The sequence below is a fragment of the Paenacidovorax caeni genome, assembly GCF_001298675.1.
GTDB classification, from domain to species: Bacteria; Pseudomonadota; Gammaproteobacteria; order Burkholderiales; family Burkholderiaceae_C; genus Paenacidovorax; species Paenacidovorax caeni.
Genome location: NZ_CYIG01000011.1, coordinates 1 through 57,355, shown reverse-complemented (window position 1 = coordinate 57,355; position 57,355 = coordinate 1). Strand labels below are relative to the sequence as shown.

At 69.4% G+C, this 57,355-nt stretch carries 46 protein-coding genes (1 of these 46 cut by a window edge); 25 read left to right on the top strand and 21 right to left on the bottom strand.

Annotated features, from left to right (window positions below):
- A protein-coding gene (locus BN2503_RS06965; RefSeq protein WP_054255928.1) for a hydroxymethylglutaryl-CoA lyase crosses the window boundary here: on the top strand, positions 1–878 show its 3' portion. The gene continues 70 nt to the left of window position 1, outside the view; the window shows 878 of its 948 coding nt (coding positions 71–948); its start codon lies off the left edge, out of view; the stop codon is at positions 876–878.
- A gap of 161 nt (positions 879–1,039) precedes the next feature.
- Here the strand turns inward: BN2503_RS06965 and BN2503_RS06960 are convergent, their stop codons facing one another.
- The 4 genes from BN2503_RS06960 to BN2503_RS06945 all read right to left on the bottom strand — a co-directional run bounded on the left by BN2503_RS06960 (position 1,040) and on the right by BN2503_RS06945 (position 8,665).
- Positions 1,040–2,449: an efflux transporter outer membrane subunit gene (locus BN2503_RS06960; RefSeq protein ID WP_054255927.1), complete on the bottom strand. Its 1,410-nt coding sequence runs from the start codon at positions 2,447–2,449 to the stop codon at positions 1,040–1,042.
- Positions 2,446–5,589 carry an efflux RND transporter permease subunit gene (locus BN2503_RS06955; RefSeq protein WP_054255926.1) on the bottom strand — a complete coding sequence of 1,048 codons (3,144 nt, stop codon included), beginning with the start codon at positions 5,587–5,589 and terminating at the stop codon, positions 2,446–2,448. The genes BN2503_RS06960 and BN2503_RS06955 overlap by 4 nt, the downstream gene beginning before the upstream one ends.
- A gap of 15 nt (positions 5,590–5,604) precedes the next feature.
- On the bottom strand, positions 5,605–6,774 hold the full coding sequence (locus tag BN2503_RS06950) for an efflux RND transporter periplasmic adaptor subunit (RefSeq protein WP_054255925.1): 1,170 nt from the start codon (positions 6,772–6,774) through the stop codon (positions 5,605–5,607).
- 175 nt (positions 6,775–6,949) lie between these two features.
- Positions 6,950–8,665: a diguanylate cyclase gene (locus BN2503_RS06945; RefSeq protein ID WP_054255924.1), complete on the bottom strand. Its 1,716-nt coding sequence runs from the start codon at positions 8,663–8,665 to the stop codon at positions 6,950–6,952.
- 53 nt (positions 8,666–8,718) lie between these two features.
- Here BN2503_RS06945 and BN2503_RS06940 point away from each other — a divergent pair, with 53 nt between their 5' ends.
- Genes BN2503_RS06940 through BN2503_RS06925 form a run of 5 tightly spaced genes read left to right on the top strand, consistent with a single transcriptional unit; the run spans position 8,719 to position 12,603 of the window.
- Positions 8,719–9,201, top strand: a complete 483-nt coding sequence (locus BN2503_RS06940) for a YbaK/EbsC family protein (RefSeq protein WP_054255923.1) — start codon at positions 8,719–8,721, stop codon at positions 9,199–9,201.
- Between the two features lie 4 nt (positions 9,202–9,205).
- Positions 9,206–9,466, top strand: a complete 261-nt coding sequence (locus BN2503_RS19300) for a DUF1289 domain-containing protein (RefSeq protein ID WP_074930132.1) — start codon at positions 9,206–9,208, stop codon at positions 9,464–9,466.
- Positions 9,467–9,492: 26 nt separating this feature from the next.
- Positions 9,493–10,125 carry a 2-hydroxychromene-2-carboxylate isomerase gene (locus BN2503_RS06935; RefSeq protein WP_054255922.1) on the top strand — a complete coding sequence of 211 codons (633 nt, stop codon included), beginning with the start codon at positions 9,493–9,495 and terminating at the stop codon, positions 10,123–10,125.
- A gap of 10 nt (positions 10,126–10,135) precedes the next feature.
- Complete coding sequence (locus tag BN2503_RS06930) at positions 10,136–11,959, top strand: putative nucleotidyltransferase substrate binding domain-containing protein (protein ID WP_054255921.1); 1,824 nt, start codon at positions 10,136–10,138, stop codon at positions 11,957–11,959.
- Positions 11,956–12,603, top strand: a complete 648-nt coding sequence (locus tag BN2503_RS06925; protein ID WP_054255920.1) for a 3'-5' exonuclease — start codon at positions 11,956–11,958, stop codon at positions 12,601–12,603. Before BN2503_RS06930 ends, BN2503_RS06925 begins: the two co-directional genes overlap by 4 nt.
- A gap of 42 nt (positions 12,604–12,645) precedes the next feature.
- Here the strand turns inward: BN2503_RS06925 and BN2503_RS06920 are convergent, their stop codons facing one another.
- Positions 12,646–14,223 carry a glycosyltransferase family 39 protein gene (locus BN2503_RS06920; protein WP_054255919.1) on the bottom strand — a complete coding sequence of 526 codons (1,578 nt, stop codon included), beginning with the start codon at positions 14,221–14,223 and terminating at the stop codon, positions 12,646–12,648.
- 99 nt (positions 14,224–14,322) lie between these two features.
- Between BN2503_RS06920 and xrtH the strand changes: the two genes are divergently transcribed.
- Both xrtH and BN2503_RS06910 read left to right on the top strand, forming a co-directional pair.
- A complete protein-coding gene (gene xrtH / locus BN2503_RS06915) occupies positions 14,323–14,853 on the top strand; it encodes an exosortase H (RefSeq protein WP_054255958.1) in 531 nt (176 codons plus the stop codon).
- A gap of 11 nt (positions 14,854–14,864) precedes the next feature.
- Positions 14,865–15,617: an exosortase H-associated membrane protein gene (locus BN2503_RS06910; RefSeq protein WP_175537925.1), complete on the top strand. Its 753-nt coding sequence runs from the start codon at positions 14,865–14,867 to the stop codon at positions 15,615–15,617.
- A gap of 9 nt (positions 15,618–15,626) precedes the next feature.
- Here BN2503_RS06910 and BN2503_RS06905 read toward each other — a convergent pair whose 3' ends face one another.
- The 6 genes from BN2503_RS06905 to BN2503_RS06880 all read right to left on the bottom strand — a co-directional run bounded on the left by BN2503_RS06905 (position 15,627) and on the right by BN2503_RS06880 (position 20,951).
- On the bottom strand, positions 15,627–16,652 hold the full coding sequence (locus BN2503_RS06905; protein ID WP_054255918.1) for a serine/threonine protein kinase: 1,026 nt from the start codon (positions 16,650–16,652) through the stop codon (positions 15,627–15,629).
- 62 nt (positions 16,653–16,714) lie between these two features.
- Positions 16,715–18,154, bottom strand: coding sequence for a serine/threonine protein kinase (locus tag BN2503_RS06900; RefSeq protein WP_054255917.1), 1,440 nt, complete (start codon positions 18,152–18,154; stop codon positions 16,715–16,717).
- Positions 18,151–18,909, bottom strand: a complete 759-nt coding sequence (locus BN2503_RS06895) for a metallophosphoesterase family protein (RefSeq protein ID WP_054255916.1) — start codon at positions 18,907–18,909, stop codon at positions 18,151–18,153. The genes BN2503_RS06900 and BN2503_RS06895 overlap by 4 nt, the downstream gene beginning before the upstream one ends.
- Positions 18,910–18,984: 75 nt before the next feature.
- Entirely contained in the window at positions 18,985–19,401 is a 417-nt protein-coding gene (locus BN2503_RS06890) for an organic hydroperoxide resistance protein (RefSeq protein WP_054255915.1), read from the bottom strand.
- Between the two features lie 58 nt (positions 19,402–19,459).
- On the bottom strand, positions 19,460–19,909 hold the full coding sequence (locus BN2503_RS06885; RefSeq protein ID WP_054255914.1) for a MarR family winged helix-turn-helix transcriptional regulator: 450 nt from the start codon (positions 19,907–19,909) through the stop codon (positions 19,460–19,462).
- A 193-nt stretch (positions 19,910–20,102) separates the two neighbouring features.
- Positions 20,103–20,951, bottom strand: coding sequence for a 3-hydroxybutyryl-CoA dehydrogenase (locus BN2503_RS06880; protein ID WP_054255913.1), 849 nt, complete (start codon positions 20,949–20,951; stop codon positions 20,103–20,105).
- Between the two features lie 129 nt (positions 20,952–21,080).
- Between BN2503_RS06880 and BN2503_RS06875 the strand changes: the two genes are divergently transcribed.
- Entirely contained in the window at positions 21,081–22,670 is a 1,590-nt protein-coding gene (locus tag BN2503_RS06875) for a GMC family oxidoreductase (protein WP_054255912.1), read from the top strand.
- 15 nt (positions 22,671–22,685) lie between these two features.
- On the opposite strand, the gene BN2503_RS06870 is transcribed toward BN2503_RS06875, so the two are convergent.
- The 4 genes from BN2503_RS06870 to BN2503_RS06855 form a co-directional block, all read right to left on the bottom strand.
- Positions 22,686–23,489: an ABC transporter permease gene (locus BN2503_RS06870; RefSeq protein ID WP_054255911.1), complete on the bottom strand. Its 804-nt coding sequence runs from the start codon at positions 23,487–23,489 to the stop codon at positions 22,686–22,688.
- A 129-nt stretch (positions 23,490–23,618) separates the two neighbouring features.
- Positions 23,619–24,566, bottom strand: a complete 948-nt coding sequence (locus BN2503_RS06865; protein WP_054255910.1) for an ATP-binding cassette domain-containing protein — start codon at positions 24,564–24,566, stop codon at positions 23,619–23,621.
- A 38-nt stretch (positions 24,567–24,604) separates the two neighbouring features.
- On the bottom strand, positions 24,605–27,307 hold the full coding sequence (locus BN2503_RS06860; protein ID WP_054255909.1) for a bifunctional acetate--CoA ligase family protein/GNAT family N-acetyltransferase: 2,703 nt from the start codon (positions 27,305–27,307) through the stop codon (positions 24,605–24,607).
- An 82-nt stretch (positions 27,308–27,389) separates the two neighbouring features.
- Complete coding sequence (locus BN2503_RS06855) at positions 27,390–29,012, bottom strand: methyl-accepting chemotaxis protein (RefSeq protein ID WP_054255908.1); 1,623 nt, start codon at positions 29,010–29,012, stop codon at positions 27,390–27,392.
- 333 nt (positions 29,013–29,345) lie between these two features.
- Here BN2503_RS06855 and BN2503_RS06850 point away from each other — a divergent pair, with 333 nt between their 5' ends.
- The 10 genes from BN2503_RS06850 to BN2503_RS06810 all read left to right on the top strand — a co-directional run bounded on the left by BN2503_RS06850 (position 29,346) and on the right by BN2503_RS06810 (position 41,047).
- A complete protein-coding gene (locus BN2503_RS06850; protein ID WP_054255907.1) occupies positions 29,346–31,154 on the top strand; it encodes a PHA/PHB synthase family protein in 1,809 nt (602 codons plus the stop codon).
- Positions 31,144–31,530, top strand: a complete 387-nt coding sequence (locus tag BN2503_RS06845) for a hypothetical protein (protein ID WP_054255906.1) — start codon at positions 31,144–31,146, stop codon at positions 31,528–31,530. The genes BN2503_RS06850 and BN2503_RS06845 overlap by 11 nt, the downstream gene beginning before the upstream one ends.
- A gap of 142 nt (positions 31,531–31,672) precedes the next feature.
- Positions 31,673–32,449, top strand: coding sequence for an enoyl-ACP reductase FabI (gene fabI, locus BN2503_RS06840; RefSeq protein WP_054255905.1), 777 nt, complete (start codon positions 31,673–31,675; stop codon positions 32,447–32,449).
- Positions 32,450–32,628: 179 nt separating this feature from the next.
- Positions 32,629–34,062: a bifunctional enoyl-CoA hydratase/phosphate acetyltransferase gene (locus BN2503_RS06835; RefSeq protein ID WP_054255904.1), complete on the top strand. Its 1,434-nt coding sequence runs from the start codon at positions 32,629–32,631 to the stop codon at positions 34,060–34,062.
- A gap of 120 nt (positions 34,063–34,182) precedes the next feature.
- Complete coding sequence (locus tag BN2503_RS06830) at positions 34,183–35,400, top strand: acetate/propionate family kinase (RefSeq protein WP_054255903.1); 1,218 nt, start codon at positions 34,183–34,185, stop codon at positions 35,398–35,400.
- A gap of 195 nt (positions 35,401–35,595) precedes the next feature.
- Entirely contained in the window at positions 35,596–36,630 is a 1,035-nt protein-coding gene (trpD, locus tag BN2503_RS06825; protein WP_054255956.1) for an anthranilate phosphoribosyltransferase, read from the top strand.
- Positions 36,631–36,797: 167 nt separating this feature from the next.
- Positions 36,798–36,938: a hypothetical protein gene (locus tag BN2503_RS20675; protein WP_175537926.1), complete on the top strand. Its 141-nt coding sequence runs from the start codon at positions 36,798–36,800 to the stop codon at positions 36,936–36,938.
- Positions 36,931–37,731 (top strand): indole-3-glycerol phosphate synthase TrpC, encoded by an 801-nt coding sequence (gene trpC, locus BN2503_RS06820; protein WP_054255902.1) that lies wholly within the window; start codon positions 36,931–36,933, stop codon positions 37,729–37,731. Before BN2503_RS20675 ends, trpC begins: the two co-directional genes overlap by 8 nt.
- A 26-nt stretch (positions 37,732–37,757) precedes the next feature.
- Positions 37,758–40,025, top strand: a complete 2,268-nt coding sequence (locus BN2503_RS06815; protein ID WP_233495020.1) for a diguanylate cyclase domain-containing protein — start codon at positions 37,758–37,760, stop codon at positions 40,023–40,025.
- A gap of 314 nt (positions 40,026–40,339) precedes the next feature.
- Positions 40,340–41,047 (top strand): uracil-DNA glycosylase, encoded by a 708-nt coding sequence (locus BN2503_RS06810; protein ID WP_054255900.1) that lies wholly within the window; start codon positions 40,340–40,342, stop codon positions 41,045–41,047.
- Between the two features lie 11 nt (positions 41,048–41,058).
- Here BN2503_RS06810 and BN2503_RS06805 read toward each other — a convergent pair whose 3' ends face one another.
- The 6 genes from BN2503_RS06805 to queA form a co-directional block, all read right to left on the bottom strand.
- Positions 41,059–43,911 (bottom strand): Hsp70 family protein, encoded by a 2,853-nt coding sequence (locus BN2503_RS06805; RefSeq protein WP_054255899.1) that lies wholly within the window; start codon positions 43,909–43,911, stop codon positions 41,059–41,061.
- Between the two features lie 72 nt (positions 43,912–43,983).
- Positions 43,984–44,868, bottom strand: a complete 885-nt coding sequence (locus tag BN2503_RS06800) for an amino acid ABC transporter substrate-binding protein (RefSeq protein WP_158447344.1) — start codon at positions 44,866–44,868, stop codon at positions 43,984–43,986.
- 257 nt (positions 44,869–45,125) lie between these two features.
- A complete protein-coding gene (locus tag BN2503_RS06795; RefSeq protein WP_054255955.1) occupies positions 45,126–47,006 on the bottom strand; it encodes an Hsp70 family protein in 1,881 nt (626 codons plus the stop codon).
- A gap of 14 nt (positions 47,007–47,020) precedes the next feature.
- On the bottom strand, positions 47,021–47,650 hold the full coding sequence (locus tag BN2503_RS06790) for a DUF2760 domain-containing protein (protein WP_054255897.1): 630 nt from the start codon (positions 47,648–47,650) through the stop codon (positions 47,021–47,023).
- A gap of 118 nt (positions 47,651–47,768) precedes the next feature.
- Entirely contained in the window at positions 47,769–48,653 is an 885-nt protein-coding gene (locus BN2503_RS06785; protein WP_082366515.1) for a lysoplasmalogenase, read from the bottom strand.
- 110 nt (positions 48,654–48,763) lie between these two features.
- A complete protein-coding gene (queA, locus tag BN2503_RS06780; RefSeq protein WP_054255895.1) occupies positions 48,764–49,861 on the bottom strand; it encodes a tRNA preQ1(34) S-adenosylmethionine ribosyltransferase-isomerase QueA in 1,098 nt (365 codons plus the stop codon).
- Between the two features lie 223 nt (positions 49,862–50,084).
- Between queA and nirB the strand changes: the two genes are divergently transcribed.
- The 6 genes from nirB to BN2503_RS06750 all read left to right on the top strand — a co-directional run.
- A complete protein-coding gene (gene nirB, locus BN2503_RS06775; protein ID WP_054255954.1) occupies positions 50,085–52,604 on the top strand; it encodes a nitrite reductase large subunit NirB in 2,520 nt (839 codons plus the stop codon).
- An 11-nt stretch (positions 52,605–52,615) separates the two neighbouring features.
- Positions 52,616–52,954, top strand: coding sequence for a nitrite reductase small subunit NirD (gene nirD, locus BN2503_RS06770; protein ID WP_054255894.1), 339 nt, complete (start codon positions 52,616–52,618; stop codon positions 52,952–52,954).
- Complete coding sequence (locus BN2503_RS06765) at positions 52,951–54,219, top strand: nitrate- and nitrite sensing domain-containing protein (protein WP_054255893.1); 1,269 nt, start codon at positions 52,951–52,953, stop codon at positions 54,217–54,219. The genes nirD and BN2503_RS06765 overlap by 4 nt, the downstream gene beginning before the upstream one ends.
- 216 nt (positions 54,220–54,435) lie before the next feature.
- Positions 54,436–55,245, top strand: coding sequence for a formate/nitrite transporter family protein (locus BN2503_RS06760; RefSeq protein WP_054255892.1), 810 nt, complete (start codon positions 54,436–54,438; stop codon positions 55,243–55,245).
- Positions 55,242–56,960 carry a bifunctional protein-serine/threonine kinase/phosphatase gene (locus BN2503_RS06755; protein ID WP_054255891.1) on the top strand — a complete coding sequence of 573 codons (1,719 nt, stop codon included), beginning with the start codon at positions 55,242–55,244 and terminating at the stop codon, positions 56,958–56,960. Before BN2503_RS06760 ends, BN2503_RS06755 begins: the two co-directional genes overlap by 4 nt.
- Before the next feature lie 88 nt (positions 56,961–57,048).
- A partial coding sequence (locus BN2503_RS06750) for a bacteriohemerythrin (RefSeq protein ID WP_199445244.1) occupies positions 57,049–57,355 on the top strand: 307 nt, incomplete at its 3' end.

Genomic DNA, 57,355 nt, shown 5'->3' with positions numbered 1-57,355 from the left:
CCGTGCCCAGCGAGGTCAAGATCGGCCTGGTGCAGCGCCTGCAGGACGCGGGCCTGCGCGAGATCGAGGTGACCAGCTACGTCAGCCCCAAGTGGGTGCCGCAGATGGCCGACAACCACGCCGTCATGTCCGGCATCGCGCGCCAGGCCGGGGTGCGCTACAGCGTGCTCACGCCCAACCTCAAGGGCTGGGAGGCGGCCGTGGCCGACCGGCCTGACGAAATCGTCGTCTTCGGCGCCGCCAGCGAGGCGTTCAGCCAGAAGAACATCAACTGCTCGATTGCCGAGAGCATCGAGCGGTTCGCGCCGGTGGTCGAGGCGGCGCGCGCCGCAGGCGTGGCCGTGCGCGGCGCCATGAGCTGCACCGTGGGCTGCCCCTACGAGGGCGAGATCGCGCCCGAGCGCGTGGCCTACCTGGCGGGGCTGATGAAGGGCATCGGCGTGCAGCGCGTGGACGTGGCCGACACCATCGGCGTGGGCACGCCGCTGAAGGTGCAGCGCGCCATCGCGGCGACGCTGCAGCACTACGAACTCGATGCCGTGTCTGGCCACTTCCACGATACCTACGGCCAGGCCCTGTCGAACACGCTGGCGGCGCTGGAGCTGGGCGTGTGGAACTTCCAGTCTTCGGTGGCGGGCCTGGGCGGCTGCCCCTACGCCAAGGGCGCCACCGGCAACGTGGCCACCGAGGACCTGGTGTACCTGCTGCACGGCATGGGCATCGAGACCGGCATCGACCTGGACAAGCTGGTCGATGCGGGCGCGTACATCAGCGATTTCCTCGGCCGCAAGAGCGGCTCGCGCGTGGCCGTGGCGCTGTTGAACAAGCGTGCCGGGCAAGGCACTCCTGATTTGATAGCTGCTAGCGCTTGTCTGTAAAGGGCTGGTGGCTATTTTTGTTTAAATCCATGGCGCTGCGCTTTACCCTCGACCCCTGAAGCCGGCGCGGCCTCTGCGCGGGTCACCGAGCGAGGGCGGCGTCCCCCTTTCATGGAGGGCGTGAGAGGGTAAGGCGCGAAGCGCCTCAGGGGCGTGGCACGTCACTCTCCGCCCAGCACCTTCCACAGCGTCACGCGGTTGACCTGCTCCGACAGGCGCAGGCCAATCAGCGTTTGCTGCGCGGCGTACAGGCTGCGTTGCGCGTCCAGCACTGCGAGGTAGTTGTCCACGCCGGCCTTGAAGCGTGCGTCCGACAGGTCGAACGCTTTTTGCGTGTTCGCCACCATGCTGGCCTGCGCCGCCAGGCGCTCGCGCCACTGCGCCAGGTCGGCCAGCACGTCGGCGGCTTCGCGGAAAGCCGTTTGCACGGCTTTCTCGTACTGCGCCAGGGCGATGCGCTGGTTGCTCTCGGCCACCTGCACGCCGGCGCGGTTGCGTCCACCGTCGAAGATAGGCAGGCGCACCAGCGGCACGAAGCTCCAGGTGCTGTTGTCGTTGCCAAACAGCTGCTCCAACTCGGTGCTGCCCGTGCCCACGTTGGCCGTGAGGCTGATGGTGGGGAACAGCGCTGCGCGCGCGGCGCCGATGTTGGCGTTCATGGCGCGCAGCGTGCTCTCGGCCGCTTGCACGTCGGGGCGGCGCAGCAGCACGGTCGAGGGCAATGGCACTGGCACGGGGGGCAGCGCTGCCACGTCGGCCGACTCCTGCAGGCCCAGGGTTTGCGCCGTCGGCAACAGGTGTTGCGGCACGGTGCCGCCCGCCAGCAGTTGCAGCACGTTGCGGTCGCGCTCGACCTGGGCCGTGGTGCTGGCCACGTCGCCGCGTGCGGTGTCCACCGTGGTCTGGTTCTGCGCCAGCACCAGCCCCGAGACCGCGCCGAGCTGGTGCATGCGCCGCGTCAGTTCCAGCGCTTTGACGCGGCTGGCCAGGGTGTCGCGGGCCAGCTGCAGGCGCGCCTGGTCGGCTGCCAGCGTGAGCCAGGCCGTGGCCACGTCGGCCACCAGGCCGATGCGCACGTTGCGCTGGTTCTCCTGGCTTTGCAGGAATTGCTGCAAGGCTGCTTCGTTCAGGTTGCGCACGCGCCCCCACAGGTCGAGCTCGTAGCTGGCGAAGCCGAGCTGCGCCGTGTACTGCGTGGCGAGGGTGGCGTTGCCGCTGGCGTTCAGGTCGGCGGCCGTGCGGGCGCGGTTGGCCTGGGCCTGGGCGTTCACGCCGGGCAGCAAGTCGGCGCGGCTGATGCCGTACTGGGCGCGGGCTTTCTCGATGTTCTCCACCGCCACGCGCAGGTCGCGGTTGTGCGTGAGCGCCAGGGCCACAACCTCGCGCAGCGCGGGCGATTGCAGCCACTGCATGCCCTGGGCCTCCCGCAGGGCGGATTCGTCCGCTTGCGCGGGCGCGCCCTGGGCAGAGACAGCTTGCGGAACGGGCAGGGGCGGTGTCTGGTGCGTGGGCGCGAGGTTGCAGCCCGCCAGCAGCAGCGCCGCAGTGCACAGCAAGGGTTTTACCGTCATGCCGCGTGCTTCTGTGCATCGTCGTGGCGCGAGCGGCTCTTGAACCAGCTGCGCACCAGCAGGAAGAACACCGGCACCAGGAAGATACCCAGTACCGTGGAAGCGGCCATGCCGCCGAGCACGGCCGTGCCGATGGCGTTGCGCCCGCCGGCACCGGCGCCGGTACCGATGGCCAGCGGAATCACGCCGAAGCCGAAGGCCAGCGAGGTCATCAGGATGGGACGCAGGCGCAGCCGTACGGCAGCCACCGTGGCGTCGAACACGCTGCGGCCCTGCTCCTGCAGTTGCACGGCGAACTCCACGATCAGGATGGCGTTCTTCGCCGCCAGCCCCACCGTGGTCAGCAGGCCGACCTGGAAGTACACGTCGTTGGTCAGCCCGCGCAGCGTGGTGAACAGCAGTGCGCCCACCACGCCCAGCGGCACGGCCAGCATCACCGACAGTGGCACCGTCCAGCTCTCGTACAGCGCCGCCAGGCACAGGAACACGAACAGGATGGAGATGGCGTAGAGCAGCGGCGCCTGCGCGCCCGACTGGCGCTCCTGCAGCGAGGCGCCGGTCCACTCGTAGCCGATGCCGGGCGGCAGGGTCTTGAGGATGTCTTCCACAATCTGCATGGCCGTGCCCGAACTGACGCCCGGCGCGGCACGGCCCTCGAACTCGTAGGCTGGGCTGCCGTTGTAGCGCATGAGCTGCGGCGAGCCGTAGGCCCAGTAGGTGCGGGAGAAGGCGCTGAAGGGCACCATTTCGCCGTTCTGGTTGCGCACCGTCCATTTGGCGATGTCCTGCGGCAGCATGCGGTGCGGCGCATCGCCCTGGATGTAGACGCGCTTGATGCGGCTGTTGTTCAGGAAATCGTTCACGTAGGTGCCCCCCATGGCGCTGGAGAGCACGTTGTTGATGTCGCTGTACGACAGCCCCAGGGCCGCGGCCTTGCGGTCGTCGATGTCCAGGCGCAGCTCGGTCGCGTCCTCCAGGTTGGTGGTGCGCACGCCGGTCAGCTCGCCATGCTGGCGCATGGCGCTGAGCACGCGGTCGCGCGCGGCCAGCAGTGCTTCGTGGCCTACGGCGTTGATGTCCTTGAGCATGAAGTTGAACCCTGAACTCGCGCCCAGGCCGCGCACGGCGGGCGGCAGCACGATGATCACGCGCGCGTCGCGGATCGCGCTTAGCTCCTTGGTCGCGCGCTGGGCCACGGCGGCCGCCGACTGCGCGGCCAGCGGGCGCTCGCTCCAGGGCTTGAGGCGGACGAAGCCGCGTGCCGAGCTCTGGTCGCCATTCAGGCCCGAGACCTGGTAGAAGCTGAGAATCTCCGGCTGGCGCAGCAGGTACGCGCGCACCTGGTCGAGCACGTCCTGAAGCCGCGCGTCGGCGGCGCCCGAGGGTAGGTTGACGTTCACGTACAGAAAGCCCTGGTCCTCGTCGGGCAGGAACGAGGTGGGCAGCCGGTGCATCAGCAACGCCACTGCCGCACACACGCCGATGAAGATCAGCACCATGCGCTTGGTGCGGTGCAGCGTGTAGGCCACCGTGCCCTGGTAGCGTGCGGCCGTGGCGTCAAAGCTGCGATTGAACCAGCGGAAGAAACGGTCCGACAGGCCCAGCAACCCGGAGCGCAGCGGCCCATGGCCCTGGGCCACCGGCGGCTTCAGGATGGTGGCGCACAGCGCCGGGGTGAGCGTGAGCGCCACGAACACCGACAGGGCCATGGCGGCGACGATGGTGATGGAGAACTGGCGGTAGATCACCCCCGTGGAGCCACCGAAAAAGGCCATGGGCACAAACACGGCAGACAGCGTGACGCCGATGCCCACCAGCGCGGGCGTGATTTCCTTCATCGAGGCGCGCGTAGCCTCCTTGGCCGACTGGCCCGTCTCGTGCATCACGCGTTCCACGTTCTCGACAACGACGATGGCGTCGTCCACCAGCAGGCCGATGGCCAGCACCATGGCGAACATGGTCAGCGTGTTGATGGAGTAGCCCGCTGCCGACAGCACCCCAAAGGTGCCCAGCAGCACCACCGGCACGGCGATGGCCGGAATCAACGTGGCGCGCAGGTTCTGCAGAAACACGAACATCACCAGCACCACCAGCACCATGGCCTCGGCCAGCGCCTTGACCACCTCGTGGATGGAGGCGCGCACGAAGGGCGTGGAGTCGGAGCTGACGAAGTAGTCGATCTTGTTGGGGAAGTAGGGCTTGAGCTCGGCCAGCTTGGCGGCCACGGCGTCCGATACGGCCATGGCGTTGGCACCGTCGGCCAGGATGATGCCCATGCCCGCGCCGCGCATGCCATTGAGCTTGGCCTGGATCGACAGGTTGTCCGCCGCGAGCTCGACGCGTGCCACGTCCTTGATGGTGACGACCGCGCCGTCGGTGGCGGTCTTGAGCACGACGGCCTCAAACTCCTCCGGCGTCTTGAGCTTGGTGCGCGCCGTGATGGTGGCATTGAGCTGCTGGTTCTTCACCGCCGGCAGTGCGCCCAGCTGGCCGGCCGAGACCTGGGCGTTCTGGTTGTTCAGCGCGGCTACCAGGTCGGAGGGCATCAGGCGGTACTTTTCCATCTTCGCCGGGTCCATCCAGATGCGCATGGCGTAGAAGGTGCCGAAGACGTTGATGTCGCCCACGCCCTCGATGCGGCCGATCACATCGACGAGGTTGCTGTTGATGTAGTCGCCGATGTCCACCTCGTCCATGTCCGGGTCGGCCGAGTAGAAGCTGTAGGTGACGAGGAAGTCCTGCCCGCCCTTGTTGATGAAGACGCCCCTGCTCTTGACGCTGTCGGGCAGGCGGTTGACTGCACCCTGGATTTTGTTCTGCACCTGCACCTGGGCCACGTCGATGTTGGTGCCCGGCGCGAAGGTCAGCGTGATGCGCGACTGGCCCGACGCATTGCTGGTCGAGTTCATGTAGAGCATGTTGTCGATGCCCTTGATCTGTTGCTCCAGGATCTGCGTGACCGAGTTTTCCACCGTCTCGGCCGATGCGCCGGTGTACTGCGCGCCGATGGTCACGCGTGGCGGTGCGATATCAGGGTACTGCTCCAAGGGCAGTGTCTTGATCGACAAAGCCCCGGCGAGCATGATGACGATGGCGATGACCCAGGCGAAGATGGGCCGGTTGATGAAGAACTGCGCCATGGCGGTGCCTTGTGTTTAGCGCGCCGCGCTGCTGGGCGCCGGTGGCTGGCCCGGCGGGCTCTTGCGCTCGGCTTTGGCGGCCATGTCCACCTCCACCGGCTTGACCTGGCTGCCCGGCTTGATGCGCTGGAAGCCCTCCACCACCACGCGCTCGCCGGCCTGCAGGCCGCCTTGCACCAGCCACTGGCTGCCAATGGCGCGGTCGAGCGTGACGTCGCGCTTTTCGACCACGTCGCCGGCCTTGACCACGAGCACGCTGGGGCGGCCTGTGAGGTCGCGCGTCACCGACTGCTGGGGCACCAGCAGCGCGTCGGGCGCCAGCGCCGTGGGCAGCAGCGCCTGCACGTACATGCCGGGCATGAGTTCGCCCTTGGGATTGGGGACGACGGCGCGCAGCGTGACGGTGCCCATGGTGTCGTTGACGATCACGCCCGAGAACGCCAGCTTGCCCTGGTGGGCGTACTCGGTGCCGTCGTCCAGGCGGATGCGTACGGGAATCTTGTCGCCATCCACCCGGGCGTAGCGCCCCGCCGCGATCTCGCGCTGCAGCTGCAGCAGTTCGGTGCTTGACTGCGTGAAGTCCACGTACAGTGGGTCGAGCTGCACGATGGTGGTCAAGGCACTCGCTTGGTTGGCCGTGACCAGCGCGCCGGGCGTCACGGTAGACAGCGCCGTGCGGCCCGTGATTGGCGCCTCGATGCGGCTGTACTTGAGGTTGATGCGCGCTGTCTCCAGGTTGGCACGGGCCACCGCCACGTCGGAGCGCGCCTGCGCCGCCGCCGCCTGGCTTTCGTCATGCACCTGCTGGCTGATGGCGTCGATCTTCACCAGTTCGGCGTTGCGCCGGGCCGTGGCCTCCAGCGTGCGGGCGCTGGCTTCGGCCTTGGCGAGCGCGGCCTGGGCGCTGGCCTCGGTGGCGCGTAGCGCGGCATCGTCGATCTGGTACAGCGGCTGGCCTTGGCGCACCAGCGCACCCTCGGTGAACAGGCGCTTTTGCAGAATGCCTGACACCTGGGGGCGCACCTCGGCGCTGAGCGAGGCACGCGTGCGCCCAGGGAGCGTGGTGTCGAGCTGTTGATGCTGCGGCTGCAGTGTGACCACGCCCACTTCGGCTACGGCCTCGGTGGCGGCGGGTGCCGGGCTCTGCTTTGAGCAGGCGCCGAGCGTGCCCGCGAGGAGCAGCATGCACAGGGCCGCACGGCCGGTGCTGCGGCGGTACCAGGAGACAGGGAGCGTTCGCGCGGACGGGTGGGGGTGCAGCGGAGGGGGCGCGGCATCGTGCATAGAAGTGGTACGGATTCGTTGGGGGCGCCGCCGTATTGTGCGGCGCGCATATTTCGTGTTTGTAAAGCGATTCCGGTCAGACGGCCGTCTGAAACGCATACCCGCTGCGCGTCTGCTTGGCCTGGTACATCGCCTGGTCGGCACTGCGCATCAGCGCCGTGAGCGTTTGGCCATCCCGGGGGCTGCGGGCGATGCCCGTGCTGACCCCCACGGTGAGCGCCTGGCCCAGGAAGTCCACCGGCTGGCGCACGGCCTCGGCCAAGTCCTTGGCCAGGGCCGCCAGGCGCTCGTCGGGCAAAGGGTCGGCTAGCAGAATCACAAACTCGTCGCCACCCAGCCGTGCCACCACGTCGGTGGCACGCACCTGCGCCTGCAGGCGCGTGGCCACGGCGCGCAGCACCATGTCGCCCGCGTCGTGCCCGTAGCGGTCGTTGATGGGCTTGAAGCGGTCCAGGTCGAGCAGCATCAGCGCATGGGGCAGGCCGTCGGCCAGCATGCGCGTGGCGCTCTGCGCCAGGCCGGTGCGGTTGGCCAGGCCGGTGAGCGGGTCGGTGGCGGCGGCCTGCGCCAGATGCTCGGCGTGCAGGCGCAGCATGGCCTGGGACGCGCGCAGGCTGTTGATGCGGCTGCTCAGGGCGATGGCAAACACCACCATTTCCGCCGCCACGCCGATCTGCAGGCCGTTGGCCAGCACGAACGGCGCATCAATCACCTGCCAGTTGACCAGCACCACGCCCAGCACCGACAGGAACAGCAGGGCCTGGCCGCCCAGGTACCAGCGCGCGGGAACGAAGCCGCGCCGCATGGTGACCACGGCCGCCACGGTGGCCAGCAGCGTGCCAGTGCTGGCCAGGAGCTCGTTCAGCGCCTGCGCCACACCAAAGCGGCCTCCCAGGCCGAGCAGGGCCGTGCCCAACGCCAGCCCAGCAACGGCCTGCATCAGCCGGTCCATCCACGGCACCTGGTGCGTTTCGAGGAAGCTGCGCGCAAACAGCGTGCCCAGCAGCAGCCAGAGGCTGGGCAGCACCACGTTGCCGCGCTCAGGCCACCAAGGCCCGTCGCTCCACAGGTAATGGGCCGCGTGGCCGTTGAAGCTGGCCAACGTCAGCAGGGCGAACGCGCACTGGCCAATGTAGAAGCCGTAGGTCGTGTCGCGGAAGCTGGCCGCGAGCACCAGGTTGTAGACCAGCAGGGCCAGCAGGATGCCGTAGCAAATGCCGTCGAACAGCCGCTTGTGCTGGCGCCACTGCAGGTATTCAGCGGTGTCCCAGACCGACAGGTCGAGTGTGGCGGCGGTTTCGTTCAGCAGCCGGGCGTAGACGGTGTAGGTGCCGGGGCCAGGCAACTGCAGGCGCAACAGGTAGCGCTCGCTGCCGAGCGGCCGGGTGGCGAAGGGCTGCGACAGGCCGGTGTGCACTGGCGACGCCAGCGCCTGGCCGGCGGCGTCGAACGGGCCGTAGAAACGCACGTCCTTGAGCGCCGTGGTGTGCGTGGTGAGTACCCAGTCGCCAGTGGCCGCGCGCTGCGTCAGTTCCACCTTGAACCAGTGGGCCTGTGCGCCGCCGCCGCGGGGCTGCGGGTGCGGCGCGGGCACGAAGCGCGCGGCCTGGGCCGGCGCGCGCACGTCGTCCAGCGTCAGCGTGCCGCTGGCGTCGGCGAGCCACTGCAACTGGCCGGTTTCGCCGAGCAGCAGCCCGCGCGGGTGCGCGTCGAGCACGATGGGCGCAGCCCATGCCGCTGCCCAGTGGCTCAGCAGGATGCCCAGCAGCAGGTAGAGGCGAAGCAGCTTCATGGAGAATGGTAAGAGGACTCACAATGTAACCGCGCCGCTTTACAAAACCTGCCATGAATGATTTACCCGAAGGCGTCCTGCGCGTGGCCGCCGCGCTGAAGGATGCGGGCCACCCACATGCCCCCGTGATGCTCGATGGTGCCGCGCGCACCGCGCAGCAGGCGGCCGACGCGCTGGGCGTGGCGCTGGGCCAGATTGCCAAGAGCATCATCTTCCGGCGCAAGAGCGATGACGCGGCGGTGCTCGTCATCACCTCGGGCGACCGGCGTGTGGATGAAAAGAAGGTCGCCGCGCTGGTGGGCAAGACGGGCCGTGCCGACGCCGACTTCGTCAAGGCGCGCACCGGCTTTTCGATTGGCGGGGTATCTCCCGTGGCCCACGCCACGCCGCCGGTGACGTTGATCGACCGCGAGCTGCTGCGCTTCGACTGGATCTGGGCGGCGGCGGGCCATCCGCATGGCGTGTTCCAGTTGCGCCCGCAGGATCTGCAGGGCCTGACCGGTGCCCCTTTGGCCGATGTCGTGCAAGTGCTTTGAATCCATGAATACTACTAAATTGCTAGCTACTCACGCTTGCCAGATAAGCGCTGCAGGCCAATTTGATGTGCAAAGCACAGAGCCCGTTCCCTCGCCCTGCGTTTCGGTGTGCCGCATGAGCCCCGACCGCAGCCACTGCGAGGGATGCTTTCGCACGCTCGACGATATTCGCGCCTGGTCCCGGGCGGGCAACAGCGAGCGGCGCCGCATCTGGACCGAGGCCCTGTGTCGCGCGGGCATCGCGTTGCCTCCGGGCCTGGCATGAATTCCCCCTCCCAGGAGCCCCCCGCGATGAAAGAAATCACCTTCTACCTCGATTTCGTCTCTCCCTACGCCTGGCTGGCGTTCGAGCAGTTGCCACAGGTGCTTGAAGGCATCAGCCACCGCGTGGTGTACCGGCCGGTGCTGCTGGGAGCGTTGCTCAAGGCGCACGGCAACCCCGGGCCGGCGGGCATCGTGCCCAAGCGTGCCTGGACTTACCGCCACGCCACCTGGCTGGGCCATAGCACCGGCGTGGGGCTGGACATGCCCGCGCGCCACCCCTTCCACCCGCTGCCGCTGCTGCGCCTGGCGCTGGAGTGCAGCCAGGACGGCAGCATCAACCGCTTTACGGCGGGTGCCATCCTGCGCCACGTTTGGCAGGGCGGGCACGATGCGCTCGACCCGGCGCGGCTGGACGCGCTGCGCGCCGCACTGGCCGAACAACTGCGCGGCGACCCCGAGCAGGCCAAGCAGCTGCTGCGTGCCAACACCGACGCAGCGGCGGCGCGCGGGGTGTTCGGCGTGCCCGCGTTCGAGGCCGATGGTCGCCTGTTCTGGGGCCACGACAGCCTGCCCATGCTGCGCGCCAGCCTGCTGGGCGATGCGTGGTTCGCGCAGCATTGGGAGGCCGCTGCAAGCGTGGAGCAAGGCCTGGGGGGTTGAATACCCCGCCATGCCCAATGCTTTCAACTTTTCAGCCTCGCCGTTCGACTGCCTGAGCCCCGGCGAGCAGGCGCTGGTGCGCGCCAGTGTGGACATCGCGTACTACCCCGAGGGGGCCGTGGTGCTCGATGTGGGGGCCGTGCCCGAGCACCTGTTCGTCATCATCAAGGGCTACGTCACCCAAACCGAGGGCGAGGAAGTGCAGGCCACCTATGGGCCGGACGACTGTTTCGACGGCCGTGGCCTGGTGGCCGGGCGCGTCAGCAGCCGTTTCGTGGTGGCCGAGGAGCTGGTGGCCTACCAGCTCGCGCGTGCCACGGTGCAGGAGCTGATCGCGCGCAACGCCGCCTTTGGCGCGCTGTTGTTCTCTGACCTGGGGCACAAGCTCAGTACCCTGGCGCAGCGCGCCGAGCAGCACGAGATGCAGTCGCTGCTGATGGCGCGCGTGGACCAGGCCTATCTGCGTCCGGCGCACCGCGTGCATGCGGCGGCCGACATCGTCTCGGTGGCGCGCCTGTTCCATGAGGAGCGCACCACCAGCGTGCTGGTGGAGGGGCTGCCAAACGCACCTGAGGGTCTGGGCATCTTCACTTCCACGTCGCTGCAGCGCGCCATCCTCGACGGGCGCTCGCTGCACACCCTGTCCGTGGGCGAGCTGGCGGCCTACCCGGTGGTCACCGTGCGTGCCAGCGACACCATCGGCGACGCCATGGCGCTGCTGCTGCGCGCGCGCGTGCATCGCCTGGTGGTGGTCGATGGCGCAGGCCGCGTGCTCGGACTGCTGCGCGCGCTTGACCTGTTCAGCTTCGTGGCCAACCAGTCGCACCTGATTTCTGTGCAGATCGAACAGGCACGCGACCTGGAGATGCTTGACCGCGCCGCCGCCCAGGTCACGCGCCTGGTGTCGGTGCTGTACCGCGGCGGCACGCGCATGGCGCTGATGGCGCAGCTCGTGCAGCAGCTCAATGCGCGCCTGTTCGAGCGCGCCTGGCAGATGATCGCCCCGCCCGAGCTGGTGGCCAACAGCTGCCTGTTTGTCATGGGCAGCGAGGGGCGTGGCGAGCAGCTGCTGAAAACTGACCAGGACAACGGCCTGATGCTGCGCGACGGCTACGTGCCGCCGCCCGACCTGCAGGACATCTGCGAGCGTTTTTCCGAAGCGCTGACCTGCTTTGGCTACCCCGAATGCAAGGGCGGCATCATGCTGCGCAATGCGGCTTGGCGCGGCACGGTCAGCGAGTGGAGCACGCGCGTGCGCGACTGGCTACTGCAGCCCGAGGGCGACAGCCTGATGCACCTGGCCATCTTCCTGGACGCCCACGCCGTCGCGGGCGACGCCGCGCTGCTGGCCGAGGTGCGCCAGCGCCTGCTGCAACTGGCCACCGACAGCGACCCGCTGATCGCCCGCTTCGCCATGGCCGTGGACGCCTTCGGTAGCCCGGCGGGTTGGTGGAACCGTCTGCTGGGCCTGGGCGAGGAGGGGCCGGTGAACTTGAAGAAGGCCGGCATCTTCCCCATCGTGCACGGCGTGCGCAGCCTGGCGCTGGCGCGGCGCGTCATGGCGACCGGTACGGCCGAGCGCATCGCCGCGCTGGTGGCCGATGGCACGCTTGACGCGGGCCTTGGCCAGGAGCTGCTGCAGGGCCTGCACTTCCTCATGGGCCTGCGCCTGCAGGCCGGGCTGGCGGAGCTGGCGCTCAAGCGCGAAGTCACGGGGAACGTCGATCCGGCGCGCCTGAGCTCGCTGGAGCGCGACCTGCTCAAGGACGCGCTCTCGGCGGTCAAGCGCTTCAAGGCCGTGCTGCACCACCGCCTGCGGCTGGACGTGGTATGAACGCCGCCGCCGCATGGTGGGCGCGCCTGCGCCGCCAATGGAAGCTGTACCACCTGGGCGAGCCCGAGTTCGCCTTCATGTTCGAGCCGCCACCGCCCGGCGAGTGGGTGGCGCTGGACTGCGAGACCACGGGCCTGAACCCGCGCACCGACGAAATCGTCTCCATTGGCGCGGTGCGCATTGTGGGCGAGCGCATCCTGACCAGCGAGCGCCTGGAGCTGCTGGTGCGCCCGGAAAAGGGCGTGACGGCCGACAGCGTGCGCATCCACCGCCTGCGCGAGCGCGACCTGGCCGGCGGCCTGCCGCTGCATGAGGCCATGCGCCAGCTCATGCGCTTCATCGGCAGCCGCCCGCTGGTGGGCTACTACCTGGAATTCGACGTGGCCATGCTCAACCGCGCCGTGCGGCCGCTTCTGGGCATGGGGCTGCCGCAGCAGCGCATCGAGGTCTCGGCGATGTACTACGACTACAAATTCCACCGCATGCCGCCGCTGCAGCAGCAGAACCCCGAGATCGACCTGCGCTTCGACACGCTGATGCGCGACCTCGGCCTGCCGCAGCGCGACGCGCACGACGCGCTCAACGATGCCGTGATGGCAGCGCTGGCCTTCGTCAAGCTGCGCCGGCTGTGCGGCGGGGAATAAGCTGATAAATGGCTCTAACCCTTGCCTGGCAAGCGCTGGCAGCTATGGTTTTTGCTGCTCGCAACCCGGCTGCGTGGCCGGCACGATGCCCCAGTCCACCGTCAGTTGCGGCCCTTGTGGCTTGGAGGTCCACGGCACGCTGAGCTGGCCGTGGGTGCTGGCGCGTGCCAGGAGCTGTAGCGTTTGCGCGCTTGGTGCGGGCGCGTCGGGACTGCGGTCCACCACCACCAGCAGGTCGCAGCGCGGTAGCGCGGCGGTGTCGATCCAGGGGGCGTGGCGCGGCTCGGCGTCAATGAACACCAGAGGCTGCGACGGCAGGTGGATCGACAGGTTGCCCGCCAGCCAGGTTTCGCCGGCCAGCACGCGCAGCGGCGTGTGCGCGTGCTGGGCCCAGACCGCCTGCAGCGCGTGCGCCATGGCTGGCGCCGGGAAGTTGGAGCGGGCGTTGCGCCCCAGCTGGTCCACCAGCACGCCGCGCCCCAGCGCCAGGCCCCCCGCCAGCAGCAGCTGGGCCGCCAGGCCCACGGCCAGCGTGGCGCCCAGCAGCCGTGCCGGCGTTACGGCGGGCACCCAGCGCAGCAGCAGCAGGCCCGCGAGCACGAAGAAGGTGGTGGCCCAGGACGAGGCCAGGTGCATGCCGCCCAGGCCCAGGCACAGCGTGAGCAGCAGCGGGCCGGTGCCCAGCAGGTAGACGAACAGGCGCTCGCCATCGGGCGCGGGCAGGGACGCAGCGGGTGTGCGGCGCAGCCGCCAGCGCAGCACGCCCAGGGCGATCAGCGCGGGCGCCAGGCGTCCCAGCTGGGCGGTGGTGAAGAACCACAGGTCGGCCCAGTAGCCGGGCAGGCCGGCGCTGTCAGGGCTGCTGTTTTCAAAGGAGTCCTGGGCATAGCGCAGCGTGGCGAAGTCCGACTGCGCCATCCAGGCGACGTGCGGCGCCAGCAGCGCCAGGCACACAGCGGCGCCCAGCAGCACCGGCCCCCAGGCGCGCAGGCTGCGCATGCGCGGCTCCAGCAGCAGCCACAGCCCGGCCACGGCGAACCACACCAGAGCGCTGTATTTGGACAGCACGCACAGCGCGCCCGCGGCCCCGGCGGCGGCCCACAGCCACCAGCGCGCGGCCCCTTGCGGTGGCGCGCGCACGGCGCCCAACAGCGCCCACAGCAGCAGCCCCACCGGCAGCAGTTGCAGGGTGTTGTGGTTGGCCATGATGCCGCGCAGCCCGTGGTACGCCACCAGCGCCGTGAGCACCACGCTGACGAAGGCGCGCAGCGGCGTGGTGACCGCCAGGGCAATGCGCCACACGCACAGCAGCATGCCCGCCACGCTGAGCTGGGCCGCCAGGAAGGTGACCCACACATGGCGCCCCAGCAGCTCGGTCCAGAAAACCATCCACCAGGTGGGCGCCGGCGGGTGCTTGTAGTAGCCCCACTGCAGCGACTGGGACCAGACCAACTGCTCGATGTTGTCCCATGGCGGTGCGCGGTGGCTCAGCGCGGGCAGCAGCGTCCACAGCAGCAGGTGCAGCGCGATGAAGCCGAGCGTGAGCCAGGCCATGTGGCGCGGATCGTCGGGGTTGAGGGGCAGGAGGCCGGCACGGTGCGGCGGCGGGGCAGAGTTCATGGGGGCGGTCAAAAGCGTGCGAAAGTGTACGGGGAGGCGAGGCGCCACGTGCGCATCCGTGAGTGGCGCCCTGCGTGGTCGCCAGGGATAATGCCCGCCATGTTGCGTTTCTTTCTGGTCTTTCTGGCGCTGCAGCTCACCCTGTTCGGCATCAACATGCTCGGGTGGGTGCAGCAGCATCTGGTGCTGCCCTGGACGGCGCTGCTGGCGCGCATCTGTGCGGGACTGGTGACGTGGTTCGACAGCACGGCCACGGCGGCAGGCAAGGTGCTGTGGAATGCACAGACGGGCTTTGGCGTGTCGATCGAGCCGGGTTGCAACGGCATTGAGGCCTGCATCGTGCTGTTCGCCGCCATCATGGCGTTCCCGGCCTCGTGGCGCCACAAGCTGGTGGGGCTGGTGGCGGGCTTCGTCGCCGTGCAGGCGCTGAACGTGGTGCGCGTCATCAGCCTGTTCTACTTGGGGCAGTGGGACATGGACGTATTCGATTTCGCGCACGAGTACCTGTGGCAGGCGCTGATCATGCTCGACGTACTGGTCGTCTGGCTGGTGTGGGTGCGCGCCGGCAGCAAGGCCCCGGCAGCGCCGCCGCAGGAGCCCCCCGTGCCGCCAGCCGCCGTGGCGGCGTGAAGGAGGGCATGGTGCGCTTGTTCACCCGTTTGCCACCGCTGTGGCGCTTCGCGTTCACCGCCTTCCTCGGTGTCATCCTGATTACTCTGGCCTGGCTCCAGGTGGCGCGCTGGGTGGCCTACCCCGCCGCGCTGATGGCCAAGGCCGGGCTGGAGCAGGCCGCGCCGCAGTGGGTGCGCGTGGTGCACGCGGAGCCGGGGCAGGCGGTGGTGCTGGATTCATCGGTGGCCATTGCCACCGCGCAGACCGGCTGGCGCCAGGCCGAGATCACCCTTGACGCCGAGCCGGGCCGCTACGCCTACGGCTTGCCCATCTTCCTGGCGTTGATGCTGGCGGCGCAGGTGCTGCAGCGCAAGCGCGGGCGCGGCTGGCGCGTGCTCGCGGGCTATGCGCTGCTGCAGCCGGCGCAGGCGTTCAGCCTGGCCATGCACCTGCTGATGCAGCTGTTGCTGGCCACGGGGCTGGACGCGCGCGTGCTCAAGGTCGAGCAGGGGCAGATGGAGGCCATCATCTACGGCTACCAGCTTGGCGCGCTGGTGGTGCCCACGCTGGCGCCCGTGCTGGTCTGGCTGTGGCTGGAGCGGCACTTCGTCAACGACGTGCTGGTGAGTGCCTGGCGCGCCTCGCTGGCGCCCGCGCCTGTGGCGGCAGCGCCCGCGCCGCAGGCGCCCGTTGCGGCCCCGGTGGCAGCGCAGCCCGCGCCGCAGCGCGGCGAGATCTCCTCCAGCGCCGCTGCCGTGCTGCCGTCGCGCCGGCGGCGCTGAACCTTGCGCTCAGGCCACCAGGGGCGGCTCCTGCATGGCCTCGATCTGCTCGCGCAGCATGTCCACCTGGCCTTGCCAGTAGGTGCTGGTGCCGAACCAGGGGAAGTTGATCGGGAAGATCGGGTCGCTCCAGCGCTGCGCCAGCCAGGCGCTGTAGTGGATCAGGCGCAGCGTGCGCAGCGGCTCAATCAGCGCCAGCTCGCGCCGGTCGAAAGGGCGCAGCTGCTCGTAGCCGTCCAGCAGCGCCGCGAGCTGTTGCGTGCGCTGGCGTCGCTCGCCTGACAGCAGCATCCACAGGTCCTGCACGGCCGGGCCCATGCGCGCGTCGTCTAGGTCCACGAAGTGCGGGCCGCCGCCTTGCGCATCCACGGGCGTCCACAACACGTTGCCGGGGTGGCAGTCGCCGTGCAGGCGGAGGATGGTTGCGTCTTGCAAGCCAAATTGGCCTCCAGCGCTTGTATGGCAAGCGCTACCAGCTATCAATTCAAGAGCTTCTTTGCAGGCGGCGCACCAGGCCGACTGCTGGTCCAGGGGAATGTGCTGCCCGGCCAGCAGCGCATCGTACGGCGCATGGCCGAAGTGGCGCAGATCCAGCGCGGGCCGGTGCGCGAAGGGGTGCGTCGCGCCCACGTTGTGGATGCGTGCGAGAAACCGGCCCAGCCACTCCAGCGTTTCGAAATCCTCCAGCTCCGGCGTGCGTCCGCCGCGCCAGGGGCTGACCGAGAAGGCGAAGCCCGCGTGGTGGTGCAGCGTGCGGCCATGGAGCATGAGCGGCGCCACGATCGGCACTTCGGCCGCCTCCAGTTCCTGGGCGAAGGCATGTTCTTCCAGAATCTGCGCTTCGCTCCAGCGCCCGGGGCGGTAGAACTTGGCGACCACGCGCGAGCCGTCCTCCAGCACGGCCTGGTACACGCGGTTTTCGTACGAGCCCAGGGCTGTGAGGCGGCCGTCGCCATACAGGCCCACGCTGGCCAGGGCGTCGAGCACGGCGGTGGGGGTGAGCTGGGCGTAGGGGGCTGGGGCGTCAGGGGTCATGCCTGGCATTGTCTCCCGGCGGTGGCTGCGATGCAGGGCGCCTGGCGGCCTGCCGCGCTCCCTCATGGCGAGGTGCCGGATGCGTGCAGCTGCTCGAACGGCAGTTGCTGCTTGACCAGGATGACGGTGCACGGCGCCTCGCGCGCCACACGGATCGGCACCGTGTCGATGAAGCGCTGCAATTGCAGCCCGTGCGTGGCCGCGCCCAGGATCATCAGGCCGACGCGGTTGCCCTCGGCGTAGCGCACCAGGGCCTGGCCGACGTCGCTGGCCTCCAGCACGTGGTAGCTCACGCTGTGCCCGGCCAGCGGCAGCGGTTGCGCCCAGGCCTTGAGCCGTGCCAGGTGCGTGCGGTGCAGCGTGGTCTCGCTGCGCCCGGCGTCCGAGGTGCTGCTGGCCGAGGGCGAGAGCACGGTGACGCAGGCCAGCCGTGCGCCGGGGCGGATGCCGAGCGAGCGCGCCACGGCCTCGCGCAGCGAGTACAGGGTGGCGTCCTGCACGTCCTGGTGCGGCACGGCGACCATGAGGATGGGCGCCTCCTCGATCTGGCTGGTGGGCAGCGGGCTGGGCTGGTAGTGCATGCCTGCGGCCTTGAGCCAGCGCTTGAGGTGCGCGCGCACGCCGGGGCCGCGCGTGCGCCGGCCGCGCTCGGTGATGGGCACCTGGCCCGGATTCGCCAGGTCGAACGCTAGGTGCGCGGCCGAGGGGTAGCGCTGCGCGGCCTCGGGCTCCAGGCAGCGCAGGATGATTTCCTGCAGCCACTCGGGCAGGTCGGGGCGGTGCGCGCGCGGCGGCGCGGGCGTCATCCACAGGCGCTGGCGTAGCCCGCCTTGCGTGGTGGGCGCGCCGAAGGGCAGCGCGCCCGTGGCCAGCTCGTAGAGCATGACGCCGATGGCGAAGATGTCGCTGCGCAGGTCGCCACGCACGCCCACCACCTGCTCGGGCGCGATCCAGGCGGGCGAGCCCACGGCCTTGCGCATTTCCTCGGCCAGCAGGTCGGGGTAGTGGGCGTGGCACGACAGGCCGAAGTCCAACAGCACGGCGCTGCCGTCGGGCTTGATGAGCACGTTGCCGGGCTTGAGGTCGAGGTGGCAGCAGTTTTGCTGGTGCAGGCTGTGCGCGGCCAGCGCCATGGCGCTGCCCAGCTGGGCCACGGTGGCTGCGTCGGGGCGCTCGGGCTGGTCGAGCCAGTGCTGCAGCGTTTGGCCGGGCACGTACTCCATCACCAGGTAGGGCAGGCGCAGCAAGTCGCCCGCGGCGACGAAGCGCGGTACGTGCGGGCCGCTGAGCACCGGCAGGATCTGCAGCTCGACTTCGAAGCTGACGATGTTCTCGGCGCCGTCGCCCGCTGTCATGCGCGGGATCTTCATGGCCAGGGAGAAGCCGGGGTCGCGCGCCTGCTGCGCGTAGGCCACGGCGTAGATGTGCGCCATGCCGCCCGCGTGGATGCACTCGCGCACCACGAAGCCATCGACTTCCGTGCCGGGCGCCAGCAGTTTCATCGGCCCGTCTCCAGCCGGTCGGCGAAGAACGCCGGCAGCGGCGCGGCGCGGATGGCAGCGGCGGCGGCCGCGTGGTCGTAGGGCACGCGGTGGAAGGTGAGGCTACAGGCCTGTTCGTCGAACAGCGCGTACATGGCGCGCGTGTCGCGGTCGCGCGGCTGGCCTACCGAGCCGACGATGGCCAGCCACTGCCGGTGCATGGGCACGGGCACGGGCACGCCGGGCTGGGGGGCGAACCGCATGAGCTTGGCCGTGGGCGTGAGGAAGTACAGGGCTTGCTCGTGCACGTGGCCGCTGAAGACGTAGCGGATCGATGGGTCGAGCAGGCTCGCGGCCGACATGCTGCGCTCCGCCGCTGCGCCGTCGCTGATGTAGTGCCAGCGCCCGGGCTGGTCGGCGCTGGCGTGCGCCAGCAGCGCGTAGGGCCCCAGGCGCGCGGTGAGGGGGCGGGTGGCGAGGAACTCGCGCTGCGCGGCGCTGAGCTGCGCGTGCGTCCACTGCGCGCTTTGCTCGCCCAGCTGCGTGGCCTGCGCGGGCGGGGTGACGGCGGCGGCGTCATGGTTGCCCTGGACGATGAGCGCGCCCTCCTGTGCCAGGGCCATGGCCTGGTCCACCACGGCGGCCGGTTCACCGCCGTAGCCCACCAGGTCGCCGAGCAGGGCGAATTGCCGTGCACCCTGGGCGCGGGCGTGTGCGAGGCAGGCGTCCAAGGCCTGGCGGTTGGCGTGGATGTCGGACAGCAGGGCGATTTTCATGGGGGGCTCCAGCCCCCATCATGGCGCGCCAAGCTGAGCGCAATCTTGCGCCGGTGCCTAGGGAAAACCTGGGGTTCAGGCCAGCGTCAGGGTCACGTCGATGTTGCCGCGCGTGGCGTTGGAGTAGGGGCAGACCTGGTGTGCGGCCTCCACCAGCGCCTGGGCGGTGGTGCGGTCCATGCCGGGCAGGTGCACGGTCAGGCGTGCGGCGATGCCGTAGGCGTTGGGAAGGGTGCCCAGGTCCACCTCGGCGTCGATCGCCACGTCCTGCGGCAGTGCCAGCTTCTGGCGCGCCGCCACGGCCTTGAGTGCGCCGATGAAGCACGCCGAGTAACCCGCGGCGAAGAGCTGCTCGGGGTTGGTGCCGCTGCCGCTGGTGCCGGGAGAGGAGAGGGTCACGTCCAGGCGCCCGTCGTCGGTGCGCGAGGCGCCGTCGCGGCCGCCGGTGGTGTGGGCGCGGGCGGTGTAGAGGACTTTGTCGAGCGATGCCATGGTGCTTTCCTTTCAGCGAGGTGCCCGGTGCGGGCGGGATGGGCCGGCGCGCGCGAGGCTACGCGCTGGCGAGGTGGCTGCGCAAGGCGTGCAGCCGGTTCTTGAGGTCCATGAGTTCCGGCGGGCTGCACTGCATGCGCTGCAGCATGCAGGCGGGAATGCCTTCGGCCTGCTGGCGCAGGGCGCGGCCCGGGTCGGTCAGCATGACGCGCACGCGGCGCTCGTCCTGCGCGTCGCGCTGGCGCGCCAACAGGCCGGCTGCCTCCAGCCGCTTGAGCAGCGGCGTGAGCGTGCCCGAGTCCAGGTACAGGCGTTCGCCCAGTTCGGACACGGTGAGGCCGTCCTGCTCCCACAGCACGAGCATCACCAGGTACTGCGGGTAGGTCAGGCCGAGCGCGTCAAGCAGCGGCTTGTACAGCTTGGTCATGGCCAGGGACGCCGAATACAGCGCGAAGCAGACCTGGTTGTCCAGCCGCAGCCGTTCGGAAGAGGAGGGCGTCGTGTGCATGGGTGAATTATTGTTGGCAATTAAATTGTGTGCAATTTAATTGCAGGAGGCCACGAAAGGAAAAGGGTCAACAGGTACTATTAAAAAAAGAGCTGCTGGCGCTTGCCCAGTCCGGTTTTCAGGTGGAAAACCATCTGAAACCCGGACTGGGCAAGCGCCAGCAGCTATCTAATCAGGAGCTTAAGCGGGCAGCTCAGTAGCTGTACACACCGCGCCCGGTCTTGCGGCCCAGGCGGCCGGCGGCCACGTATTCCTTGAGCAGCGGGCAGGCGCGGTACTTGCTGTCGCCGAATTCGGCCAGGTACACGTCCATCACGGCCAGGCACACGTCCAGGCCCACCATGTCGGCCAGCGCCAGCGGGCCGATGGGCTGGTTGCAGCCCAGCTTCATGCCGGCGTCGATGTCCTCGGGCGTGGCCAGCCCCTCGGCCAGCACGAAGAAGGCCTCGTTGATCATCGGCACCAGGATGCGGTTCACCACGAAACCGGGCGCGTTCTTCACGGTGATGGGGCTCTTGCCCAGGCGCTCGGCCAGGGCCTTTACGGCGTCGTGCGTGGCGTCGGAGGTCTGCAGGCCGCGGATGATCTCCACCAGCGCCATCATCGGCACCGGGTTGAAGAAGTGCATGCCGATGAACTTGTCGGCGCGGCTAGTGGCGGCGGCCAGTTTGGTGATGGAGATGGACGAGGTGTTCGAGGCGATGATGACCTCGGGTGCCAGCAGCGCGTCAGCCTGCTTGAGGATCTTCAGCTTCAGCTCGTAATTTTCCGTGGCGGCCTCGATGACCAGCTGTGCGGACTGCAGGTCTTCGTAGCGCGTGGAACCCTTGATGCGCGCCAGGGCGGCGTCCTTGTCGGCCGCGGTGATCTTTTCTTTCTTGATCAGGCGGTCGAGGCTGCCCGCCACGGTGGCGATGCCTTTTTGCACGGCGGCATCGGAGATGTCCACCATGACCACGTTGATGCCAGAGACTGCGCAGGCCTGGGCGATGCCGTTGCCCATGGTGCCCGCGCCGATGATGCCGACGGTTTGGATCGTCATATAGAGAACTCTCTTCAAAGTGAAACGAACACCGGGCATGGTACCGGCATTCGCAGGGAGCTTCGGTTATCGTGAATCGATCAGTCGGGCAATGTCACCAGCCTGACAACGACAAGGAGACGGTTTCCCATGTTCGACTACATCGTGATCGGCGGCGGCTCGGCGGGGGCCGTGCTGGCAGGCCGGCTGACCGAGGACCCCCAGGTGCGCGTGTGCCTGCTGGAGGCTGGCGGGGCCGACAAGAGCGTGTTCATCCACTGCCCCGGCGGGCTGGCCGCCATGGCCAAGTACGAGATGTTCGGCTGGGGCTTCTCCACCGTGCCGCAGCCCGGGCTGGGCGGGCGGCGCGGCTACCAGCCGCGCGGCAAGGTGCTGGGCGGCTCCAGCTCGGTCAACGCCATGGTCTACATCCGGGGCCAGCACGCCGACTACGACCACTGGGCCGCGCAGGGCAACCCCGGCTGGGGCTGGAGCGACGTGCTCCCCTACTTCCAGCGCGCCGAGCACAACGAGCGCGGCGCAGACGCCTGGCACGGCCAGGGTGGCCCATTCAACGTGGCCGACCTGCGCTCGCCCAACCGCTTCAGCCAGGTGTTCGTCGATGCCGCCGTGCAGGCCGGCCATGTGCACAACCGCGACTTCAACGGCGCCACGCAGGAGGGCGTGGGCCTGTACCAGGTCACGCACAAGAACGGCGAGCGCCACAGCACGGCCAAGGGCTACCTGACGCCGCACCTGGGGCGGCCGAATCTGCACGTCGTCACGGGGGCGCAGGCCACGCGCATCCTGTTCGAGGGCCGCCGCGCCGTGGGCGTGGAATACCGCCAGGGTGGGCAGCTGCAGCAGGCGCGCGCGCGGCGCGAGGTGCTGCTGAGCGCAGGCGCGCTGCTGTCGCCGCAGCTGCTCATGCTCTCGGGCGTGGGGCCCGCCGATGAGCTGCAGCGCCACGGTATCGCGGTGCTGCACCACCTGCCCGGCGTAGGCCGCCACCTGCACGACCATCCCGACGTGGTGCAGGTGGTGAACGCGCCCGGGCTGACCGACCTGTTTGGCCTGTCGCTGCGCGGCGGGCTGAACGTGCTGCGTAGCATCCGCGAATGGCGCCGCCAGCGCACGGGCCCACTCACGTCGAACTTCGCCGAGGCCGGGGGCTTTCTCAAGAGCCGCCCCGAAGAGGCGGCGCCAGACCTGCAGCTGCACTTTGTCATCGGCAAACTGGTGGATCACGGGCGCAAGACCGTGTTCGGCCACGGCTACTCGTGCCACGTCTGCCTGCTGCAGCCTAAGAGCCGGGGCAGCGTGCGCCTGGCCAGCAGCGACCCGCTGCAGCTGCCACTGGTCGACCCCAACTTCTTGGCCGACCCCGATGACATGGTGCGCATGGTGCGGGGCTTTCAGATCTCGCGCGCCATCCTGCAGCAGCCTGCACTGGCGCAGTATGGCGGGCGCGAGGGGCAGGCCCTGGCCCAGGCGCAGACCGAGGCGCAGATTGAGCAGTACATCCGCCAGTACGCCGACACCATCTACCACCCCGTGGGCAGCTGCCGCATGGGGCCGGGGCCGCTGGACGTGGTGGACAGCCAGCTGCGCGTGCATGGCCTGGAAGGCTTGCGCGTGGTCGATGCGTCGATCATGCCGCGCATCGTCAGCGGCAATACCAATGCGCCGACGGTGATGATCGCCGAGAAGGCGGTGGATTTGCTGCGCGCTGCCGCGTAGCCCGCCTGCGTCGCCTCAGCCCCGGAAGCGCCTGCGCGTCAGCGCCAGTGCCACCCAGTAGGCCGTGGCAGTGGTCAGCGCCATCACCAGGCCATGGCGCAGCGGGTGCTGCGGCCACTGGTCCATGAACAGCGGGCGCACCAGCTCCACGGCGTTCGTCAGCGGCAGCCAGTCCGATACTGCGCGCACCAGCGGCGGCAGCTGCTCGCGCGGGAAGAAAACGCCCGAGAGAAACATCATCGGCGTGAGTACGAGCGTGAAGTAATAGGTGAAGAAATCGTAGCCTTTGGCCAGGGCATTGAAGATCAGCGCGATGCTGGAGAACATGATGCCCACGCACAGCAGCACTGGCCAGGCCACCAGCAGCTTGGGCGTGTGGCTGATGCCAAGCGCCAGCATCACGCCCAGGATGGCGGTGGCGGTGAACAGGGCCTTGAAAGCGGCCCAGAGCATTTCCGCCAGCACCACGTTGTCCAGGCCGATGGGCGCGTTCATGATGCCGTCCCAGGTCTTTTGCACATGCATGCGCGAAAAGGCGGAATACAGCGCCTCGAAGCTTGCGGCGTTCATGGCGCTCATGCAGATCGAGCCGCTGGCCAGGAACAGGATGTAGGGCACGCTGCGGTCGTTCACCTGGACCTGGCCGACGAGTGCCCCCATGCCATAGCCAAAGGCGACCAGCCACATCAGCGGCTCGGCGATGTTGCCCACCAGGCTGGGAATGGCGAGCTTGCGCCACACGCGCAGGTTGCGCAGGAAGACGGGCCACCAGCGCCACGACAGGTCGGGTGGGCGCCAGATCGAGGCGGAAGTATCCATGTCAGTTTCCTACTGTGCTGGGCACCGCCCGCAGCCCATGAAACCGGCGCGGCCAGGCCAGCGGACGCCGCGCAAGGGCCGCCAAGCCGTGCATGCGGCGCAGCCGATCAGGGGGGTGTTTCTTCATGCCTAGCCGTCCTCCCGTATCTGGCGGCCCGTGAGTTTGAGGAACAAATCCTCCAGGTTCGCTGGCCGGTGCAGGGTGCGCAGGTGGGCGCGCGCGGCCAGGGCCTGCAGCAGTGGGCGTGCGTCCTGCGTGTAGAAGAAGACGGTTTCGCCGCTGACCTCCACGCGCTGCGCCAGCGTGCGCAGCGCGGCGTCCTGTGCCAGGGCCAGCGCGCCGTTACCGTAGGCCTCGACCACCTCGGGTTCGAGGTGCTCGGCGATCAGTTCGCGCGGCCGACCCTCGGCGATCTTGCGGCCATGGTCGAGCACCAGCAGGCGTGCGCACAGGCGCTCGGCCTCGTCCATGAAGTGCGTGGTCAGCAGAATGGCGCAGCCCTGCTGCAGCAATTGCTGCAGGCGTTCCCACATCAGATGGCGCGCCTGCGGGTCGAGCCCGGTGGTGGGTTCGTCCAGCAACAGCAGGTGTGGATCGTTCACCAGAGCACGTGCCAGCGACAGACGCCGCCGCATGCCGCCCGATAGCTCGCCAGGCCGAGCCTGGGCCTTGTGTCCCAACGCCGCGAATTCCAGCAGGCGCGGGATGCGCGCGCGCATGGCGGCGGGCTTCAGGCCGAAATAGCGGCCAAAGACTTCGAGATTCTCGGCACAGGTGAAGTCGGGGTCGAGCGTGTCGAACTGGCTCACCACGCCGAGCCGGGCCTTGATGGCGAGCGCGTCGCGGGGCATCTCCAGGGGGGCACCGCCCTGCGGCGGGTGGTAGTGCACCTGGCCTGCGTCGGGCGTGGTCTGGCCCAGGCACATGCGCACCGTGGTGGTCTTGCCCGCGCCGTTGGGGCCGATCACGCCCAGGCATTCCCCTGCGGCAATGGAGAACGACAGACCATCGACCACGGTCGTGGCGCCGTAGCGTTTGCGCAGGTCGCAGGCTTCGAACAGCAAGGGGGCGGGCATGGCGTCGATTGTGCCGCTTTGCCCCCCGGTGCGTGCCTTTACAGCGTGTGCACCACCAGCTTGAACTCCGGTTCCTCGGGGTAGGCGCGAATCTCAAAGCCCAGGCGGCGCATGAGTTTGAGCATCTTGGCGTTCTCCACCAGCACCAGCCCCTGGATCTCGGCCAGGCCGCGCTCGCGCGCGACGTCCATGATGCTGTACATCAGGCGCGCGCCCAGGCCCTGGCTGGCGAAGTCGTCGGCCACCAGCAGCGCGAATTCGCAGCTGCTCGGGTCGGGGTTGATGGCATAGCGCGACACGCCGACGATGCGCTCGGTGGTGTGCACCTCGCCGTCCTCGTCGGTGGTGCGCTCGCGGTGCACGGCCACCAGGGCCATGTCGCGGTCGTAGTCGATCAGCGTGAAGCGCGCCAGCAGCGACGGCGGCAGCTCCGCGATGCGCGAGGCGAAGCGCATGTAGCGGCTCTCGGGCGAGAGTTCGCGCACCAGGCGCTGGATCATTTGCGCGTCACTCGGGTGGATGGGGCGCACCAGGTATTCGCCGCCGCCGCGCAGCGGCCAGGTCTGCTCCAGGCGCTCGGGGTAGGGCATGATGGCCAAGTGGCCGTACGAGCCATGGTGTCCCGTGCCCGAGGTCTGTCCGACCTCGGTGACGACGATGCGCGCGTCCACCGCCACGGTGCCGTGCTCGTCCACGATCAGCGGGTTGATGTCCATCTCGCGCAGTTGCGGTAGCGCGCAGGCCATTTCAGACACGCGCAGCAGCACTTGCTCGAGCGCCGCCTGGTCCACTGCGTTGGCGCCGCGCCATTCGCCCAGGGTCTGCGCCACGCGCGAGCGCTCGATCAGGCGGCGCGCCAGGAACTGGTTGAGCGGCGGCAGCTCCATGGCGCGGTCGTCGATCAGCTCGATCATGGTGCCGCCCGCCCCGAAGGTGATGACCGGGCCAAACGGGTCGTCGCGCACCAGGCCGATGCACACCTCGCGCCCGCGCGTGGCACGCGCCATGGGCTGCACCGTTACGCCGTGGATGCGCGCGTTCGGCGCTGCGCGCGCCACGCGCTGCACCATGGTCTCGTAGGCGTCGCGCGCAGCGGTGGCGTTGTGCACGTTGAGCATCACGCCACCCACGTCGGACTTGTGTGTGACGTCGGGCGAGTCGATCTTCAGCGCCACAGGGAAGCCCAGCTGCGTGGCGATCATCATGGCCTCGTTGGCGCTGCGCGCCAGCAGCGTGCGTGTGACCGGGATGTGGAAGGCCGCCAGTAGCGTCTTCGATTCCATCTCGGTGAGCACGCTGCGGCGCTCGGCCAGTACGCCCTCGATCACCAGGCGCGCGCCTTCGATATCGGGCCGCGCCAGGCTGTTGGCCAGCGACGGTGGCGTCTGTTGCAGCAGCTGCTGGTTCTGGTGGTAGTTGGCGATGTTGCCGAAAGCGCCCACGGCAGCCTCGGGCGTGCGGAAGGTGGGGATGCTGGCGTCGCGCAGCACCTCGCGCGCCTCGCCCACGGTGGCGTCGCCCAGCCAGCACGAGAGCAGCGGCTTCTCGGCCTGGCGCTTGGCGTCTGCCAGGGCCTGGGCCACGGCGCGTGCGTCATTGCCGGGCTTGGGCGAGAACAGGGTCAGCACGCCGGCGATCTGGCGCTCGGCCAGCGCTGCGTCGATGGCCGCGCGGTACTGTGCGGGCGTCGCGTCTTCCGACAGGTCGAACAGCTCCTGCAGCGTGGCCTGCGCCGGCAACTGCGGCGCCAGGGCGGCGCGTCCGGCCTCGGACAGCACGCCCAGCTCCAGCCCAATGTCGTTGGCCGCATCGGCAGCCAGCACGCCCGGGCCGCCGCCGTTGGTGATGACGGCCAGGCGCCGCCCCACCGGGCGGTAGCGCGAGGCCAGGCACTTGGTGGCCGAGAACAGCTCGACGAACGAGTGCACGCGCACCGCGCCGGCACGGCGTAGCGCGGCATCGAACACGTCGTCGCTGCCGACGATGGTGGCGCTGTGCGTCAACGCCGCGGCGCTGCCAGCAGTGCGCCGGCCCGACTTGAGCACCACCACGGGCTTGGAGTAGGCCGCCGAGCGCAGCGCGCTCATGAAGCGGCGCGCGTTGCAGATGCCCTCCATGCACACGGCGATGCTGTGCGTGTGCGGGTCGTTGGCCAGGAAGTCGAGCGCTTCCGTCAGGCCGATGCTGGCGTGCGGCCCGAATGAAACCACGCTGGAGAAGCCCACGCCGTTGCCATTGGCCCAGTCGAGCGTGGCCGCCGTGAGCGCGCCCGACTGGCTGACCAATGCCATTGTGCCCTCGCGCGCCAGCGTGCCGGCGGTGCTGGCGTTGAGCTGCAGCGAGGGGCGCTGGATGCCCAGCGAGTTCGGCCCGAGCAGGTGGATACCCTCGCGCCGCGCGATGCGCTGCAACTGCGCTGCCTGCTGCGCCTCGATGCCGCTGCTCACGATGAGCGCGGCGCGGCAGTGCAGGTGGCCTGCCACCTCCAGCGCCGCGGCCTGCTCGGCCGGTGGCAGGGCGATCACGGCGAGGTCAGCGCGCGTCTGCTTCAGGTCCTGCAGCGTGCCGCTGGTGTTCTGTAGATCCAGGAAGGCCAGCGTACCGCTGTAGCGCTGCGCGCGCAGCGCGGCGTGCAGCGCCGCAGCCTGCGGCGTCAGCGTCTCGGGTGCGTCGGCACGGCCCGCAAGCACCACGACGGAGCTGGGGGCGAACAAGGGCGTGAGGTAGTGCTTGTCGAGCATGGGACTCCCTGTGTCAAGCTATGAAAACAATAGCTGCCAGCGCTTGCTGCATAAGGCGTAGGTGCCTATTTCATTCGAATTTTCAACGCGGCAGCGCAGGCGCTGTGGCCGCGCGCAGCCCCTGCTGCTGCGGTAGCTGGAACGTGCCGGCCAGCGCGGCCAGGTCCTGCGCCTGCTGCTGCAGTGAACTCGACGCGGCCGAGGTCTGCTCCACCAGTGCGGCATTCTGCTGCGTCACACCGTCCAGGTGGGCCACGGCCTGGTTGATCTGCGACAGGCCTGAGGCCTGCTCGCGGCTGGCCAGCGCGATTTCATCGACGATACCCGCCACGCGCTGGATGCCGTCCATGATTTCCTGCATGGCCGTACCGGCCTGCGCTGCCTGTGCGTTGCCCGCCTGGGTCTTGGCCACCGAGTCCGTGATCAGCGCCTTGACCTCGCGCGCGGCCTCGGCGCTGCGCCCGGCCAGTGCCCGCACTTCCGAGGCCACCACGGCGAAGCCCCGCCCGGCTTCGCCAGCGCGCGCGGCTTCCACGGCGGCATTCAGCGCCAGGATGTTGGTCTGGAAGGCGATGCCGTCGATGACGCCAATGATGTCCACGATCTTCGCGGCCGACTGGTTGATGGCCTGCATGGTTTGCACCACTTGCGTGACCACGGCACCGCCGTGCGCCGCCACGTCCTTGGCCTGCGCCGCGAGCTGGTTGGCCTGCGCAGCGCTGTCGGCGTTCTGTTGCACCGTGCCGGAGAGCTGTTCCGTGGCCGAGGCGGTTTCCTCCAGCGCGCTGGCCTGCTGCTCGGTGCGCGAGGACAGGTCGAGCGCGCCCGCAGCCACCTGGGTCGAGGCGCCGGCGATGGCCCCTGTGCCGGCCTTGAAGCGCCCCACCACCTCGGCCAGGTTGCCGCGCATGGTCTCCATATCGCTGCACAGACGGCCGATTTCGTCGCTGCCCTGGAGTGCGACGCTGTGCGTCAGGTCGCTCGCGGCAATGTGGGCCGCCGCAGTCTGGGCGATGGCGAAGCCGTTCTTCAGCCGTGCCAGTAGTGCCAGCGCCAGCAGCACCGAGGGCAGCACCAGCAGCACGGCGGCCAGCGCGAAGATCCACAGTGCCAGCTCGTAGCGCTTCTGTGCGGCTTGGAAGGCGGCGTTGGCATGCTCCACCTGGTAGCTGCGCAAGGCGCCCATGGTCTTCACCACGGCCTCACCCTCCTTGCGGCCGGCAGCCAGGAAGGCCGCCATGGTTTCTGCGGCGTAGTCTTCCTTGCGGATGGCCTGCACGGCCTTGTCCAGCTCCGCACGCCAGGGCTTGCGCGCTTCCATGGCGGCGTCGTACAGCGCACGCTCGCGTGGGTCGGTGATGCCTTGCTCCATGGTCTTGTGCAGCGCGTTGCTGGCGCTCTGGTTGGCGGCGATGGCCTCCAGGTGCATGGTGGCCGGATGGTCGTGGATGCTGGCCAGGCCGCCCGCGGGGGCGTGCTGGAAGGCCAGCAGCACTTGCATGCGGTTTTGCAGGGTGCTTTCGATCGACTGGCCGGCCAGCAGGGAGCGCGCCATCGCTTCGTCATGCAAGGACTTTAGGCTGTCGCGTGCAGAGGACAGCCCCCACAGGCCGGTGGCGGCGACGGCAACGACCGACAGAACGAAGGCGCACAGGACGACGATGAAGCGCTGGGTGATCCGCAGCTGGTTCCAGGAAAGGGACATGGTGGAGTGAAAGGGTTGGTTGCTATGGGTCAGTTACTGTCTGTAAAGAATGACTATATTCATTCCAGCATGTGGTAAACGCTCAAAAAGGATTGCCCTGTTACTTTCACGCGACCGATGAGGCAAAAGATGACAATCTTTGCGTAGTGCTTTTGTATTGTCCGCCCAGAATGGGTTGCAAAAATATACATGCATGCATGTATGTATAATTTGTATTCTTACAAACTGATTTATACGGCATAGGTTGCGGTTTTGACATCAATCAAGTGACTTCTTGACTGAAGTCAGCACAATGCCGTCAATTGTTGTTTTTGTTGCATCAAGGAGTTGGCCATGGCTACGGATAATGCGTCTGGGTCTGAGTATTTCCACGAGCGCCGCCGCTCTGCGGCACGGGCGTTGGATGAGTCGGTGCAGGCGCAAATGGTGCGTGCGTTCAGTGGCCTCTCTCCGATTGCCTTGTCGCTGGCCCATGCGGATTGGGCGATGCACCTGATGGCATCGCCAGGGCGCCAGTCCCAGCTGGCCGTGCGTGCGTTTGAACTGTCGGTGCAGGCGTGGAACAAGGCCGCAGACCAGTCGGCCGACGCCGCGCCGGAAAAAGATGGCCGTTTCACCGATCCTGGCTGGTCCCAATGGCCTTACAACGCCGTCAAAGAAGGCTTCAAGGCCGCTGACACCTGGTGGCGTGAAGCCGCAGGCCACAGCAGTGGCGTGTCGCGCCACCACCAGCACATGGTGGACTTTTTCACAGGCCAGACGCTGGATGCACTGTCGCCGTCCAACTGGGCGCTGACCAACCCCGAGGTGCTGCGCGTGGCGCAAGAAACCCACGGCGCATCGCTCAAGAAGGGCTGGGAGTTTTTCCTGCAGGATTTGCGCGAGCAGGCCAATGCCCGCCCGGAAACGCCTGCAGAAGAGCTGGAGCCGCTGGAATACGCCGTGGGCGAGCAGGTGGCCATTACCCCGGGCAAGGTGGTGTTTCGCAACCACCTGATCGAACTCATCCAGTACAGCCCCAGCACCGAGAAGGTGCAGCCAGAGCCCGTGCTTATCGTGCCGTCGTGCATCATGAAGTACTACATCCTGGACATGTCGCCGCACAACTCCATGGTCAAGTACCTGGTGGACCAGGGGCACACCGTGTTCATCATCTCGTGGCGCAACCCCGATGCCAGCGACCGGGAGCTGGGCATGCAGGATTACCTGCGTCTGGGCGTCATGGAAGCCCTGGCGGCCGTCAAGTCGCGCAGCGGTGCCCAACGCGTGCACACCGTGGGTTACTGCCTTGGCGGCACGTTCCTGGCCATCGTCGCGGCTGTCCTGGGGCGCCTGCATCGCAAGGCGAAGGAGCGCACCGCCGCCGAGCAGGCCATGATCCCGGCCGACATGCCCGAGCTGGCCTCCGTCATCCTGCTGGCGGCGCAAACCGACTTCTCGGAGCCTGGCGAGCTGGGGGTCTTCATTGACGAGAGCCAGCTCAGCGCCCTGCGCCGCAGCATGAATGAGCGCGGCTACCTCTCGGGCAAGCAGATGGGCGGCTCGTTCGTTTTCCTGGCCTCGCGCGGCCTGCTGTGGGGGCGTAATACGCGCCGCTACCTGCTGGGCGAGGACGACGCCAGCTTCGATCTGATGAGCTGGAACGCCGACACCACCCGCCTGCCCGCGCGCATGCACTCCGAGTACCTGGACTCGCTGTTCCTGAACAACGCCCTGGCGGCGGGGCAGTACCGCGTGGCCGGCTCCACGGTGGCGCTGATGGACATCAACGTGCCCATGATGGTCGTGGCCACCACGCGCGACCACGTGTCGCCGTGGAAGTCGGTCTACAAAATCCACCTGCAGACCGATACGCACGTCACCTTCGTGCTGGCCGAGGGGGGGCACAACGCGGGCATCGTCAGCGAGCCTGGCCGCCCGCGCCGCAGCTACCAGATCGCCAGCGTTGAGGACAACACCGGCTGGATCGACCCCGACGAGTGGAAAGCCCATGCGCCGGTGCAGCAGGGCTCGTGGTGGGAAGCAATGAACGCCTGGATCACCGCGCGTTCGGGCGAGCCGGTGCCCGCCAAGGCGATTCCGCCCGACCATGTGGTGTGCGACGCCCCTGGCACCTATGTGATGACGCGCTATGCCGATTAAGCACACCAGCGAGCGCGACGTCATCGAACGGCACCTGCGGCACTTCGTGAAGCAGTTCGAGACCATGGGCGCGCGCATCACCATGCTGGCCCAGGCCCTGGGCGTGCCGTTGCGCACGCCCGCGGACATCGACGCCGCGCTGCAGTGCGACGGCACCCGCTACCAGGGCCGCGAGGCGCGCATGCGTGAGGAGTTGCGTGCGCTGCTGGTGTTGCGCTACCAGACGTTCGAGCGGCTTGCCTACAACGTCAACGTGGGTCCGCAGGCTGCGCGCGACATCCTGCTCAGCGCCAACGACCGGTTGCTGTGCAATGGTTTCCCGGCCGAGGCGCCGGGCATGAACCTGCGTCCATTTTTCGACGGCATAGAAGACTGAGGGCTTGAGACACCCCGCCGTGCGGCACTGCCGCACACCCCCCGCCGCGCCTGACCGCGCGAAGGGGAGCGCGCCAGCGGGCGCGGCGGCCGGTTCGGCGCGGCCCCGCATGCTGGCACCCGATTGTTTTTTTGGGAAACACATGAACTCCACCAACCTGTTCAGCCTGGCCGGCAAAAAAGGCCTGATCCTCGGCATCGCCAACGACAGCAGCATCGCCTTTGGCTGCGCGCGCCTGATGCGTGAAATGGGCGCCGAAGTGGTCGCGTCCTGCCTGAACGACAAGGCGCGCAAGTTCGTCGAGCCGCACACCCAGCCGCTGGGCATCGACCTGGTGAACTGCGACGTGGAGGCCGAAGGGGAACTGGAGGCCATCGTCCAGCATGCCGTGCAGAAGTTCGGCAAGCTCGACTTTGTCATCCACTCCATCGCCTGGGCGCCGCTGCAGGACCTGCACGGCGACGTGGTGGACAGCTCGCGCGAAGGCTTTGCGCGCGCCGTCAGCGTGTCCTGCCACTCGTTCGCCGAGTTGGGCAAGCTGTGCGCTCCGCACATGCCCGACGGTGGTGCCATGCTGGCCATGACCTACCTGGGCTCGGGCGAGGTGGTGCCGCACTACGGTCTCATGGGCCCGGTGAAGGCCGCGCTGGAGTCCGTGGTGCGCTACATGTCGCTGGAGCTGGGCAGCAAGAACATCCGTGTGCACGCGGTCTCGCCCGGCCCGATCCTCACGCGCGCCGCCTCGGGCATTGCCAGCTTTGACGAGCTCATGGCCACGGCCCAGGCCAAGGCACCGCTGCAGCGCCTGGTGAAGCTGGACGAAATCGCCCAGCTCAGCGCCTTCCTGTGCATGGAAGCGGCCAGCGGCATGACGGGCCAGACCATCTATGTGGACGCTGGCGTCCACGCGATGGATTGACGACACCCCCCTGAGGCGCTGCGCGCCTTCCCCCCGCTCTCGCAGCGCGCAGCGCTACGGGCAGGGGGACGACGCCAGCGCGGCGGGGCGGCCCTTGCGCGGCGTCTGCTGGCATGGGGCGCGCCGGTTGCGAACGGTTGTGGGCCTTTTTTGAATTTTTGAATGACGGAGCAGTGCATATGAACACCAATGCGAGCGATATCGAGTGGATGGAAAACGTCACTTATGACGAGCTGAGCGTGGGCAGCAGCGCGCGCCTGCTGCGCACGGTGACGCTGGAGGACATCCAGGCGTTTGCCGCCGTCTCGGGCGACATCAACCCCGCCCACCTGAACCCCGAGTACGCCGACGCCACCATGTTCCACGGCGTCATTGCCCACGGCATGCTGGGTGCGGCGCTGATCTCGGCGCTGTTCGGCACGCAGTTCCCCGGCCCCGGCACCATTTACCTGGGCCAGGAGCTGAAGTTCACCAAGCCGGTGCGCATCGGCGACACGCTCACCGTGCTGGCCACCGTGAGCGAGAAGGACGATGAGAAGAAGCGCGTGAAGATGAGCTGCCTGGTCACCAACCAGAAGGGCGAGACCGTGCTCAAGGGCGATGCCAACCTGATGCCGCCGACGCAGAAGGTGCGCGTGCCCAAGGTGAATGCGCCGCAGATTCAGCTGTTTGACCCCGAGGCACGCTTCAACGACCTGCTGGCACGCGCCGAAGGCCTGGAAGCCGTGCGCTGCGCCGTGGTGCACCCCTGCGACGAGGGCTCGCTCTCTGGCGCCATGGACGCCGCCAGCCACGGCCTGATCAAGCCCGTGCTGATCGGCCCCGAGGGCCGCATCCGCCGCGTGGCGGAAGAGGCCGGCATCAGCCTCGAAGGCGCCGAGATCGTCTCCGTGGAGCACAGCCACGCTGCCGCCGAACTGGCCGCCGCCATGGCCGCGCGCCGCGAGGTCGAGATCGTCATGAAGGGCAGCCTGCACACCGACGAAATGCTCAAGGCCATCCTGGCGCAGCCCGCGCTGCGCAGCGGCCGCCGCCTGTCGCATGTGTTCCGCTTCGACGTGCCGCTGTACCCCAAGCCCATCATCGTCACCGACGCGGCCATCAACATCCAGCCCACGCTGGCGGAGAAGGCCGACATCATCCAGAACGCCATCGAGTTCGCGCGCATCATGGGCAACGAGCAGCCCAAGGTGGCCATCCTCTCGGCGGTCGAGACCGTGACGCCGTCGATCCCCTCGACCATCGACGCCGCCGCGCTGTGCAAGATGGCCGACCGCGGCCAAATCAAGGGCGGCCTGCTCGACGGCCCGCTGGCCTTTGACAACGCCATCTCCATGGAAGCCGTGCGCATCAAGGGCATCGCCTCCGACGTGGCGGGCCAGGCCGACATCCTCGCCGTGCCGAACCTGGAGAGCGGCAACATGGTGGCCAAGCAGCTGGAATACATGGCCGGTGCCAGCGGCTCTGGCCTGGTGCTGGGCGCGCGCGTGCCCATCGCCCTGACCAGCCGTGCCGACGGCCCGATGGCGCGCGTCGCCTCGGCCGTGCTGGCGCTGCTGGCTGCGCACGACCAGCGCAAGCGCCAGGCCGAGAACGCCTGGAAGCACAGCTGATTCGTCAAAAAAAGGAGCTGCTAGCGCTCTTCTTTCATGGTTTTGCGGTACTTTTTTATCGCAAAGCCTTGAAGGGTAAGCGCTAGCAGCTATTGTTTTTAAAGCACTCAAGGATCGACCATGGCCATCCTCGCCGTCAACGCCGGATCTTCCTCGCTCAAGTTCTCGCTGCACCCGCTCCAGGACGGGCAGGTGCAGCCCCACGTGCTCTCGGGCTGCGTCCAGGGCCTGGAGCCGGGCGGCAGCCCGGTCATGGACTGGAAGTACCAGGGCCAGAAGCAGCAGGAGGCGTTGGGCGTGCCTGCCGGGGCGGCTTCCTCCTTCGCCGTGGCACTGGAGCGTCTGCGCGTCCTGGTGCAGTCGCTGCAGGGGGCTGACATCCAGGCTGTGGCGCATCGCGTGGTGCATGGCGGCGGCGTGTTCACCGAGAGCGTGTACGTGACCGACGCGGTGCTGGAACAGCTGGCGCGCTTCAATTCGCTCGCGCCGCTGCACCAGCCGCACAACCTGGCGGGCATCCGCCAGTTCCGCGCTGCTTTCCCCGAGCTGCCGCAGGTGGCCTGTTTCGACACCGCCTTCCACGCCAACATGCCCGAGGTGGACTACGCCTTCGCGCTGCCGCGTGCGCTGCGCGAGCAGGGCGTGCGCCGCTACGGCTTCCATGGCCTGTCGTACCAGTACGTCATGTCGGTGCTGCACGCGCAGACCCTGCGTGGGCGCGGCCGCGTGGTCATGGCCCACCTGGGCAACGGTGCCAGCCTGTGCGCCTGCAAGGACGGTGTGAGCGTGGCCACCACCATGGGTTTTTCTGCGCTGGACGGCCTAATGATGGGCACACGCAGCGGCTCCCTGGACGCCGGCGTGCTGCTGTACCTGCTGGAGCAGGGCTGGGACCACGGGCGCATCGAGAAGCTGCTGTACAAGCAAAGCGGCCTGCTCGGCGTGTCCGGCATCTCGGCCGACATGCGCGCGCTGCGCGCCGACGGCAGCGCCGATGCGCAGCGCGCCATCGCCCAGTTCACGCACCGTGTGGTGCGCGAGACCGGTGCGCTGATCGCCTGCCTGGACGGCCTGGACGTGCTGGCCTTCAGCGGCGGCATCGGCGAGAACGACGCCGTGCTGCGCGAGCAGGTGTGCAACCGCCTGGCATGGACGGGCCTGCGCATCGACGCGCAGCGCAACCGCCAGGCCGATGGCCACGCGGCCTGGGCCATCCACGCGCCTGACAGCCGGGTGGAAATCTGGGTCGTGCCCACCGACGAAGGCCGCGTGGCCGCTCGCGAGGCGGCGGCGCTGCTGGAGTCGGGCCAGGCGTTGGACCGCGCTGCAGAGACGTGATCTGCGCGCGGGTGGGCCCCGCTTGGTGCGTGCTTGCGCTCTTTTTTTGATAGCTGCTGGCGCTTGCCATCCAAGGGGCTGGGTGCATTCCCATCGTATTGCCATGGCCGCGCGATAATCTTGCGTGAGCAGCCCGCGCTGCCCTGCTTGCGCCAGCTGCAGCGCGCAGCGGCGCTCCACCAGATAAAGACCACCATGCACAAGATCACCCCCCAGGAGGCGCTGCAGCGCACCATCGAGCACCGCGAAATCTTCCATGACGAAATGCTGCACCTGATGCGCATGGTCATGAGCGGCGAGCTCTCGCCCGTGATGACGGCCGCGATCATCACCGGGCTGCGTGTGAAGAAGGAAACGATCGGCGAAATCACCGCCGCCGCGCAGGTCATGCGCGAGTTCTCCACCAAGGTGCACGTGCCCGACACCCGCCACCTGGTGGACATCGTGGGGACCGGCGGCGATGGCGCCAACACCTTCAACATCTCCACCTGCGCCATGTTCGTGGCGGCGGCGGCGGGCGCCAAGGTCAGCAAGCACGGCGGGCGCAGCGTTTCCAGCAAGAGCGGCAGTGCCGACGTCATGGAGGCGCTGGGTGTGCACCTCAACCTCACGCCCGAGAAGATCGCCCAGTGCATCGCCGAGGTGGGCATTGGCTTCATGTTCGCGCCCAACCACCACCCCGCCATGAAGAACGTGGCGCCGGTGCGCAAGGAGCTGGGCGTGCGCACCCTCTTCAACATCCTCGGCCCGCTGACCAACCCGGCGGGTGCGCCCAACATCCTCATGGGCGTGTTCCACCCCGACCTCGTGGGGATTCAGGTGCGCGCGCTGCAGCGCCTGGGCGCCGAGCACGCGCTGGTGGTCTATGGCCGCGACGGCATGGACGAAGTCAGCCTGGGCGCGTCCACCATGGTGGGCGAGCTGAAGAACGGCGAGATCACCGAGTACGAGATCCACCCCGAGGACTTCGGCATGGCCATGGTCAGCAACCGTGCGCTCAAGGTCGAGACGCCCGAGCAGTCGCGCACCCTGCTGCTGGGCGTGCTGGCGGGCGAGCAAGGGCCGGCGCGCGAGATCGTTTGCCTGAACGCGGGCGTGGCGCTGTATGCCGCCAACGTTGTGGGCGACATCACCGCAGGCATCGCGCGCGCGCGCGCCGCCATCGACTCTGGCGCGGCCAAGGCCAAGCTGGAGCAGCTCGTCACGCGCACGCACGCACTGGCGGTTTGAAATGAAGCACCCCCTGAGTCGCCTTCGGCGCCTTCCCCCTCTCTCACGCTGCGCGTGGGAGGGGGACGCAGCCAGCGGCCTGGCAAAGCCAGCTCCGCGGCTGCCTGGCCTGGGCCGCGCCGGTTTCATGGGCTGCGGGTGGCGCGCCAGCGCCATCGATACCTGATATGTGGCACGACCCCGGCCTCTGGATCGCGCTGGGCATTTCGGCGCTGTTCATCGTCGTCGGCGTGGCCATGCACCGCGTGTTCATCAAGATACTTCAGCAGCCGCCGCCGGCGGCTGGCAAGGCAGATTCCCATGAGTGACATCCTGAACCAAATCGTCGCCGTCAAGCGCGAGGAAGTGGCCGCCGCGCAAAAGCGCATCTCCCTGGCCGCACTGCGCGCCGACGCCGAGAGCCGCGTGCTCACGCGCGACTTCGAGGGCGCGCTGCGCGCCAAAATCGCCAAGGGCCAAGCCGCCGTGATCGCCGAGGTCAAGAAGGCCAGCCCGAGCAAGGGCGTGCTGCGCGCCGACTTCATTCCCGCCGACATCGCCCAGAGCTACGCCGAGGGCGACGGCAAGGTCAGCGCGGCCTGCCTGTCGGTGCTGACGGACCGCCAGTTCTTCCAGGGCAGCGTCGATTATTTGAAGCAGGCGCGCGCCAGTTGCAACCTGCCGGTGCTGCGCAAGGACTTCATGATCGACCCCTACCAGGTCTACGAGGCCCGGGCCATGGGCGCGGACGCCATCCTGCTCATTGCAGCCTGCCTTGACGACGCGCAGATGCGCGACCTCGAAGCCATCGCCTACGGGCTGGACATGGCCGTGCTGGTGGAGGTGCACGACGGCGCCGAGCTGGAGCGCGCGCTCGCGCTCAAGACGCCGCTGGTCGGCATCAACAACCGCAACCTGCGCACCTTCGAGGTTACGTTGCAGACCACGCTGGACCTGCAAAAGAGCGTTCCGGCAGACCGGCTGCTGGTCACCGAGTCGGGCATCCTGGCGCCTGCCGACGTGAAGACTATGCGCGACGCGGGCATCCACGCCTTCCTGGTGGGCGAGGCCTTCATGCGCGCCGACGACCCCGGCCTGGCGCTGGCGCGGCTGTTCGGCTGAGTCCGCGCACCGAGGCCGACTTGCCCGTGCACCAGAGTTCCTCCGCCAGGCCGATGCGCCGCGCCTGGTTCGCGCTCGCGCTGGGCTGGCTCGCCCTCGGCGTGCTGCTGGCCGTCGGCCTGTACCTGGAGCGCGAGGAGATCGAGGCGCGCGAACGCCAGCGCCTGGCGCACCAGGCGCGCACCATCGAGATCAACCTCGGGCGCCAGCTCGACGCGGTGAACCATGTCCTGACCACGCTGGCGCGCGACCTGCAGGGCCTCCCCGAGGTGAACCCCGTGTGGCTGCATGAGCGCCTGACGGCGTTCAACGATGCCATGACCGGCGTGCGCACCCTGGTGTGGATTGACGCCGAGGGCACCGTGCGGGCCGCCAGCCGCCCCGAACTGGTGGGCCGGAACTTCGCCGAGCGCGCCTACTTCCAAGCGGCGCGCGCGGCCCTGGCTACGGGCAATCTGGTGGTCAGCCCCCCGTTTCGCACCGATCTGGGGGTGTGGGCCATCACCCTGGCCCGTCCCGTCCCGGACGCCACGGGGGCCTTTGCGGGCGTGGTGACGGCGACGCTGGACCCCGAGGAGTTTGCCGACCTGCTCGATTCGGTGCGCTACGCGCCCGACATGCTGGCCGGGCTGGTGCATGGCGACGGCCTGCGCTTCCTGGTGCGGGCCGAGCAGCCCGAACCGGCTGGCGCCGACCTGGCGCAGCCTGGCACCGTGTTCATGCAGCACCGTGCCAGCGGCCAGGCGGCCGGGGTGTACCGCGGCGTGACGCAGCCGGGCGGCGTGCAGCGCCTCGTCGCCCTCCATACCATCCAGCCGCCCGACCTGCGCATGGACAAGGCGCTGGTGGCCGCCGCGGGGCGGGACTGGCAGGCCATCTTCGCGGGCTGGCGCTCCGTGGCCCTTGGCCTGGGAGCGGCTTGGGTACTGCTCGGCCTGGCCGCTGCCGCGGCGTTGCACCTGCTGCAGCGCTGGCGCGTGGAGGCTTGGCAGCATGCCCAGGCGCTGGCCGCGCAAGAGGCGGCGCTGCAGGCCACCAACCAGGGCGTGTGGGACTGGGATGTGGCCAGCGGCCACGTGTATTTCTCGCCCGTGTGGCACGCCATGCTGGGCTACGCCAACGACGCGCTGGAAGGGCGCCTGGACGCGTGGATGTCGCGCCTGCATGCCGAGGATGCGGTCGGTGCGCGGGCGGCCCTGCAGCGCCACCTGGACGGCGCAGCCCCGTTCTACGACAGCACGCACCGCGTGCGCTGCAAGGACGGCAGCTACCGCTGGCTCCACGACCGGGGCCGTGCCATCGCGCACGACGCGCAGGGGCGGCCGGTGCGCGTCATCGGCACCAGCAGCGATGTGACCGAGGCCACGCAGCAGGCCCTGAAGCTGCGCGAAACCGAACGCGTGCTGCGCCACCTGATGAACGACATGCCCATCGGCTTGTGCATGGTGGATGAGGCGCACCGCATTTACTTTCGCAACCGGCGCTTCCTCGAAGACTTCGGCCACACCGAGGCCGAGACGCCCACGCTGCACGAATGGACGCTGCGCGCCTATCCCGAGGACGACTACCGCCGCGTCGTCGGCCGCACCTGGAAGCAGGCCATGGCGCTGGCCGCCCACGGCGGCGGCGAGATCCCCGCGCGCGACTACCGCATCGTCGCGCACGACGGCACGCTGCGCACCATGGCGATTGGTGGGCTGGTCTTTGGCCAGCACTTTCTGGCCACCTTCGTCGACCGCACCGAGCAGCAGGCGCAAAGCGAGGCGCTGCGCAAGCTGGCCTACATCGACGGGCTGACCGGCCTGGCCAACCGCCGCCACTTCGACACGACGCTGCAGGCCGAGTGGCGCCGCTGCCGCCGCAGCGGCAAGCCGCTGGCCCTGGTCATGCTCGACATCGACCACTTCAAGCGCTACAACGACCGCTACGGCCACCCGCAGGGCGACGAGACCCTGAAGGCCGTGGCCACGGCGCTGCGCACAGGCCTGGCCCGCCCGCACGACCTGGTGGCGCGCTACGGCGGCGAGGAGTTCGTCTGCCTGCTGCCCGAGTGCAACCTGGCCGGCGCGTACCACAAGGCGCAGGCACTGTGCCGCGCCGTGCAGGCGCTGGGGCTGGAGCACAAGGCCTCGTCGGTGGCCGACGTGGTCACCATCAGCGCTGGCGTGGCCTGCCAGGTGCCCGATGGTGAATCGACCCCCGAGGCGCTGCTGGCACAGGCCGACGCCCACCTGTACCGGGCCAAGCAGGCGGGACGCAACCGCGCCGACGACGGCACGGATGTGCTATCGTAAAAATAGCTGCTTGCGCACGATGCAAGAGCCTTAGAGGCTGTTTGCGATCTTTTCATAGTGTCCGTTGCCCCGCAAAAGTGGCAGGTGCAAGGCGCAAAGCGCAGCCGGACTGGTGGCCCGGCGAGCCTTTGCAACGCCGCAGATGCCACTTTTGCGGGGCAACCCTTCGGGCAAAGCAGCAAAAAACCGCACTCGTCGTTGCGCACCTTGCCCAGACCACCAGCATGTCCTGCGGCGCGCGCCTAGATTGCGGCTTTTTGCTGCCTTGCGGGCACTATGAAAAAATCGTAAACAGGCTCTCAGAAGGCTATTTGATGCATGAAAACCTGACCCAGTTGGACCGTGCCGATCCGGCCGCCTGGCCCGTCGCGCCCGGCTGGCAGCCGCAGGTGGACGGCTTCTTCACCAGCCCGCGCGGGCAGGCGCTGCTGGACTTTTTGCAGCAGCGCCTGCAGGCGGGCGCCGCCATCTTCCCGCCGCAGCCGCTGCGCGCGCTGCAGCTCACACCGCCCGACGAGGTGCGTGTGGTTATCTTGGGGCAGGACCCGTACCACGGCCGGGGGCAGGCCGAGGGGCTGGCATTCTCCGTGGCCCCGGGTGTGCGCCTGCCGCCGTCGCTGCAGAACATCTTCAAGGAAATGCAGCGCGACCTGGGCGTGCCGTTCCCGCCGTTCCCGCAGCCCGGCGGCAGCCTGGTGAAGTGGGCCCTGAACGGCGTGCTGTTGCTCAACACCTGCCTGACCGTGGAGGAGGGCCAGGCCGCCAGCCACGCCGGCAAGGGCTGGGAGCTGCTGACCGACGCCGTGATCCGCGCTGTGGCCGAAGGGCCGCGGCCCGTGGTCTTCATGCTCTGGGGCAGCCACGCGCAGTCCAAGCGCGCCTTGATCCCGTCAGACCGGGGGCACCTGGTGCTCACGGCCAACCACCCCTCGCCGCTGTCGGCGCTGCGCCCGCCGGTGCCCTTCATTGGCTGCGGCCACTTCGGCCAGGCCCGGGCGTTCCGGGCGCAGCACGGGTACTGACCCGGGGGCCGCTACCCCACCAGCACCAGACCCGGCGGCAGGCTGTCGCCCAGGCTGCGCTGGCGGTCTTCGTGGCTCATCTCCTGCACCTGTTCCACCTGCGCCACCCAGCGCTGGGGCGCGCCGCTGGCGCGCAGCTTGTCGAGCACCGCGGTGCGCGCGGTGTCGGGCAGGTCGAGCGTGCGCTCGCCCGTCATGCGAGCCATCTGCACGGCGGCGAACATGGCGTGCTCGTTCTTGCGCCAGTCCTGCGCCAGCGTGGCGTCGAGGAACTCCTGCGCCGCCTCGGGCGGCATCACGCGGTGCGCGTTGGCGGCCAGAGGCTGGCGTGCCGCCAGGCGGCCGATGGCCCACCAGGTGTGCGCCGGTTCGTCGGGGCGGCGCAGGCGCTGCAGCATCCACTGGCCCATCTCCTGGCGGTACTGCCAGGGCACGGCCTCCATGGCGGCGAACAGGCGCAGCATGTCGTCATAGCTGCCCCAGGGCGCCTTGGCCCCCTTGGCGCTGGCGCGCTGCACGGTTTTTTGCATGCAGCCGGCCACGGCTTCCAGCACCTCCATTTGCTGGGCTTCGTCCAGCCCGGCGGCCACGCGGCGCCAGAACACCCACCACTCGGTCCAGTTGGCGCTGTCCTGGCTGTGCCCCAGGCCCTGGGGGTAGAGCTGCCATACCTGGCCGATGCGCCAGGCGTCGAGCTGCGCGCCCACGCCGGGGCGCAGGCACCAGCCAGCCAGGTTGAGCCACACGCGCTCGTGCTCGGGCGTGCGGCGGCGGCGCTTGGCGCGGGCCAGCAGCGCGTCGAACAGGGTGCGCAAGGTGGCCACGTCCCAGTCCTCGCGCGGGCCAATCTGGCGCTCCAGCGCAGCGCGCAATTGGCGCACTTCCTTGGGCGCCACCTCCTGCGCCTGGTGGCCGAAGATGCGCTCGACCAGCGTCAGCGCTGCTTGCAAGCGTTTTTCGGTCCCAGCGCTTTCTGGGTGTGCGCTAGAAGCTATGGATTCTGTAGCGTCGCCCGCCACTGCGCCACGCACGGCAAAGGGCAGCAGCCAGGTCTGGGCCGGGTCGTCGCACGGGCCCTGTGCGGCCACGCAGCGCACTTCCAGCGTGCCGACTTCGCTCATGCAGGCCTGCAGTTGCACCTCCACCTGCGCGGTGGCCCGGCCTGCGGGTGCGGGCAGCACGGTGGCCAGGGGCGGCAGTTCGGTCCAGCCCTCGCCTTCGAGCGCGGCGATCTGCCCGGCCTGGGCCTGGCCCTGGCTGCGCGCCACCAGGTCAAAGCGCACGGCCTGCCCGAGCCGCAGCGCAAAGCGCCGCCCGGACAGCACCAGGCGCACACCCTCCTCGGTGCCGCGCGGCAGCAGGCACAGGGCCTGGCGTGCGCCGCCCGGGGCGCCGGGCAACACCAGCCAGTAGCTGCGCGCGGAGCCGCCGCCGATGCGCGGCACTATGGTTTTGGGAGCTGCTGGCGCTTGTCCCTCCTGGGCTAGAGCCGTTTTTTCCTTGTATTGCGCCAGCCCATGGGCAGCCGCGCCGCGCGCCACGGCCCAATCGGGGTGGGGGTTGTGCAGCACGCGCACGGGCGCGCCGCGCCATTGCGCCAGTTGGTCGGTCAGCCGCTCGGCCAGCGCGTGGGCATGGAACACGCCGCCGTTGAGCAGCACGGTGTCGGGCCATTCGCCGCCCGCGTGCTGCGCCAGGAATTGCGCCAGGTGGCGTGTGATGGCAGCGTCGGCCGGGTAGGGCAGGCCCAGGCCGCGCAGCGCGCCCTGGCGGCGTGCCGGGGCGTCGGTGGCTTGCGCGGGGGGCAAAAAGCCTTCCACCACCCAGGCGTGCACATCGGCCTGGGTTAGCGGGGCCGAGCGGGTTTGCGCCAGCAGGCGCGAGCCGCCGCCGAGCAGCGTGATGGTGGTCTGCGCGGGTGCGCCTTCCGCCAGCAGCTGTTCCTTGGCCTGGCGGCAGCGCTGCACCAGCTGGGCGAAGCGCCCCGGCGCCAGGCGCTGGCCGGGGCCGGCGAACTGCGGCTCCAGCCGGTGGGCCAGGGCCAGGTCCATGTTGTCACCGCCCAGCATCAGGTGCTCGCCCACGGCCACACGGGTGAGCGTGGGCAGCGCGCCGTGGGGGGCGGGGGTGGCGCGGATCAGCGTCAGGTCGGTGGTGCCGCCGCCCACGTCCACCACCAGCACCAGGCGGCTGTGCGCCAGCTGTGCCGCCAGGGCGTCGCCCTGCAGCACCAGCCAGTCGTGGAAGGCGGCCTTGGGTTCCTCCAGCAGTTGCACCGGGGGCAGGCCGGCGCGCTGTGCGGCCTCCAGCGTCAGGGCGCGCGCCCCTTCGTCGAACGAGGCCGGCACCGTGAGCACCACGGCCTGCTGCGCCAGCGGGGCGTCGGGGTGGGCCAGGTCCCACGTGGCGCGCACATGGGCCAGCGTGGCGGCCGAGGCGTCGAGGGGCGAGATGCGCGCCACGTCCTCGGGGGCGCCCCAGGGCAGGATGGGGGCGCTGCGGTCCACCCCAGGGTGTGAGAGCCAGCTCTTGGCGCTGGCCACCAGGCGTGCGGGCACGCTGGCACCCAGTTCGCGCGCCCAGCGGCCGGTGATGGCTGGGGCTTCGTCGCTGGCGCCCAGCGGCGGCCAGGGCTGGCGCCAGGCGTCGCCCAGCTCGCCCGGCGCGGCCTGGTAGCGCACCGAGGGCAGCATGGGCAGGGCCTGCACCTCGCTGGCGGTGGTGCGCTGCGGGATAGGCAGCAGCGCGATGTCCCCGGGGCCGCCGTGCAGCGGCACGCTGGCCACCACGGTGTGGCTGGTGCCCAGGTCGATGCCGACGGCGTAGCGGGCGGTGGCGGGGTGCGGTGTGGGGGCAGTGGTCATGCGGCGGTTCGGGGGCGGGGCAGGCAGTTTTCTGCTGGCGCGATTGTTACCCCGAAACCGCCGGGGGCTGGTTTACAGCACCGTCCAGTCGGTCACAAAGGTATCGGGGCGGCGGAAGGTGTCGCTCAGCAGGCGGTCGGGGGGCAGGTCGAGCGAGTATTCGCGCACCGGCAGCGGGTGCTCGAACCATTTGCGGTACACCTGGCGCGCCGTGCCGTCGCGGTACATGTCCTTCATGGCCTGGGCCACCAGGTGCTGGAAGTCGGGGGCGTTCTTGGGCACGATGGGTGCCAGTGGCTCCACCGACATGCGCGGGCCAACCACTTTCACGGCGCCTTTGAGCATGCGCGCCTGGTCGATGAGGGAGATGTCGTCGGACACAAAGGCATCGGCCCGGCCGTCGGCCACGGCCTTGGCGCCTTCGTCGGTGTTGGGCACGGCCACCAGGGTGGCGCCCTTGAGGCGCTCGGCCACGGTCTTGCCGGTGGAGCCGGTGATGACTGCGATGCGTGCGTTGGCCATTTGCGACAACTGCTCGCGCGTGTCGTCCTTGCGCACCATCATGCGGGCGCCGGCGTAGTAGTAGGTCAGGCCAAAGCCCACCAGGTCGCGCCGCGCCTTGGAGTTGGTGGTGTCGGCGCATTCGAGCTGGATCTTGCCCTCGGCGATGCGGTCAAAGCGCTCGGCCATGGTCACCGGCACGTACTGAATCTGCAGCGTGGGCAGCTTGAGCTGGCTCTGGATGCGCGCGGCCAGTTGCTGGCACAGGTCGATGGCGTAGCCGATGGGCTGGCCGCTGGCGTCGACGTACGACAGGGGCGAGGCGTCCTTGCGGTAGCCAATGGTCAGCGTGCCGCTGGACTGGATCTTGGAGAGGGTGGGGTCGGCAGCGAGCGCGGGCAGCGCCAGGGCCGTGGCCAGTGCGCCGGCCAGCGCGCGCATGGAAAGCGGGTGCATGGATGAAACCTCCTGAAGCGGTGATTCAGCGTGGGATGGCCACCCCCGGATCGAGGGCGCCAGGTGCCAGGGCGGTTGGCCGCTGGCGGGTTGTCCGGCCATTCGGGTCTGGACGGCCGGGATATAAGCGAAAACCGTGCCCGTGGCATAGCCTGCGCGCAGGCCAGCGGCGGGCACGGCGCGGTATGGTGCCCGCAGGTGCCGCGTTTGTGTGGGGTGGCCTCTCCAGCCGTGGGGTTTAGCGCGTCGTCACGCTCTCAGGCGGAGGCCGGGGCGCGCACGTCGAACTCGACCTTCCAGCGCGCATTGCCGCCCACGGGCACGGCGCTCAGCTCCAGCGTGCCGATGTCGGTCACGCGCGCGTGCAGGTGCACGGGCACCACCTCGCCGGGGCTGCGGCCCTCTGCGGGCAGCAGGGCTTCGATCTCCTGCAGCTCGACCAGCTCCTCCGGGCCCCAGAAGTCCAGCAGCGTGCCCACGCCGTCGTGGCGGCGCACGCTGGAGCCGAAAAAGCGCAGGCGCACGGGCTCGCCCACCACCAGGCCGAACTCCTGCGCATCCAGCGCCACTTCGCTGCCTTCTTCCATGCCAAAAGGTGCCAGGCACAGCGCGGAGATGGGCGGCTCCATGCCGGGGATGGCGGGCATGTTGCTTTCCACGCCCACGTAGTAGCTCTGCGCCGTGCCGCCACGGATGCGCACGCCGCGCCCCTGGCGCGCCACGTAGCCGTGGTAGGCCGCGCCGCGGGCCACTGCCAGGTCGAGGTTGGCGCCTTCGAGCACGCGCGGGGCCGGGGCGCCCTCGGCGGCCAGCCAGCCGCTGAGCACTTCCAGAATGCGCTGCTCGATCTGCGGGGCCTTCAGCACCCCGCCGTTGAACAGTACGGCCGTGGGGTGCACAAAGCTGGCGCCCGCGCGCGGTTGCAGGCCTTCGATTTGCGCGGTGGCGTCAAGCTGGCGCGACAGGAAGGCCGCCAGGTGGCGCGTCACGGCGGCGTCCTGCGCATAGGGCAGGCCCAGTTGGGTGAGCGCGGCGCGCGCGCGCACCTGGGGCTTGTCGGACGCAGCCACGCGCGGGAAGAAACCTTCGAGCAGCAGTTGCAGCACTTCGGCCTGGGTGACTTCGGTGCGGATGCTGCCGCCAATGAGCTTGCTGCCCCGGCTGGGCACCACCACGGGCACCGAGGGCAGGGTGGCGTCGGCCAGCAGCTGCTCCTTGGCCGTGCGGCAGGCGTGGGCCAGCGCCCGGGTTTGCCAGGCGTCCAGCGGCTTGCCTTCCTGCGCCAGCTTGCGCGCCACGCCGTAGGCCAGGGCCAGGTCCATGTTGTCGCCGCCGAGCAGGATGTGCTCGCCCACGGCCACGCGCTGCAGCGCCAGGTTGCCGTCTTGCTCCAGCACGGCGATGAGCGAGAAGTCGGTGGTGCCGCCGCCCACGTCCACCACCAGCAGCACGTCGCCATGCGCCACCTGCTTGCGCCAGGCGCCGCCGCTGGCCTGGATCCAGCTGTACAGCGCGGCCTGGGGTTCCTCCAGCAGGGTGAAGTGCGCCAGCCCGGCGGCCTGGCAGGCCTCGGCCGTCAGCTCGCGCGCGGCGGGGTCGAACGAGGCGGGGATGGTCACCGTCACCTGCTGCTGCGCCAGCGGTGCCGTGGGGTGGACCTGCTCCCAGGCCCAGCGCAGGTGTTCCAGGTAGCGCGTGCTGGCGGCCAGCGGCGACAGGCGGGCCACGTCCTCGGGCGCGTCGGCCGGCAGCAGCGGGGCACGCCGGTCCACGCCGGGGTGGCACAGCCAGCTTTTGGCGCTGGAGACCAGGCGAATGGGCGTGGCCGCGCCGCGCGTGCGCGCAAACTCGCCCACCACGCCGCCGTGCGGCGCCTGGCCGGGCAGGGTGCGGTCGGCGGGCGTCAGCTCGCTGTCGTGCGGCAGGTACAAAAACGAGGGCAGCAGCGGCTGCGCCTGCACGCTGGCGGGCGCGGTGAGCTGGGGCACGTCGAGCACGCCCTGGGCCACGCGCTCGCCGTCGCTGGCGGCATGGTCGATCCACGACAGCGCGCAGTGCGTGGTGCCCAGGTCGATGCCAATGCTGAATTGCGGGTCAATTTGGCCTCCAGCGCTTGTCTGGTGAGCGCTGGCAGCTATGGATTCAAGAGCGCTCACAGCTCCACCTCCGCCTGCGCCAGGGTGCGTGCGGCCTGGGCGTCGGTGAGCTGGGGCAGGCGCACGTCGCTGGCCTGCCAGCCGCGGTGGCCGAGCGTGCCGGTGAAGGGCGGCTGGCCCACCACGTTGCCCGTCACGCGCACGCGCGCGGCGTCAAAGCCGGGCTGCAGCGTGATGCGGCTGCCTTCGGGCTCGGTGCGCACGGGGGCGATGGTGAAGTGCTCGGCCAGCACCTTGCGGCAGCCTTCGTGCACCACGCGGGCGGCAGCGCCGATTTCGGCGTCGCTGTACTGCGCCACGTCTTCCTGCACAAAGTCCACAAAGCGCGCCTGGCGCTGCAGCAGGCCCAGCAGCTGCAGGGCGGCGGTGGGTGTGGTGTCTTCGATGCGGCGCTCGACGATCTTTTCCACCACTTTTTCCACGGGCACTTCCACCCGCACTTCGACGATTTTTTCCACCGGCACTTCCACGCGTACCTCTTTGGGGGGCGTGTCGGCGGCCAGGGGCTCGCCCGCGCGCAGGCGGTTTACATCGGCGGCCAGGCGGCCGTTGCCCAGGATGGCGAAGAAGCTGCCGATGGCAATGGCCACGCGGCTGAGAAAGGAGGGTGGGGTCGATGAAGTCATGGCATGGCTGGGGGCTGTGCGCCGCCGTGGAAGCGGGGCCCGCCCGCGAAGAAGGGGTGTGATGTTACCCAAAGGGCGCGGCCCGCATGCGGGCCGGGGCACCTTGCAGGGCGCGCGCTCAGGTGCCGGGCCGCGCGGCGGGGCGCAGCAGGCCCGCGACGATCAGCCCCTGCGCCAGGTAGTAGCTGGCCAGCACCCACAGCGCAGCCCAGGGCAGGGGCTGGACGAAGCGGTTCGTGGCCAGCACGGCATCGCTGCACAGGAAGCTGCATGCGCCCAGCGCCACCAGCGTGGCGCCGCGCGTGCGCAACTGGTGCGCGCGGCCCAGGGCCTGGGCCGCCATGAGGGCGATGACCGTGACGTACACCGCCACTGGCAGGCGCAGTGCGGGCGGCAGCCCGCCGTGCCACAGGAACAGGTACATGCCCAGGCCGATGGCGAGCGTGGTGGCCAGCGCGCCGCGGTGCGCGAACCAGCGCTGCCCGCGCCGCAGCACGGCGATGTACGCCAGGTGCGCCAGCAGGAAGGCGGCCAGGCCGGGCACGAAGAAGCCCTCCACCATGAGGAACGCGTCGCCCGCCAGCGAGGCCGCCAGTGCGCCGAGGAGCCAGCGCCGCCCGGTGGCATCGAGTGCTGGGCTTGATGCGGCATGAAAAGTGGCTCCAGCCCTTTCAGGACGAGCGCTGGCAGCTACCCAAACCATAGCGCACAGCATGGCCAGGGGTTTGAACAGCCAGTGCCATGCGGTCAGCCCCAGCGCGCTGGTGGCGGTGGCCAGCGCGGCGCACTGCACCATCAGCGCCGCCCAGCCGCCAAGGCGCCCGCGCTGCACGGCCACCAGTGCCGTGGCGCAGACCAGCAGCACAGCCAGCCCTATGGCGGCAGGGGCGGCCCACGGCGCTTGGCGGGCCTGGAACGCCCAGGCCGTGGCCCCGGCCAGCAGCAGCGCCGCCTGCACGGCAACGAACCTGCGCGGGGCAGTGTGCTGGGGTGGTGGGAGCATGGCGGCGCGGCGGGGCGAACGAGGGTGCCGGCACTGTGCCACAGCGCCCGCGCGGGGTGCCTAGGGCAAACGCTGCAATACGGCGTCGCGCAGCGCGCGGGCGCGTTTTGTCAGTCCGCCGGCGCGGCGGGCGCAGTAGGCGTGGCGCGCTGCAGCAGCATGGCGTCGCCATAGCTGAAGAACCGGTAGCGCTGGGCAATGGCATGCCGGTACAAATCCATGATGTGTGTGTAGCCGGCGAAAGCGCTCACCAGCATCATGAGCGTGCTCTTGGGCAGGTGGAAGTTGGTGACCAGCAGCTCCACCACCTGGAAGCGAAAGCCCGGGGTGATGAAGATGTCGGTTTCGCCCGTGGTCTGGCCGCAGCGGGCCCAAGATTCGAGCGTGCGCACCGTGGTGGTGCCTACGGCCACGACACGGCCGCCGCGCTGGCGGCAGCGCTCCAGCGCTGCCAGCGTGTCCGGCGGCACCTCGTACCACTCGCTGTGCATGCGGTGTTCGGCCAGGTTCTCCGTCTTGACGGGCTGGAAGGTGCCCGCGCCCACGTGCAGCGTGACGCTGGCGCGCTCCACGCCATGCGCAGCCAGCGCGGCGAGCACCCCTTCGTCAAAGTGCAGCGCGGCCGTGGGCGCGGCCACGGCGCCGGGTGCGCGGGCGAAAACGGTCTGGTAGCGCTCGTTGTCCTCGGCTTCGTCGGGGTCGTGGCTGCTGTTTTGCTGGCGTTCGATGTAGGGCGGCAGCGGCAGGTGGCCGTGGCGCTCCATCAGCTCCCACGGCGTCTCGCCGGCGGGCCCGTGCAGGGCGAAGCGAAACAGCGGGCCGTCGGCATCGGGCCAACGCGACAGCAGCGTGGCGTCGAAGCCGCCGTGCGCCGCGCCGCCCGCCATGTGCACCGTGGCGCCGGGCAGCGGCTTCTTGCTGACCTTCATGTGCGCCACGACGTCATTGCCGGTGAGCACACGCTCGATGAGCAGCTCCAGCTTGCCGCCACTGGCCTTCTCGCCGAACACGCGCGCCTTGACCACGCGTGTGTCGTTGAACACCAGCAGGTCGCCGGGCTGCAGCAGTGCGGGCAGCTCGCGGAAGATGCGGTCCACCGGCGTGGGCGCGCGACCGTCCAGCAGGCGCGAGCCACTGCGCTCGGGCGCGGGGTGCTGGGCGATGAGCTGCTCGGGCAGCACGAAGTCGAAGTCGCTGAGGGTGTGCATGCGGGGCGGGGCCGGAAAAAAGCCCCGAATTCTCGCAAATTGCGCACGCACCAAAAGGGTGCGGCACGCTGGCATGGCATTTGCTGAGCTCTGCCATGCCATCTGGCCGGTAGCGTGGCCGGGCAGGTGGCAACTCCGCTAACGACGGCGGACGAACGGGCTGCGGGATGCATGGCATCCCTGGCGGCCCGGTTGATCCCAACTGATGCAGCAGGAGTTAGACATGAAAATCGTCGTGATCGGCCATGGCATGGTGGGCCACCAGTTTCTCGAACAGCTCGACGAACGCAAGGTTGCGGGCGCGCAGGTCACCGTGCTGTGCGAGGAGCCGCGCCCGGCCTACGACCGGGTGCACCTGTCCGAATTCTTCGCCGGCAAGACGGCGGACGACCTCTCGCTGGTGCCGCCCGGCTTCTTCGACAAGACCGGCTTCTCGCTGCGCCTGGCCGCGCGCGCCGTGGCCGTGGAGCGGCGCAGGAACACCGTCACCACCGCCGATGGCGAGGTGCTGCCCTACGACAAGCTGGTGCTGGCTACGGGCTCCGTCCCCTTTGTACCGCCGGTGCCGGGGCGCGAGCGGCCGTACTGCTTCACCTACCGCACCATCGAGGACCTGGAGGCCATGACGGCCGCGGGCGCCAAATCGAGAAGCGGCGTGGTGGTGGGCGGGGGCCTCTTGGGGCTGGAATGTGCCAAGGCGCTGCGCGACATGGGGCTCACGACGCACGTGGTCGAGTTCGCCCCGCGCCTGATGGCGGTGCAGGTGGACGAAGGCGGCGGGCGCGTGCTGCGCGCCAGGATCGAGGCGCTGGGCGTGCACGTGCACACGGGCCGCAACACAGTGGAGATCACCGACGGCGCCACGGCGCGCCACCGCATGGTGTTCGCCGACGGCACCTGGCTGGAGACGGACATGATCGTCTTCTCCGCCGGCATCCGCCCGCGCGACGACCTGATCCGCCAGTGCGCGCTGGCCACCGGCCCGCGCGGCGGCGCGGCCATCGACGACCACTGCCGCACCAGCGACCGCAACGTGTATGCGATCGGCGAATGCGCGTCGTGGAACGAGCAGCTCTACGGCCTGGTCGCGCCCGGCTACGAGATGGCGCGCGTGGCGGCGCGGCACATCGCCGGGGATGCGCAGGCCAGCTTCGCGGGCGCTGACATGAGCACCAAGCTGAAACTCATGGGCGTGGACGTGGCCAGCATCGGCGACGCGCAGGGCAAGACGCCGCACTGCCGCAGCTACCAGTACATCGACGAACGCAAGCAGGTCTACAAGAAGATCGTGGTGAGCGAGGACGGCAAGCGCCTGCTGGGCGCCGTGCTGGTGGGCAATGCCGACGAATACGGCACGCTGCTGCAGATGGCGCTGAACGGCATCGCGCTGCCCGATGAGCCCGAATTCCTCATCCTGCCCAGCAGCGACGGCAAGGCCCGGCCCGGCCTGGGCGTGGATGCGCTGCCCGATACGGCGCAGATCTGTTCGTGCAACAACGTGAGCAAGGGCGCCATCTGCGCTGCTGTGGGCGAAGGCGCCTGCACCATCGCCGAGATCAAGGCCTGCACGAAAGCGGGCGCCACCTGCGGCGGCTGCGTGCCGCTGGTCACGCAGGTGATGAAGGCCGAGATGAGCAAGCGCGGCCTGGCGGTGAACAACCACCTGTGCGAGCACTTCGCCCATTCGCGCCAGGAAATCTTTCACCTGGTGCGCGTGGGCGGCATCAAGACCTTCGACGAACTGCTCGCCAGGCACGGCCAGGGCCTGGGCTGCGACGTGTGCAAGCCCGTGGCCGCGAACGTGCTGGCCTCGGTGTGGAACGAATTCGTGCTGCAGCCGCAGCTCGCCAAGCTGCAGGACAGCAACGACTACTTCCTCGGCAACATCCAGAAGGACGGCACCTATTCGGTCGTGCCGCGCATGCCGGGCGGCGAAGTCACGCCCGATGGCCTGATCGCCGTGGGCCAGGTGGCCAAGAAGTACGGCCTGTACACCAAGGTGACGGGCGGCGCGCGCGTGGACATGTTCGGCGCGCGGCTGGAGCAACTGCCGCTGATCTGGGAGGAACTGATCGCCGCCGGTTTCGAGAGCGGCCACGCCTACGGCAAGAGCCTGCGCACGGTGAAGAGCTGCGTGGGCAGCACCTGGTGCCGCTACGGCGTGCAGGACAGCGTGGGCCTGGCCGTGGAGCTGGAGCACCGCTACAAGGGCCTGCGCGCGCCGCACAAGATCAAGTTCGGCGTCTCCGGCTGCACGCGCGAATGCGCCGAGGCGCAGGGCAAGGACGTGGGCGTGATCGCCACCGAAAAGGGCTGGAACCTCTACGTCTGCGGCAACGGCGGCATGAAGCCGCGCCACGCCGAGTTGCTTGCCAGCGACTTGACGAAGGAGCGCCTGGTCCAGCTCATCGACCGCTTCCTGATGTTCTACGTGCGCACCGCCGACCGGCTGCAGCGCACCAGCACCTGGCGCGAGTCGCTCGAAGGCGGGCTGGACTACGTGAAGGACGTGGTGGTGAACGACAGCCTGGGCCTGGGCGAAGCGCTGGAGGCGCAGATGCAGCATGTGGTGGGCACCTACCAATGCGAGTGGAAGACCGCCGTGACCACGCCCGCCGTGCGCCAGCGCTTCAAGAGCTTCGTCAACAGCGACGCGCCCGATGAACACATCGTCTTCGTGCCCGAGCGCGGCCAAAAACGGCCGGCGCGCGCCGATGAGCGCGCCAACGAAATCCCCGCCTGAAAGGAGAACCCATGCTCGCCAAGACCCACCCCTGGACCCCCGTGTGCCAAGCCGACGACATCGTGCCCGACACGGGCGTGTGCGCCCGCGTCGAGGACCGCCACGTGGCGGTGTTCCGCATCGGCACCGAAGGCTTCTTCGCCATCGACAACATCGACCCCCAGTCCGGCGCCAGCGTGCTCGCGCGCGGGCTGGTGGGCAGCCTGGGCGGGCGCACCGTGGTCGCCTCGCCGCTGTACAAGCAGCACTTCGACCTGGCCACTGGCGAATGCCTGGAAGCGCCCGCGCAGTCGGTGCGCACCTACCCGGTGCGCGTCGATGGCGGCCGGGTGCTCGTGGCCCGCGCATGAGCACGGTGCCGCCCCCTGCCGGCGCCGCCAGCCGCCTGGTGCTGCGCGCCAAGCGGCTGGAGATGCAGGCCGCGCACCGCCTGGGCGAGCGCATCGCGCTGGTCGATGCGCTGCGCGAGTGCATCCACGCGCTGCAGCACGAGCGCGGCGCCAGCAGCGTCTACCTGGCCTCGGGCGGCGAGCGCTTCGCGCAGGAGCGGCTCGATGCCATCGCCGCTGGCGCGCCCGCGCTGGCGCGCCTGGCCGCGCTGCTGGCCGCGCAGGGCGAGGCCGATGCGGACGACGCCCAGGCCGACGCGGAGGTCGATGCGCCCATGCTCTGCCGCATGGCCTGGGTGCTGCTGGGGCTGGAGGCGCTGCCCGCGCAGCGCGCCGCCGTGCAGGCGCGCCAGACCAGCGCGCAGGACGCCATCGCCGCCTACACCGCGCGCATCGCCAGCCTGGTGCAACTGCTCTCGCACCTGGCCGACGCCAGCCTGCTGCCCGGCGTGCCCAGCGTTTTGCGCCCGCTGGTGGCGCTGCTGCACCTGGTGCAGGCCAAGGAGGCCGCGGGCCAGGAGCGCGCGGCGGGCGCGCACCTGTTCGCTTCGGGCGGCTGCGGCGCCCAGCAGCAGGAGCACCTGGCGCACCTCATCGACGCGCAGGAGCGCGGCCTGCGCGTGTTCGCCGACTTCGCCGGTGCCGCGCTGCGCGCCGACTGGGAGGCGCTGCAGCACGGCGAGGGCGCCGTGCGCCTGGAGCGCCTGCGCCGCGTGCTGTGCGCCGCGCGCCCCGGCACCGTGCTGGACGCCGCCGACAGCGAGGCCTGGTTCGCCGCTGCCAGCGCGCGCATCGGGGCGCTGGGCGGCTTCGAGTGCGCGCTGGTGCGCCACCTGCGCACCGAATGCGTGCGCCACGCCGCCGAGGCGCGCCAGGCGCTGCACGATTCCGAGGGCCTGTTGCACCGCCTGCGTGCGCAGCCGCCCGGCAGCACGCCCGCCGATGCACCCGGCGAGGCCGCCGCGCTGCACGCGCTGCTGCAAACCCAGGCCGAGCGCCTGGCGCGTACCGAAACCGAGCTGCAGGCCGCGCGCCGCGCCCTCTCCGAGCGCAAGGTGATCGAGCGCGCCAAGGGCATGCTGATGGCGCGCCTGAACCTCAGCGAGGAAGCCGCCTTCCGCATGCTGCAAAAGACCTCGATGGACCAGAACCGCCGCCTGCTCGATGTGGCCGAGGCCGCGCTGGCGCTGCCCGACATCGCGTTCGCGCGGCCTGCGGAAATATGAGTGTTTTTGGCCTCCAGCCCTTATCCGCCAAGCGCAAGAAGCTCCTGTTTGTATAGCGTGCATCGCACCGCACTGGCACGGAACCTGCTATCTCCCTCGCAACGGGGCCAAAGGCGGCCGCGTTTTCCGGGATGAAGGCGTCCCCTCGCACCCCCTGCATGGCAGGGCCGTGCGCAGGGACGCCTTTTTTCTTTTTCTCACCCAAGGAGAATCTTCATGGCCTACGTCGCCCCCGCCGAATTCGTCACCAGGATGGTCGATGCCGGCGAATCCAAGCTGCTCATGTCCACCCGCGACACGCTGATCCGCGCCTACATGGCCGGCGCCATCCTGGCGCTGGCGGCGGCCTTCGCGGTCACCGTCACCGTCAACACCGGCAATCCGCTGCTCGGCGCCATCCTGTTCCCGGTCGGCTTCATCCTGCTGTACCTGATGGGGTTCGACCTGCTCACCGGCGTGTTCACGCTGGCGCCGCTGGCCGTCATCGACAAGCGCCCCGGCGCCACCTGGGCCGGCGTGCTGCGCAACTGGGGGCTGGTGTTCGTGGGCAACTTCGCGGGCGCGATCACCGTGGCGGTGTTCATGGCCATCATCTTCACCTTCGGCTTCTCGGAGGCGCCCAACGCCGTCGGCCAGAAGCTCGGCCACATCGGCGAGGGCCGCACGCTGGGCTACTCGGCGCACGGCGCGGCGGGCATGCTCACGCTGTTCGTGCGCGCCGTCATGTGCAACTGGATGGTCTCCACCGGCGTGGTCGCGGCCATGATGTCCACCAGCGTCTCGGGCAAGGCCATCGGCATGTGGATGCCCATCATGGTGTTCTTCTACATGGGCTTCGAGCACTCCATCGTGAACATGTTCCTGTTCCCCACGGGGCTGATGCTGGGCGGCAACTTCACCCTCATGGACTACCTCATCTGGAACGAGATCCCCACCGTGCTCGGCAACCTCGTGGGCGGCCTGACCTTCGTTGGCGCGACGCTCTACTCGACCCACTACAAGACCGCACCGAAACGCACGGTATGAAGGTCACGCTCGGCCAGCACTCCCTGGCCAAGCCCGGCGGCCCGAACCAGGACTTCCACGGCGCCATGTTGCCCACGGGCCACCTGCGCGCGGCGCGCGGCATCGCGCTGGCGGTGGCCGACGGCATCGGCTCCAGCCGCGTGAGCCAGGTGGCCAGCAGCGCGGCGGTGCGCGGCTTCCTGGAGGACTACTACGCCACGCCCGACGCCTGGCCCGTGCGCCGCGCCGCGCAGCAGGTGCTGGCCGCCACCAACGCCTGGCTGCACGCGCAGAACCAGCGCAGCCCGGCGCGCTTCGACAAGGACAGCGGCTACGTCTGCGCCTTCAGCGCCCTCATCCTGCAGGGGCATGACCTGCACCTGCTGCATGTGGGCGACGCGCGCATCTGCCGCGTGCACCCGCAGGCGCTGGAGCCGCTGACCGAAGAGCACCGCCTGCACGTGGGCGCGGGCCAGTCCTACCTGGCGCGCGCGCTGGGCCTGCACGCGCACGTCGAGATCGACACGCGCTGCTGGCCCGCCGAGGCGGGCGCGCTCTACCTGCTGGCCACCGACGGCGCGCACGGCTTCATCGACGCCGCCGCCGTGCACGCCGCGCTGCACCGCCATGGGGGCGACCTGGACGCCGCCGCCCGCGCCTTGTGCGAACACGCCCGCGCGCGCGGCAGCACGGACGACGCCACCGTGCAGCTACTGCGCATCGACGCGCTACCCGAAGCAACGGGCCTGAACACCCTGCTGCCGCGCGACGGCTTGCGCCTGCCGCCGCCGCTCGCGCCGCGCATGGCCTTCGAGGGCTACACCATCGTGCGCGCGCTGCATGTGGGCGCGCGCAGCCACGTGCACCTGGCCACCGACGACGCCAGCGGCGAGACCGTGGTACTCAAGACCCCCGCCGCCAGCGCGCACGAGGACGCGGCCTTCCTCGACCGCTTCCTGCTCGACGAATGGGTGGCCAGCCGCATCAACAGCCCGCACGTGGTGCGCGCCCGCGCGCCCCGGCGCCCGCGCGGCCACCTGTTCGCGGCGCTGGAATACGTGCCCGGCCAGACCCTGGCGCAGTGGATGGTGGACCACCCGCGCCCCGCGCTGGAGGAGGTGCGCGCCATCGTGGAGCAGGTGGCGCGCGGCCTGCAGGCGCTGCACCGGCGCGGCATGCTGCACCAGGATCTGCGCCCGGCCAACGTGGTGATCGACGCGCAGGGCACGGCGCGCATCATCGACCTGGCCAGCGCCCACGTGCCCGGCCTGTACGCCGCCGAGGAGGCCCGGCCCATGGCCATCGAAGGCACGCTGCAGTACACCGCGCCCGAATACCTCGCCGGCCAGGGCGGCGACGAACGCTCGGACCTGTTCTCGCTCGCCGCCATCGCCTACCAGATGCTCGCCGGCCAACTGCCCTACGGCCTGCAGCCCGCGCGCCTGCGCCCGGGCGACGACCCGCGCCGCCTGCGCTACGTGCCACTCGCCCACCACCGGCCCGACCTGCCCGCCTGGCTGGACGCCGTGCTGCGCAAGGCCCTGCACCCGCAGCCCGCGCGGCGCCAGCAGGCGGCGGCCGAATTCGCGCACGACCTGCGCGCGCCCGGGCCGGACTTCCACCGCCGCCGCGCGCCGCCGCTGGCCGAGCGCGACCCGGTGGCGTTCTGGCAGACGGTGGCGGCACTGCTCGGGCTGGCCGTCATCGGGCTGCTGGGCGTGGTGGCGCTGGCATAGCGGTACCCCTGCGCGCTTGATGGGTGTCAACGCCACGAAAAGTGCCGGTCGTACACTCACAGCCCCTGTCATCACGCGGTTGTTTGCGATGGATACCTCTTTTGTTTGGGACGACGGTTTTGTCACCGGCCTGGATGCGGTGGACGAGCAGCACCGCGCCCTGGTGGACCTGTTCAACGAGCTCAGCCGCGCGCTGTTCTCGCAAACCGCCGACAGCGAGCCGGTGCTGGCCGACGTGTATGCGCGCCTGCTGGCCTACACCGCCTACCACTTCCGCGAGGAGGAGGACATGATGGCCGCTGCCGGGCTCGACCCGCGCCACCTGGAAGCGCACCGCATGCTGCACCAGCAGTTCGTGGACCAGGTGCGCATGCTGTGGACGCAGCGCGCCTCGC

Coding starts and splice junctions, on each gene's coding strand:
- BN2503_RS06960 (WP_054255927.1), bottom strand. CDS start 2,449: ATGACGGTAAAACCCTTGCTGTGCACTGCGGCGCTGCTGCTGGCGGGC.
- BN2503_RS06955 (WP_054255926.1), bottom strand. CDS start 5,589: ATGGCGCAGTTCTTCATCAACCGGCCCATCTTCGCCTGGGTCATCGCC.
- BN2503_RS06950 (WP_054255925.1), bottom strand. CDS start 6,774: ATGCTGCTCCTCGCGGGCACGCTCGGCGCCTGCTCAAAGCAGAGCCCG.
- BN2503_RS06945 (WP_054255924.1), bottom strand. CDS start 8,665: ATGAAGCTGCTTCGCCTCTACCTGCTGCTGGGCATCCTGCTGAGCCAC.
- BN2503_RS06940 (WP_054255923.1), top strand. CDS start 8,719: ATGAATGATTTACCCGAAGGCGTCCTGCGCGTGGCCGCCGCGCTGAAG.
- BN2503_RS19300 (WP_074930132.1), top strand. CDS start 9,206: ATGAATACTACTAAATTGCTAGCTACTCACGCTTGCCAGATAAGCGCT.
- BN2503_RS06935 (WP_054255922.1), top strand. CDS start 9,493: ATGAAAGAAATCACCTTCTACCTCGATTTCGTCTCTCCCTACGCCTGG.
- BN2503_RS06930 (WP_054255921.1), top strand. CDS start 10,136: ATGCCCAATGCTTTCAACTTTTCAGCCTCGCCGTTCGACTGCCTGAGC.
- BN2503_RS06925 (WP_054255920.1), top strand. CDS start 11,956: ATGAACGCCGCCGCCGCATGGTGGGCGCGCCTGCGCCGCCAATGGAAG.
- BN2503_RS06920 (WP_054255919.1), bottom strand. CDS start 14,223: ATGAACTCTGCCCCGCCGCCGCACCGTGCCGGCCTCCTGCCCCTCAAC.
- xrtH (WP_054255958.1), top strand. CDS start 14,323: ATGTTGCGTTTCTTTCTGGTCTTTCTGGCGCTGCAGCTCACCCTGTTC.
- BN2503_RS06905 (WP_054255918.1), bottom strand. CDS start 16,652: ATGACCCCTGACGCCCCAGCCCCCTACGCCCAGCTCACCCCCACCGCC.
- BN2503_RS06900 (WP_054255917.1), bottom strand. CDS start 18,154: ATGAAACTGCTGGCGCCCGGCACGGAAGTCGATGGCTTCGTGGTGCGC.
- BN2503_RS06895 (WP_054255916.1), bottom strand. CDS start 18,909: ATGAAAATCGCCCTGCTGTCCGACATCCACGCCAACCGCCAGGCCTTG.
- BN2503_RS06890 (WP_054255915.1), bottom strand. CDS start 19,401: ATGGCATCGCTCGACAAAGTCCTCTACACCGCCCGCGCCCACACCACC.
- BN2503_RS06885 (WP_054255914.1), bottom strand. CDS start 19,909: ATGCACACGACGCCCTCCTCTTCCGAACGGCTGCGGCTGGACAACCAG.
- BN2503_RS06880 (WP_054255913.1), bottom strand. CDS start 20,951: ATGACGATCCAAACCGTCGGCATCATCGGCGCGGGCACCATGGGCAAC.
- BN2503_RS06875 (WP_054255912.1), top strand. CDS start 21,081: ATGTTCGACTACATCGTGATCGGCGGCGGCTCGGCGGGGGCCGTGCTG.
- BN2503_RS06870 (WP_054255911.1), bottom strand. CDS start 23,489: ATGGATACTTCCGCCTCGATCTGGCGCCCACCCGACCTGTCGTGGCGC.
- BN2503_RS06865 (WP_054255910.1), bottom strand. CDS start 24,566: ATGCCCGCCCCCTTGCTGTTCGAAGCCTGCGACCTGCGCAAACGCTAC.
- BN2503_RS06860 (WP_054255909.1), bottom strand. CDS start 27,307: ATGCTCGACAAGCACTACCTCACGCCCTTGTTCGCCCCCAGCTCCGTC.
- BN2503_RS06855 (WP_054255908.1), bottom strand. CDS start 29,012: ATGTCCCTTTCCTGGAACCAGCTGCGGATCACCCAGCGCTTCATCGTC.
- BN2503_RS06850 (WP_054255907.1), top strand. CDS start 29,346: ATGGCTACGGATAATGCGTCTGGGTCTGAGTATTTCCACGAGCGCCGC.
- BN2503_RS06845 (WP_054255906.1), top strand. CDS start 31,144: ATGCCGATTAAGCACACCAGCGAGCGCGACGTCATCGAACGGCACCTG.
- fabI (WP_054255905.1), top strand. CDS start 31,673: ATGAACTCCACCAACCTGTTCAGCCTGGCCGGCAAAAAAGGCCTGATC.
- BN2503_RS06835 (WP_054255904.1), top strand. CDS start 32,629: ATGAACACCAATGCGAGCGATATCGAGTGGATGGAAAACGTCACTTAT.
- BN2503_RS06830 (WP_054255903.1), top strand. CDS start 34,183: ATGGCCATCCTCGCCGTCAACGCCGGATCTTCCTCGCTCAAGTTCTCG.
- trpD (WP_054255956.1), top strand. CDS start 35,596: ATGCACAAGATCACCCCCCAGGAGGCGCTGCAGCGCACCATCGAGCAC.
- BN2503_RS20675 (WP_175537926.1), top strand. CDS start 36,798: ATGTGGCACGACCCCGGCCTCTGGATCGCGCTGGGCATTTCGGCGCTG.
- trpC (WP_054255902.1), top strand. CDS start 36,931: ATGAGTGACATCCTGAACCAAATCGTCGCCGTCAAGCGCGAGGAAGTG.
- BN2503_RS06810 (WP_054255900.1), top strand. CDS start 40,340: ATGCATGAAAACCTGACCCAGTTGGACCGTGCCGATCCGGCCGCCTGG.
- BN2503_RS06805 (WP_054255899.1), bottom strand. CDS start 43,911: ATGACCACTGCCCCCACACCGCACCCCGCCACCGCCCGCTACGCCGTC.
- BN2503_RS06800 (WP_158447344.1), bottom strand. CDS start 44,868: ATGCACCCGCTTTCCATGCGCGCGCTGGCCGGCGCACTGGCCACGGCC.
- BN2503_RS06790 (WP_054255897.1), bottom strand. CDS start 47,650: ATGACTTCATCGACCCCACCCTCCTTTCTCAGCCGCGTGGCCATTGCC.
- BN2503_RS06785 (WP_082366515.1), bottom strand. CDS start 48,653: ATGCTCCCACCACCCCAGCACACTGCCCCGCGCAGGTTCGTTGCCGTG.
- queA (WP_054255895.1), bottom strand. CDS start 49,861: ATGCACACCCTCAGCGACTTCGACTTCGTGCTGCCCGAGCAGCTCATC.
- nirB (WP_054255954.1), top strand. CDS start 50,085: ATGAAAATCGTCGTGATCGGCCATGGCATGGTGGGCCACCAGTTTCTC.
- nirD (WP_054255894.1), top strand. CDS start 52,616: ATGCTCGCCAAGACCCACCCCTGGACCCCCGTGTGCCAAGCCGACGAC.
- BN2503_RS06765 (WP_054255893.1), top strand. CDS start 52,951: ATGAGCACGGTGCCGCCCCCTGCCGGCGCCGCCAGCCGCCTGGTGCTG.
- BN2503_RS06760 (WP_054255892.1), top strand. CDS start 54,436: ATGGCCTACGTCGCCCCCGCCGAATTCGTCACCAGGATGGTCGATGCC.
- BN2503_RS06755 (WP_054255891.1), top strand. CDS start 55,242: ATGAAGGTCACGCTCGGCCAGCACTCCCTGGCCAAGCCCGGCGGCCCG.